The following is a 56,278-nucleotide window of genomic DNA, read 5'->3' as shown; positions in this document are numbered from 1 at the left end:
TTGCTGAACCGGTGGATCTCGTCGAGGAAGAGGACGGTCTCCTTGCCGTAGCCGCCGGCCGCGCGCTTGGCGCCCTCGATGACGGCCCGTACCTCTTTGACTCCCGCGGTGATGGCGGAGAGCTCCACGAAACGCTTCTGCGTGGCCTGGCTGACCACGTACGCCAGCGTCGTCTTCCCGATGCCGGGCGGGCCCCAGAGGATCACCGAGGAGGCACCGGCCGGGCCGCCGGCCCCTTCCCCGACCAGCCGCCGCAGCGGTGATCCGGGCTTCAGCAGGTGCTGCTGGCCGACGACCTCGTCCAGGGTGCGCGGGCGCATCCGGACGGCGAGCGGGGAGCTCGCGGGGTCCTTCTCCTGGCGGTCTTCGGCAGCGGCGGTGAACAGGTCTGGTTCCACACAGGAAGCCTATGCGAGCCCACCGACAGAGCCGCCCGCGCTCAGGAGGTCCAGAAGTCCCACCAGCGGGTCAGGATCAGCATCCCGATGATCCCGACGTGCAGGACGGGCAGGACCCAGGTGAACTCGTCGAGGAAGGACTTGAGCCAGCCCGGGGCGGGCAGCAGCCCCTCGCGGACGTTGTGCGCGGTGACGTACCAGAACATGAAGATCGTGGCGACCCAGGCCAGGCAGCACCACAGGCAGAGCGAGTTGATGTTGTACAGCGACTGGTACATGAGCCAGGTGCAGAAGGCGACGCCGAAGAGGGTGCCGGCGTTGAAGGTCAGCCAGTACCAGGGGCGGAACGAGGCCCCGGCCAGCATGCTCATGCCGACGCAGATCACGATCCCGTAGGCGACGAGTCCGAGCATCGGGTTCGGGAAGCCGAAGGCCGACGCCTGGTCGCTCGTCATGATGTTGCCGCAGGAGACGATCGGGTTGAGGCTGCAGGCGGGCTTGAAGGTCGGGTCCTCCAGCAGCTTGAACTTGTCGATCGTGATCACCCACGCGGCGAGCAGGCCCGCCGCTCCGGTGATCACCAGCAGCAGGGCCAGGGCCCGGCTTCCCCCGACGGTCCTGCCCCGGGCGGTGTCCGCGTCCGCGCTTCGTGTCGTCATACCGCCCGCTCCACATCTGCCAGGTGATCAAGCACGGGCCATTGTGCCGTACGAGCCTGTGAACGGACGGGGCCGGGGAAAGATCCCCGGCCCCGTCCTGTGTGCTCCCGTACCGCCGCCGTCAGGCGAGGCGGGCCCGGACCGTGTCGACCAGCTCGTCGACGGGCACGGCCGTCTGCTCGCCGGACTCCATGTCCTTCAGCTGGACGACGCCCTCGGCGAGGTCCCGCTCGCCCACCACGACCGCGAAGCGGGCACCGCTGCGGTTCGCGTCCTTCATGGCGCCCTTGAGGCCCTTGCCGCCGTAGGACATGTCCGCCGCGACGCCCGCCTTGCGCAGCTGCGTCACGAGGCCGAACACGGTCGCCTTGGCCTCGCCCAGCGCCACCGCGAACACCGAGGTCGACGCCGGGATGTCGAGCTCGACGCCCTCCTTCTCCAGCGCGAGGACCGTGCGGTCCACGCCGAGCGCCCAGCCCACCGACGGCAGTGCCGGTCCGCCGATCATCTCGGACAGGCCGTCGTAGCGGCCGCCGCCGCCGACCGCGATGCCCAGACCGTCGTGGACGAACTCGAAGGTGGTGCGGGTGTAGTAGTCCAGCCCGCGGACCAGCTTGTCGTCGTCCTCGAAGGCGACGCCGGCCGCCGTCACCAGCGCCCGCACGTCCTCGTGGTACGCCTTGCACGCGTCGCACAGGTAGTCGCGCAGCAGCGGCGCGCCGACCAGCTGCTTCTGCACGTCGGTCCGCTTGTCGTCGAGGACGCGCAGCGGGTTGATCTCGACCCGGCGGACGGTCTCCTCGTCCAGGTCCAGGCCGCGCAGGAAGCCCTGCAGCGCCTCCCGGTACACCGGACGGCACTCCTTGTCACCCAGCGAGTTCAGCAGGATCCGGAAGTTGCCGAGGCCCAGCGAGCGGTACGCCTGGTCGGCCAGGATGATCAGCTCGGCGTCCAGGGCGGGGTCCTCGGCGCCGATCGCCTCCGCGCCAACCTGGGAGAAGTGGCGGTAGCGGCCCGCCTGCGGCTTCTCGTAGCGGTAGTAGGAGCCCGAGTACCAGAGCTTGACGGGCAGGTTGCCCTTCTTGTGCAGGCTGGCCTCCAGCGCCGCGCGCAGCACGGAGGCCGTGCCCTCGGGGCGCAGGGCGAGCTGGTCACCGCCCTTGGTCTCGAAGGCGTACATCTCCTTGGAGACGATGTCGGTGGACTCGCCGACGCCGCGGGCGAAGAGGCCCACGTCCTCGAAGCCGGGGGTCTCGATGTAGCCGTAGCCGGAGTTGCGCAGGGGCGCCGCGATGGCCTCGCGCACCGCCAGGTACTTCACGGATACCGGCGGGATCAGGTCGTACGTGCCCTTGGGGGCCTGGAAAGTAGCCACGAAGCTTTCGTCACATTCCTCGTCGTGGAGCGGCGGTGCCGTCTCCGAGCCCGGCGGCGACTTCCCGAAGGTACGGGTTGGTCGCGCGCTCGCGGCCGATGGTGGTCTGGGGACCGTGGCCGGACAGCACCACGGTCGAGTCGTCGAGCGGCAGGCACACGCGGCCCAGCGATGCGAGCATCTCGGTGTGGGAGCCGCCGGGCAGGTCGGTGCGTCCGATGGAGCCGGCGAAGAGCAGGTCACCCGAGAAGAAGACCGGCGGGATGTCGGCCAGCTCGGGCATCCGGAAGGTCACCGACCCCTTGGTATGCCCCGGCGCGTGCGCCACGGAGAATTCCATTCCGGCCAATTTCAGGGTGGCGCCGTCGGCCAGCTCGCGGACGTCGTCCGGCTCCCCCACGGTCAGCTCGCCCATGAGGGGCATCCCGATGGAGCGGCCGAGGGCCTTCTCCGGGTCGCTCATCATGTAGCGGTCCTCGGGGTGGATCCAGGCCGGTACGTCGTGTGCTCCGCACACCGGGACCACCGAGGCCACATGATCGATGTGGCCATGGGTCAGCACGACCGCGACGGGCTTGAGCCGATGCTTCTTCAGCGTCTCCTCGACACCCTGGGCGGCCTGATGGCCCGGGTCGATGATGACGCACTCCTCACCGGCGGCGGGGGCGACCACGTAGCAGTTGGTGCCCCAAGCGCCTGCGGGGAACCCGGCAATCAGCACGTTCGTCCTCAATCGTCGTCCGGCGGGAGGTTGCAGACAGGAATCCTGCTGCTCAGAGCCTACCGGCGCCGCTCATTACACAGCGAACCCATATACGGTACGGCCTAGCCCAGCCCGGACAGCAGTACCAGACACGTACAAGGAGACGACCCGGTGGTCACGAGCGATCAGCGACGGCGACAGCTCGCCAAGGAGAAGTACGAGCGCCAGCAGAAGCGCCGGGCCGAGGCCCGGAAGAAGTCGCGGCAGCGCGCGGCCGTGATCGGCGCGGCCGTGGCCGTGGTGATCGCGACGCTGGTGGGTCTGATCGTGGGCGGTGTCTTCGACAAGGACAAGAAGGACCAGGCCGCGGACCCGTCCGCGAACCCGTCGGCCTCGGCGAGCGAGCCCGCGCCCAAGCAGTCCCCCTCGCCGGAGATGGCGATCGACCAGAAGGCGAAGTACACCTTCGCGCTGAAGACCAGCGCGGGTGACATCAACTTCACGATGGACGCGGCGAAGACCCCGCAGACGGTGAACTCCTTCAAGTCGCTCGCCGACAAGGGCTACTTCGACAACACCAAGTGCCACCGGCTGACGGCCGGCGGGATCTTCGTGCTCCAGTGCGGCGACCCCGAGGGCACCGGCCGCGGCGGCCCGGGCTACAACATCCCGGACGAGAACCTGGACTCGCTGGGCAAGGCCAACGAGCAGGGCCAGGTCGTGTACCCGGCCGGGACGGTGGCGATGGCCAACACGGGTCAGCCCGGCTCGGGCGGCAGCCAGTTCTTCCTGGTCTACAAGGACAGCCCGCTGACGCCGACGTACACGCCGTTCGGCAAGATCGACGCGGCCGGCCTGAAGGTCCTGGAGGAGATCGCGAAGGCCGGTACGGTCGACGGCGGCCAGGACGGCGCGCCCAAGACCGAGGTGAAGATCCAGAAGGGCACGGTCACGCAGAACTGACGTGATGCGCCGACCCCGGGCCCGGCGGGCCCGCCGCCCGTACGCCGATATTCCGTCGTGCGGGATGCGGACAGCCGGCCCGGCGGTCGCCTATGTTGGCGTTGTGCAGGGCGGGCGCTGCCCGCCCCAGGAAACTGTGGACGATGCCCAGGGGGTGAACCCCTCGCAAGGCATCAGGTGGAGGAGGCGCTGTGAGCAGCGACCCGTGGGGCCGAGTCGACGAGACGGGCACCGTGTACGTGCGTACTTCCGAGGGCGAGCAGGTCGTCGGATCGTGGCAGGCCGGCACCCCTGAGGAGGCCCTGGCCTATTTCGAGCGCAAGTACGAGGGCCTGGTGGTCGAGATCGGTCTCCTCGAAAAGCGGGTGCGGACCACTGATCTGTCCGCCAAGGACGCCCAGACGGCGATCGACCACCTGCGTACGCAGGTCGACGAGCACCATGCCGTGGGTGACCTGGACGCCCTGCGCGTGCGGCTGGACAAGCTGGTCACGACGGTGGAGTCCCGGCGCGAAGAGCGCAAGGTGGCGAAGGCCAAGCAGACGGACGAGGCCCGTGCGGCCAAGGACGCGCTGGTCGTCGAGGCCGAGCAGCTGGCCCAGAGCGACCAGTGGCGCAGTGCCGGTGAGCGGCTGCGCGCCCTGGTGGACATCTGGAAGGGGCTGCCGCGTCTGGACCGCAAGTCGGACGACGAACTGTGGCACCGGTTCTCCCACGCGCGTTCCGCCTTCTCCAAGCGCCGCAAGGCGCACTTCGCCTCGCTGGACGCGCAGCGCGAGGATGCCCGCAAGGTGAAGGAGAAGCTGGTCGCGGAGGCCGAGTCGCTGTCGAAGTCGACCGACTGGGGTCCGACGGCTGCCCGCTACCGCGAGCTGATGGCCGACTGGAAGGCGGCGGGCCGGGCGCAGCGCGAGTCCGAGGACGACCTGTGGAACCGTTTCCGCGGTGCGCAGGACGTGTTCTTCGCGGCCCGCAGCGAGGTCTTCGCGGAGCGTGACGCCGAGCAGATCGAGAACCTGAAGCTCAAGGAGGAGCTGGCCGACGAGGCCGAGAAGCTCGTGCCCGTGACGGACCTGAAGGCGGCCCGTGCCGCGTTCCGCTCCCTCAACGAGCGCTGGGAGGCCATCGGCCACGTGCCGCGGGACGCCCGGCCGAAGGTCGAGGGCCGGATGCACGCGGTCGAGCGGGCGATCCAGGAGGCCGAGGAGGGCGAGTGGCGTCGTACGAACCCGGAGGCGCGGGCCCGTGCGGCCGGTCTGACGGGCCAGCTCCAGGCGGCCGTCGACAAGCTGCGTGAGCAGATCGACGCGGCGCGTGCGGCGGGCAACAACGCCAAGGCCGACAAGCTCTCGCGCGAGCTGGAGGGCCGCCAGGCCCTGCTGGACCAGGCGCTGAAGGGCCTCGAGGAGTTCGGCGGCTGATTGCGCCCTTTGCGCCTGAACCGGCGCCGCTCTCGCGGAGGTGGTTGCTCGCCGTGAGAGTTGCTCAATTGACGGCTTGGGCGGCCTTCGCGAAAAAGGCGGCCCCGGTACGCGGGATACGTACCGGGGCCGCCTTTTCGTGTGGCGTGCCTACGGCCGCCTGGCCGAGGTCACGCGGTAGACGTCGTAGACGCCCTCGACGCCCCGGACGGCCTTCAGGACGTGCCCCAGGTGCTTGGGGTCGCCCATCTCGAAGGTGAACCGGGAGGTGGCCACCCGGTCGCGGGAGGTCTGGACGGCCGCCGAGAGGATGTTGACGTGCTGGTCCGACAGGACCCGGGTGACGTCCGACAGCAGCCGGGACCGGTCCAGCGCCTCCACCTGGATGGCGACCAGGAAGACCGAGGACTGGGTGGGCGCCCATTCCACCTCGAGCATCCGCTCGGGCTCCTGCGAGAGGGAGTCCACGTTGACGCAGTCCGCGCGGTGAACCGATACGCCGCTGCCGCGCGTGACGAAGCCGACGATCGGGTCTCCCGGCACCGGGGTGCAGCAGCGGGCCAGCTTGACCCACACGTCGTCGACGCCCTTGACGACGACGCCCGGGTCGGCGTTGGTGCGCCGCTTGCGGCCGCGCGCCGGCGGGATCGATTCCTCGATGTCCTCGTTGGCCGCCTCCTCGCCGCCGAGGGCCGCCACCAGCTTCTGTACGACGCCCTGCGCGGCCACGTGGCCCTCGCCGATCGCCGCGTACAGGGAGGAGATGTCGGGGTAGCGCATCTCGTGCGCGAGGGTGACGAGCGAGTCGCCGGTCAGGATCCGCTGGATCGGCAGGTTCTGCTTGCGCATGGCCCGGGCGATGGCGTCCTTGCCGTGCTCGATGGCCTCGTCGCGGCGCTCCTTGGAGAACCAGGCGCGGATCTTGTTGCGGGCCCGCGGGGACTTGACGAAGCCGAGCCAGTCGCGGGACGGGCCGGCGCCCTCGGCCTTGGAGGTGAAGACCTCGACCAGGTCGCCGTTGTCGAGCGTGGACTCCAGCGGGACGAGCCGGCCGTTGACCCGGGCCCCTATGGTGCGGTGGCCGACCTCGGTGTGGACGGCGTACGCGAAGTCCACGGGGGTGGCTCCGGCGGGCAGCGCGATGACGTCGCCCTTGGGGGTGAAGACGAAGACCTCGTTGCGGGAGAGGTCGAAGCGCAGCGAGTCGAGGAACTCGCCCGGGTCCTCGGTCTCCTTCTGCCAGTCCAGCAGCTGGCGCAGCCAGGCCATGTCGTTGACCGTGTCCTGGCCGGCGCTGCCCTTGGCGGCCTGCGGGACGTCGGTGCGGACCTTGGAGGTGCCGGCGACGGTCTGCTGCTTGTACTTCCAGTGCGCGGCGATGCCGTACTCGGCGCGGCGGTGCATGTCGAAGGTGCGGATCTGCAGCTCGACGGGCTTGCCGCTGGGTCCGATGACCGTCGTGTGGAGCGACTGGTACATGTTGAACTTGGGCATCGCGATGTAGTCCTTGAACCGGCCGGGGACCGGGTTCCATCGCGCGTGCACGGTGCCCAGGGCCGCGTAGCAGTCCCGGACGGTGTCGACGAGGACGCGAATGCCCACCAGGTCGTAGATCTCCGCGAAGTCACGGCCGCGGACGATCATCTTCTGGTAGACGCTGTAGTAGTGCTTAGGGCGGCCCGTCACGGTGGCCTTGATGCGGGCGGCTCTGAGGTCGACCTGCACCTCGTCGGTGACGACGGCGAGGTACTCGTCACGCTTGGGCGCCCGCTCGGCGACCAGGCGCACGATCTCGTCGTACATCTTCGGGTAGAGGATCGCGAAGGAGAGGTCTTCGAGCTCCCACTTGATCGTGTTCATGCCCAGCCGGTGGGCCAGGGGGGCGTAGATCTCGAGGGTCTCGCGGGCCTTCTTCTCCTGCTTCTCCCGCTTGAGGTAGCGCATGGTGCGCATGTTGTGCAGCCGGTCGGCGAGCTTGATGACCAGGACGCGCGGGTCCTTGGCCATCGCCACGACCATCTTGCGGACGGTCTCCGCCTGGGCGGCCTCGCCGAACTTCACGCGGTCCAGCTTGGTGACGCCGTCGACGAGCAGGGCCACGGCGTCGCCGAAGTCACGGCGCAGGTCTTCGAGGCCGTACTCGGTGTCCTCGACGGTGTCGTGCAGCAGACCGGCCATCAGGGTGGCCGGGTCCATGCCGAGCTCGGCGAGGATGGTGGTCACCGCGAGCGGGTGGGTGATGTACGGGTCGCCGCTCTTGCGCTTCTGGCCGCGGTGCCAGCGCTCGGCCACCTGGTAGGCCTGCTCCAGCTGGCGCAGCGTCGCCGTCTCGATCTTCGGGTCGTTGCTGCGGACTATACGGAGCAGCGGCTCCAGAACCGGGTTGTACGGGTTCGAGCGCTGCACGCCGAGCCGGGCGAGACGGGCACGCACCCGGTTGGAGGACCCGGCGGACTTGGCCGACGCGGGCTTGACCGGCGGCACCGGCGCGGCCGGCGGGGGCGTGGCGGGGGCCGCCGTGGTCTGCTCGGCCTGCGGGTCGGGCTGCGCGGCGGAGATTGGCTGGACCTCGTCTGGCAAGAGCGCTCCTCACGGGGGTCCCCCCGGACGGAGTCTGGGGGTGGATCCGGTGCCCGTGTCCGGTCCGGACAACCCATGGTAGCGAGGGTTCGGCGCCCTCGTTCCGCGAGCCCGTCCCGTGTGCGGCTCCGCTACTGGGGCTCCGCCCCTCAAACGCCGGCGGGGCTGGATTTTCCAGCCCCGCCGGCGTTTGAGACGCGGAGGTCCGGGGGCTGGCCCCCGGCGACCGGCCCGCGCCCGGAAACGAAAGCGGCGGGCACCCGGGATGTCCCGGATACCCGCCGCTTCGGCACAGCGGTGTCAGACCACGATCAGCGCGTCCAGCGGGGCCTCGCCCAGGGCGGGTGCCAGCTTGGCCCGGCCCGGGAGGAACGACAGCTCCATCAGGACCGCCACGCCCGCGACCTCCGCGCCGGCCCGCCGGATCAGCGAGAGCGAGGCCTCGGCGGTCCCGCCGGTGGCCAGCACGTCGTCGATGACCATGACCCGGTCACCGGCCGACAGGTCCTCGGCGTGGACCTCGATCTCCGCGGTGCCGTACTCCAGCTCGTACGACTGCGCGAGCGTCGCGCCCGGCAGCTTTCCGGCCTTGCGCACCGGTACGAAGCCGATCCCGGCCTGTACGGCGACCGGAGCCGCGAGGATGAACCCGCGCGCCTCCAGGCCGACGATCTTCGTCGCGCCGTACCGCCCGGCCAGCTCCACCAGCACGTCCGTCAGCGCGGCGAACGCCTTGGGGTCCGCCAGCAGCGGGGTGATGTCCTTGAACATCACGCCCGGCTTCGGGTAGTCCGGTACGTCCTTGATCCGGCTGAGGAGCAGGTCCCGGGCGTCCTCGGACAGCGGCGCGGTCAACGCCGCCGCCCCGGCCGGCCCTGCGCCGCGACCTGCGGCTCGTCCTCGGCCGCGTAGGCCTCGTCCGGGGACTCGCCCTTGGCCGCCGCGGCCGCCCGCTTGGCGAGCACCCGCTTCGTGAGCGCCTTCATCGCCGGCTCGCGCTCCTTGAGGTCCACGACCAGCGGGGTCGCGATGAAGATCGAGGAGTACGCACCGGCCGCGAGGCCGACGAACAGCGACAGCGAGATGTCGTTCAGCATGCCGGCGCCCAGGAAGCCACCGCCGATGAACAGCAGCGCGGCGACCGGGAGGAGCGCCACGACCGTGGTGTTGATCGAGCGGACCAGGGTGCCGTTGATGCTGCGGTTGGCGACTTCGCTGTACGTCCAGCGGGTCTGCTTGGTGATGTCCTTCGAGCCCTCCTTGAGACCGTCGAAGACGACGACGGTGTCGTAGAGGGAGTAACCGAGGATCGTCAGCAGACCGATGACCGTGCCCGGCGTGACCTCGAAGCCGACGAGCGCGTACACGCCGACGGTGATGGTGAGGTCGTGGATCAGCGCGATCAGTGCCGCGACCGCCATCCGCCACTCGAAGGCGATGGCCAGGTAGATCACCACGAGGACCATGAAGACGCCGAGACCGGTCCAGGCCTTGTTCGCGATCTGCTCGCCCCAGCTGGGGCCGACCAGGTCGGCGTTGACGTCGGCCTCGCTGACCTTGAGGTCGGCGGCGAGGACCTTCTTGACGTCGGTCGCGGCTGCGGTGTCCAGACCGGAGATCTGGATCCGCAGGCCGCCGGTGCCGAGCTCCTGGACGATCGCGTCGTGGCCCGAGGCCTTCTCCGCGGCCTCCGTCGCCTTGGCCACGGAGACGGTCGACTTCGGGGTGGTGAAGACGGCACCGCCCTTGAACTCGATGCCCATGTTGAGGCCCTGGACGGCCAGGGCGACGATCGCCGTGATGGTGATCAGGATGGAAACGCCGTACCAGAGAAAGCGCTTGCCGACGAAGTCGTAGCCGACCTCACCGCGGTACAGCCTGGCGCCGAGATCTCCCAGCTTCGACATCTCTCACGCCTCCTTTGCGTCGACGGGGGCGGGGGCGGAACCGGTACGGCGGGACCGGCGCAGCGGAGGCTTGGCGCCCAGCCGCTTCGGGTCCAGCCCGGACCACGGATGACCGCTGGCGAAGAACTTCGTACGCGCCACCAGTGTCATGACGGGCTTGGTGAAGAGGAACACCACGACCACGTCGAGCAGGGTCGTAAGACCCAGTGTGAAGGCGAAGCCCTGGACCTTGCCCACGGTGACGATGAACAGCACCGCCGCGGCCAGGAACGACACGAAGTCGGAGACCAGGATCGTGCGACGGGCACGCGGCCAGGCGCGCTCGACGGCCGGACGCAGGGTGCGGCCCTCGCGGATCTCGTCCCGGATGCGCTCGAAGTACACGATGAACGAGTCCGCCGTGATACCGATCGCCACGATCGCGCCGCAGACGGCCGGCAGGTTCAGCGCGAAGCCGATGCCCTTGCCGAGCAGCGACATGATCGTGTAGGTCAGGATCGCGGAGACCAGGAGGCTGACGATGGCGATGAACGCCAGGCCCCGGTAGTACACCAGCAGGTAGATCACCACGAGGAGCAGGCCGATGGCGCCGGCGATCAGGCCGGCCTTCAGCTGCTCGCCGCCGAGCGCGGCGGTGACGGTGGTGACGCTGTCCTCGCTGAAGGAGAGCGGCAGGGCGCCGTACGAGAGCATGTTGCCCAGGTCCTGCGCGGACTGCTGGGTGAAGCCGCCCGAGATCTCGGCGTTGCCACCGGTCAGCGCCTGGCTCACCGACGGGTCGGAGATGACCCGGCCGTCGAGCACGATCGCGAACTGGTTCTGCGGCATCTGCTTGGTCGCCAGCTCACCGGTGATCTTGGCGAACTTGTCGGCGCCCTTGTCGGTGAACTGCATGGTGACGATCCACTGGCCGCGCTGGGGGTCGATGACTCCCTTGGCTTCCTTCACGTCCTGGCCGTTGACCTGGGCCGGGCCGAGCACCCACTTGCCCCAGGCGTCGCCGCGCTGACCGCAGGCGATCATCGGCTCCTCGGGCTTGGCGCCCTGGCCGGCGGCGGCGCGCTGCGCCTCGTTGTTGCAGTCCAGTGCCGCGAACTTGGCCTGGAGGGCCGCGGCGGCGGCCTCGTCGCCGGTCGCCGGCGTGGAGGCGGAGGCGGACGGGGACGGAGCCTTGGTGTCGTCTGCCTTCTTCGACTCGCTCGCCGAGGGCGAGGGAGTGGGCGCGGCCGGGGCCTTGAGGGCCTCACTGAGCGCGCGGCCCTGGGAAGTGGCGCTGGACGACGGGGTGGCGGAGGGGCTGGTCTTGCCGTCTCCGGCCTTGGGAGCCCCGGAGCCGCTCGCGGAGGGGCTCGGGCTCGCGGTGCCCTCGGGAGCGGCCGGGGAGCCGTCCGCGAAGGCGATGACCGGGCGGAAGTACAGCTGGGCGGTGGTGCCGACCTGCTCGCGCGCCTGCTGCTCGTTCGTCCCCTTGGGGATGTTCACGATGATGTGGTCGCGGCCCTGGGTCTGGACCTCCGCCTCGGACACGCCGAGACCGTTGACGCGGCGGTCGATGATGCCGACCGCCGTGTTCATGTTGGTCTCGTTGATGGCGCTCTCTTTGCCGGGCTCGCTCTTGGCCTTGAGCGTGATGCTCGTGCCGCCGGCGAGGTCGATGCCCAGCCTGGGAGTCGTCTGCTTGGAGAGGAACATCCCCGCGGTGAGCGCCACCATCGCGATCAGGATGATCGCCAGGGCGCGCCCCGGCCTCCCCTGAGCCCCCGTGGGCCGCCGGCCCTTCTTCGGTGCTGCCACCTTGTCGTTTCTCCCTGTCCAACCGTCCCGCGCCGGGTCAGCGCGGGGACGGCCACGAAATGTGTGGTGGGGACCCCTGCCCCCCGCAGAAGTGTCACAGACGGGGACCGTGCCGGTCGCCGGTCGGGCGCCTCCACGGTCCCCCGCCGAGCGTTACTTCGCGCCGGCCTCGCCGTCGGACTTGCCGTCCTTGGGCTCGTCGTCGCCCTTGGGCGCGTCCTCGTCCTTCTTGCCCAGGTCGAGCTTGGGAGCCTCGTCCTCGTCCTTGGTGAGGTCCGCCTTCGGCGCCTCGGTGAGCGAGGAGGCGTCGTCGGGGACGACCGGCGTGTCGGTCACCTCGTCGTCGCCGATGCCGTGGACGATGCGGTTGTACTCCGCGTCCTCCAGAACGGCACCGATGGAGTTCTTCGCGAAGATCGCGTGGACGCCGGGAGCCAGCTCGAGAGTGACCGTGTCGTCACCGATCTCCTTCACCGTGGCGTACATGCCGCCGATGGTGCGGACCCCGGTGCCGGGCGTCATGTGGTCGCGCATCTGCGCGGCGGCCTGCTGCTTCTTCTTCGCGGAGCGGGTCATCAGGAACATCGCCCCGATGAGCACGATGAACGGGAGGAGTGTCACGAGATTCACGGGACGGAGATCCTTCGCACGACCGCACGCGGACGGCGGCCTTTTCTACGGGGGTGGGCACACCGACCCGAAGGGTCGGCATCGGCGGAGTCTAGGCGAGTCCGCACCGATGGAACAACGCCCAGCATGGCACCGCAGTTCCTGAGGGGTCGAACCTCCGCGCCGTCAGGCCCCGAACAAGCCCTGTTGTCCGCTTGATCCACTCCCGCCGTGCTGCGGAGGTACAAGTCCCAGGTGAGCCCATGCGGCGGGCGTCGCCACCCGTCCCCGGGGGGTGCGCGCGAGCAGCCCCTCGCGGACCAGGAAGGGCTCCGCGACCTCCTCCACGGTCTCCCGCTCCTCGCCGACGGCCACGGCGAGGGTGGACAGGCCCACGGGTCCGCCGCCGAACAGCTTCAGCAGGGCTTCGAGAACGGCGCGATCCAGCCGGTCGAGGCCGCGCCCGTCCACCTCGTACACCTGGAGGGCGGTACCGGCCACCTCACGGTTGATGACGCCGTCGGCCCGGACCTGGGCGTAGTCGCGGACGCGGCGCAGCAGGCGGTTGGCGATGCGCGGGGTGCCGCGGGAGCGTCCGGCGATCTCGGCGGCGCCGGCGGTGTCGATCTCCACGTCGAGGAGGCGGGCGGAGCGGTGGATGACGCGTTCCAGCTCCTCGGGGGCGTAGAACTCCATGTGCCCGGTGAAGCCGAAGCGGTCCCGCAGCGGCGGCGGCAGCAGTCCGGCCCGGGTGGTGGCGCCGACCAGGGTGAAGGGCGGCAGCTCCAGCGGGATGGCGGTGGCCCCGGGCCCCTTGCCGACGATCACGTCGACGCGGAAGTCCTCCATGGCCATGTAGAGCATCTCCTCGGCGGGCCGGGACATGCGGTGGATCTCGTCGAGGAAGAGGACCTCGCCCTCCTGGAGAGAGGAGAGGATCGCGGCGAGGTCGCCGGCGTGCTGGATGGCGGGGCCGGAGGTGATGCGGATGGGCGCACCCATCTCGGCCGCGATGATCATGGACAGGGTGGTCTTGCCGAGGCCGGGCGCGCCGGAGAGCAGGACGTGGTCGGCGGTGGCTCCGCGCTGGCGGGCCGCCTTGAGGACGAGGTCCAGCTGCTGGCGGACCTTTTCCTGGCCGACGAACTCGCCGAGGTCCTTGGGGCGCAGCGCCGCCTCGACGGCGGTGTCCTCGCCGTCGGCCGAGGCCGCGACGAGTCGCTCGCTCTCGTCTGCGTTGGTCTCGTCGTCCCAGTTCACGCTGTCAGTCTGCCTTCTCGGTTCGTACGGTGGTCGGTCGCCTGCGACGCCGGGCCGAACACAGCCTCGCCGGCGATCGAGGCGCGGGGTCCGGGCGGAGCCCCGCGCCGGCGCGCGGCTAGCGGGCGCGGTTCAGGGACTGGAGGGCGGCCCGCAGGAGCTGCGGAACCGGGGCCGAACCACCGGCGGCGATGGCGGCCTCGGCCTGCGGGGTGACGGCCGCCACCGCGTCCTCCGCCTCGCGCGAGGCGTAGCCGAGGCCGATCAGGGCGGCGGAGAGCTGTTCGGTCCAGGGGGCGGGCCCGGAGGACGCGGCGCGCTGGGCGCCCACGAGGCCGCTGCTGCCCAGCGGAGCCCCCAGCTTGCCCTTCAGTTCGAGGAGTAGCTTCTGGGCGCCCTTCTTGCCGATGCCCGGCACCGCCACCAGCGCCTTCTCGTCGCCGGTGGAGACGGCCAGGCGCAGGGCGTCGGGGCTGTGGACGCCGAGCATCGCCTGGGCGAGCCTCGGCCCGACCCCGCTGGCGGTCTGCAGGATCTCGAAGACCTGGCGCTCGTCGTCGTCGGCGAAGCCGTACAGGGTCAGCGAGTCCTCGCGTACGACCAGGGAGGTGGCCAGCCGGGCCTGCTCGCCCATCCGCAGGCCGGAGATGGTGGTGGGCGTGCACTGCACGGCCATGCCCACTCCCCCGACCTCGATCACGGCAAGGGTGGGGGCGAGTGCGGCGACCGGGCCGCTGACGAAGGCGATCATCGGGTACGGCCTTTCGAGGCGTGCAGGGCGACCGCCTGCTGGAGGCGGTTCTGGGCGGGGGCCCGCCAGATGTGGCAGATGGCGAGGGCGAGGGCGTCGGCGGCGTCCGCCGGCCTGGGTGGCGCGTCCAGCCTCAGCAGCCGGGTGACCATGGCACCGACCTGGGCCTTGTCGGCCCGGCCGCTGCCGGTGACGGCGGCCTTGACCTCGCTGGGGGTGTGCAGGGCGACCGGTATCCCGCGGCGGGCGGCGCACAGCATCGCGACGGCGCTCGCCTGGGCGGTGCCCATCACGGTGCTGACGTTGTGCTGGCTGAACACCCGCTCCACGGCGACGACTTCGGGCCGGTGCGTGTCGAGCCATTCCTCGATGCCCTGTTCGATGGCGACGAGCCGGTGGCCCAACTCGGCGTCCGCGGGCGTCCGTACGACCCCCACGCCGATCATGGTCAGCGGCCGTCCGGCCACGCCTTCGACGACGCCGACACCGCACCGCGTCAGCCCGGGGTCAACACCCAGTACTCGCACCACCGCCACCTCCTTCTTCGCGCAGGTGTGCAGGCTACCGGCCGCCTGTGACAGTGCACCGACAGCACGGACCGACCCGCCGGGCGGCGGGGGGCGCCGGGAGTGGCGAGGACGGAAACGACGGTGGGCCGACGGGGTGTCCCCGTCGGCCCACCGTTGACGTCCGGTCAGGCGTCGACCTTCTCCATGACCTCGTCCGAGACGTCGAAGTTGGCGAAGACGTTCTGCACGTCGTCGCTGTCCTCCAGCGCGTCGATCAGCTTGAAGATCTTGCGCGCGCCCTCTTCGTCCAGCTCGACCTGCATGGTCGGCAGGAAGTTGGAGTCGGCCGAGTCGTAGTCGATGCCGGCCGCCTGGAGCGCGGTACGGACCGCGACCATGTCGGTGGCCTCGCTGATGATCTCGAAGCTGTCGCCGAGGTCGTTGACCTCTTCGGCACCCGCGTCGAGCACCGTCTCCAGGACGTCGTCCTCGGAGAGCTCGCCCTTGGGCAGCAGGACGACGCCCTTACGGTTGAACAGGTACGAGACCGAGCCCGGGTCGGCCATCGAACCGCCGTTGCGGGTCATGGCGACACGCACGTCGGACGCGGCACGGTTGCGGTTGTCGGTGAGGCACTCGATGAGCACCGCGACGCCGTTCGGACCGTAGCCTTCGTACATGATCGTCTCGTAGTCGGCGCCGCCGGCTTCAAGACCACCGCCGCGCTTGACCGCGGAGTCGATGTTCTTGTTCGGGACCGAGCTCTTCTTGGCCTTCTGGATGGCGTCGAAGAGCGTCGGGTTGCCGTCGATGTCGGCGCCGCCCATACGGGCCGCGACCTCGATGTTCTTGATCAGCTTCGCGAAGAGCTTGCCGCGCTTGGCATCGATCACGGCCTTCTTGTGCTTCGTCGTAGCCCATTTAGAGTGGCCGGACATCCGCCTGTCTCCTTCGCGTAACCAACAGTGTTCGTCCCCGATCCTACCGGGAGCCCGTCACAGCCCCGCGCGCACCATGTCGACGAAGTACGCGTGAACGCGGTCGTCTCCGGTCAGCTCGGGGTGGAACGAGGTCGCCAGGACGTTGCCCTGACGCACGGCGACCGTGTGGCCCTCGTACGTGGCGAGCACCTCGGCGGAGGCGCCGACGGACTCGACCCAGGGCGCGCGGATGAAGACGCCCTCGACCGGGCCGCCCGCTATGCCCGCGAAGTCGATCTTCGCTTCGAAGGACTCGTTCTGGCGGCCGAACGCGTTGCGGCGGACGATCATGTCGATGCCGCCCAGGGTCTCCTGGTCCTCACGGCCGTCCAGGAGCTTGTCCGCCAGCATGATCATGCCGGCGCAGGTGCCGTACACGGGCATGCCGGCGGCCACGCGCTCGCGCAGCGGCTCCAGCATGCCGAACAGCACGGCGAGCTTCGACATGGTGGTGGACTCGCCGCCGGGGATCACCAGGGCGTCGACCTCGGCGAGCTCCTCGGGACGCCGGACCGGCCTGGCCACGGCGTCCGCCGCGGCCAGGGCGATCAGGTGTTCCCGTACGTCGCCCTGGAGTGCCAGGACACCGATCACGGGGGTGTTCGTCATGACCGATTACCAGCCGCGGTTGGCGTAGCGCTCGGACTCGGGGAGGGTGTCGCAGTTGATGCCGACCATGGCCTCGCCCAGGTTGCGGGAGGCGTCCGCGATGATCTTCGGGTCGTCGTAGAAGGTGGTGGCCTTCACGATGGCGGCGGCGCGCTTGGCCGGGTCGCCCGACTTGAAGATGCCGGAGCCGACGAAGACGCCCTCGGCGCCGAGCTGGCGCATGAGCGCGGCGTCGGCCGGGGTGGCGACGCCACCGGCGGAGAACAGCACGACCGGGAGCTTGCCGAGCTCGGCAACTTCCTTGACGAGCTCGTACGGGGCGCGCAGCTCCTTGGCGGCGGCGAACAGCTCGTTGTTGTCGTAGCCGCGCAGGCGGGCGATCTCGTTCTTGATCTGGCGCAGGTGGCGGACGGCCTCGACCACGTTGCCGGTGCCGGCTTCGCCCTTCGAGCGGATCATGGCCGCGCCCTCGGCGATGCGGCGCAGGGCCTCGCCCAGGTTGGTGGCGCCACAGACGAAGGGGGTGGTGAACGCCCACTTGTCGGAGTGGTTGACCTCGTCGGCCGGGGTCAGGACCTCGGACTCGTCGATGTAGTCGACGCCGAGGGACTGCAGGACCTGGGCCTCGACGAAGTGGCCGATGCGGGACTTGGCCATGACCGGGATCGAGACGGCCTCGATGATCTCTTCGATCATGTTCGGGTCGGACATGCGCGCGACGCCGCCGTCCTTGCGGATGTCGGCCGGGACCCGCTCCAGGGCCATGACGGCCACGGCGCCGGCGTCCTCGGCGATCTTCGCCTGCTCGGCGTTGACCACGTCCATGATCACGCCGCCCTTCAGCTGCTCGGCCATGCCGCGCTTGACACGCGAGGTGCCGATCGCCGACTCGGCGGACTGGGGGGAGGTGGGAAGCGTGCTCACGGATTGACCTCACTCGAAAGGAAGACGGGGTACTGCTCGTACTACTCGGCTGAGGAAACCCCAGGGGATCAGTCCACTACAAGGGCCAATGTGGAGCCTGTGGCTCCTTGATTTGTCCCTCGCGGCCCTTGGAAGCCCTAAGTCGGCCGGTCTGCAAGATCCACCGGGGGCTCGTCGTCCATTTCGAAGGCGAGCGGGAACGGCGCGTGCCCCGCCAGTCTGAACCAGCGGACCTTGCGATGCCTGCGCAGCGCGCGGGCGGCCCGTACCGAGTCGTTGAGGAAGCGCCGCGCCATCGGTACCCGGCGGACGGCCGCCGCCAGCTCCTCCGTGGCCTCCGCCCCGCCGGGGGCCGCCTTGAGCACGTCGACCTGGTCGGCATCGGCGAAGACCGCCCGCAGCGCCTGGCTCAGCTCGCTCTCGGCCACCTCACGGTGGTCCTCCTCGGCCTGCCGGGCGGCGTGCGCGGCCTCGTAGAGCACCAGGGAGGAGGCGGGGTCGAGCACCCCGGAAGTGGCCACCTCCAGCACGACGGAGGCCCGGCGTACGAGCTGCGCGTCGAGCGCGGCCCGCGCGGCGTCCATCCGCGAGTGCAGCCGGTCGAGCCGGCCGGCGGTCCAGCTGAGGTAGACCCCGATGACTCCGAGAGCCAGGGCGATCCAGACAAGGGTTTCGATCACGCTGCGCGACCCTACCGCTCCCCGCGCGCCCGGCTCCCATCGGCCCTGGCCCGGTCCGCTCCCGGACCAGTAAGGTCCATGATCCATAAACATCGGGGGGACGGCACACATGAAATCGCACCGCAGAACGACGGCACGCGCACTGCTCGCGGTAGCCGCGGCACTCGTGGCGGCCGCCCTGGCCGCCTACTTCTGGGGCCGTCCGGACGGCGGGCTCGTCGTGATGAACCAGGTGCACGGCCACTTCGTCAGCATGGGCTGGGTGACGCTGGTCGCCCTGGTCGGGGGGATCTGGCTGGGAGCACGGAAGACGGCGACGCGCCTCGCCCTGGGACTCCCGGTGGCCATTCTCGGAGTCATGGTCATGAGCCTCGCCACCCTGCTGGCCCTGCTGGCCGGCGGGCAGGAGCAGACGCAGAGTCTGACGGCCCCCGGCCGGGACGACCGTCGCCTGGTCGTCGAAGAGGGCTCGGCCATGATCGACCCGCTGTGGTACGTGTACGTCCAGCAGGGCAGCTGGCCCCGGGAGCGCCGTTGGGCCGTCGGCTACTTCAACGGCGACGCCGCCGGCAACGAGCTCCGCGAGGCCGTCTGGACGGCCCCCGACGGGATCCGTCTGACCACCTCCGGCGGCGTGGTCCACGAGGTGACCATCGCCCCCGGCGGCCGGCCCGATCAGGTCGTCTCCGCCGGATGGTGACGCCTCAGGAGGACGTGGTGTCCTTCGAGAAGCCCAGGCGGGTGCGGAGCGGGACGCGTTCGTCCGCGGCCACCGCCGCCGCGCCGTCCGTCACCGTTTCGTAGACGGCCAGGATGTCCGCCCCGACCGTGGACCAGTCGAAGCGGCGGACGTGCGCCGAGCCGCGGGCGCTGAGCTCGGCCCGGCGCTCCGGGTCCCGCAGCAGGGTGATCGCCGCCGCCGCCAGCGCGTCGGCGTTCTCGTTCGCGAAAAGGTCGCCCGCCCCGCCCTGGTCCAGGACCTGCGCGAAGGCGTCCAGGTCCGACGCGAGCACGGCCGCGCCCGCCGACAGGGCCTCCACCAGGATGATGCCGAAGCTCTCGCCGCCGGTGTTCGGGGCGACGTACACGTCGACGCTGCGCAGCAGCCTCGCCTTGTCCTCGTCCGAGACCATGCCGAGGAATTCGACCCGCTCGCGGAGCTCCGCGGGCAGGGAGGCCACCGCCTCCTCCTCGTCGCCGCGGCCCGCGACGAGCAGCCGTACGTCCGGGCAGGCCTCCACGATCTTCGGGAAGGCCGCCATCAGCACCGGCAGGCCCTTGCGGGGCTCGTCGATCCGGCCGATGAAGCCCAGGGTCTGCCCGGACCAGTCGGGGTTGGGCTCGGCCTTGGCGAAGAAGTCCACGTCGACGCCGTTGGGGATGACCACCGCGTCACCGCCCAGGTGTTCCACCAGCGTGCGCCGCGCGTACTCGCTCACCGCGATCCGCGCGTTGATCTTCTCCAGGGCCGGCTGCAGGATCGGGTACGCCGCGATCATCGCCCGGGACCGGGGGTTCGAGGTGTGGAAGGTCGCCACGATCGGCCCCTGCGCCGCCCAGCAGGACAGCAGCCCCAGCGAGGGCGAGGCCGGCTCGTGGATGTGGATCACGTCGAACGTGCCGTCGTGGAGCCAGCGCCGTACCCGGGCCGCCGACAGGAAGCCGAAGTTCAGCCGGGCCACCGAGCCGTTGTACGGAACCGGCACCGCCCGCCCGGCCGAGACCACGTACGGCGGCAGCGGGGTCTCGTCGTCCGCCGGGGCGAGCACCGACACCTCGTGGCCGAGGCGGATCAGGTGCTCCGCCAGGTCCCGGATGTGGAACTGGACGCCACCCGGCACGTCCCACGAGTACGGGCACACGATGCCGATCTTCACTACGGGCGCTCCTCCAGGTCGTCCAGCCACAGCCGCTGCAGCATGTGCCAGTCCTCCGGGTGCTCGGCGATGCCCCACGCGAAGGCGTCCGCCACCACCTGGGTCATGAGGGTGGTCTTCTCGGTCCGGGTCCCGGTCTTCGGCACCTTCACCTCGGGGTGGATCCGGCCGTACATCTTCGGCGTGCCGCCGTAGTGCAGCGTCGCCGGGAGCAGCACCGCACCGGTCTGCTGGGCCAGCAGTGCCGGTCCGGCCGGCATGCGCGCGGTGGCGCCGAAGAAGTCCACCTCGACCCCGGAGGCCGACAGGTCCCGGTCCGCGACCAGGCAGACCAGGCCGCCGGAGCGCAGCCGCCGGGCGAGGGTGCCGAAGGCGGCGCCGCCGCTGTGCGGCAGGACCTCCATGCCCAGGCTCTCCCGGTAGGCCACGAAGCGGTCGTAGAGGCTCTCGGGCTTCAGCCGCTCGGCGACCGTGGTGAACGGCGCCTTCATGTGGCCGATGGCCCAGGCCCCGGCGAGGTCCCAGTTGGCCAGGTGCGGCAGGGCCACGACCACGCCGCGCCCGGAGTCGAGGGCCTCGCGCAGCAGGTGCTCGTCCGTGAACTCGACGTCGGTGCTGAAGCGCTCCGGGTCCATGGCCGGCAGCCGGAAGGACTCCATCCAGTACCGCATGTACGAGCGCATGCCCGCCTGCGACAGCTCGCGCAGCCGCTCGGGACCGGCGTCGGGCACCACCCGGGCCAGGTTCGACTCCAACCGCAGCACGCTCTTGCCGCGCCGCTTCCACGCGAAGTCGGCGATGCGCCGGCCCAGGGCCACGGCGGCCGGTTCGGGCAGCTTCTTGACCCCGGCCCAGCCGAGTCCGTACAGCGAGTCGACCAGCTTGTCCTGTACGGCGCCCATCAGGCCGCGCCGCCCTCGGCGGCCGACGCCGCGGCGTCGGCCTCGGCCGACTCGCGGCGTACGGTGACCACCCGCTGGATCAGGGTGACGAGCGAGCCCACCGCCACGATCCACAGCGCGATCGGCAGCAGCACGCCGATCCAGGACGGCACACCGAAGGTCTGCAGCCCGGAGAGGCCGGCCGCGACCAGCGAGATCACCAGTCGCTCGGCCCGCTCGACGAGCCCGTTGACGGCCACCGGCAGCCCGATCGACTCGCCGCGCGCCTTGGTGTACGAGACCACCTGGCCGCTGGCCAGGCAGAAGATCGCCACCGCGCACAGGGCGTTGTCGTTCCCGTTGCCCGCGTACCAGAGCGCGAGGCCGCCGAAGATCGCCGCGTCCGCCACCCGGTCGAGGGTGGAGTCGAGGAAGGCGCCCCACCGGCTGGAGATACCGGCCTGGCGGGCCATGTTCCCGTCCACCAGGTCGGAGAAGACGAAGAGGGTGATGGTGATCGTGCCCCAGAAGAACTCGCCGCGGGGGAAGAACCACAGCGCTCCGGCCACCACTCCGGCCGTGCCGATCAGGGTGACCGCGTCCGGGCTCACCCCCCGCCGGAGCAGAAAAGCGGCGAATGGCGTGAGAACACGCGTGAAGAATGCACGCGCGTACTTGTTCAGCATGGCCTTCCCGGAGGGTCGCTGGGCCGCACGGCCACCACGGCCACCGGCTGGCCCATCGTAGCCAGCACGCCACCGCGCGGACGCCGCGCACCCACCGGTTCGCGCCACGTAAGACGTACTTCACGCCGTGGACCGCCTCCGGTGGGCTCCGGGTGCGTCCCCGGTACGACGTATGGACGGGATGTGACACCAGTGCAAAGCTCGAAGAATCCCGCATTCCTCCTCCGCGGAGGCGGCCGGGACCCCGATCGGGACACCGATCCCCTCTCCACCCGCCCCTCCTCACCGTCACCACCGGGAGGCATGAGCATCATGGGAGCCACATCACACCAAGCCGGAGCCGCCGGCAGGGCACTGACGGCCGACCGCCCCTCTTCCATCCGGAATGTCGTGCTGGTCGGCCCCAGCGGATCCGGCAAGACCACGCTGGTCGAAGCCCTCGCCCTGACCGCGGGGGCGGTCAACCGGGCCGGCCGGGTCGAGGACGGCGCCACCGTCTCCGACTACGACGAGATCGAGCACCGCCGGCAGCGCTCCGTCCAGCTGTCCCTCGTCCCCGTCGAATGGGGCGGAATCAAGATCAATATCCTGGACACCCCCGGATACGCCGACTTCGTCGGGGAACTCAGGGCCGGTCTGCGCGCCGCGGACGCGGCCCTTTTCGTCGTCTCGGCCTCGGACGGGATCGACGGCGCCACTCGCATGGTGTGGGACGAGTGCGAGGCCGTCGGCATGCCCCGTGCCATCGTCGTGACCCACTTGGAGGCCGCCCGCTCCGACTACACGCAGATGACCGCCGTCTGCGGCGAGATCTTCGGCGCCGACGACCCCGACGCGGTCATCCCGCTCTACCTCCCCCTGCACGGCCCGCCCGGCCCCGACGGGCACGCCCCCGTCACCGGCCTGCTCGGCCTGCTCTCCCGGCGCGTCTACGAGTACGCCTCCGGCGAGCGCGTGGAGCGCGACCCGGACCCGGCCGAGCTCGCCCTCATCACCGACGCCCGCGCCCGGCTCATCGAGGGGATCATCGCCGAGAGCGAGGACGAGAGCCTCATGGACCGCTACCTGGGCGGCGAGGAGATCGATCTCAAGACCCTCGTCGACGACCTGGAGCGGGCGGTGGCGCGCGGCACCTTCCACCCCGTCCTGATGGCCGCCCCCGCCCCCGACGGCGCCCGCCAGGGCCTGGGCACCGTGGAACTCCTCGAACTGGTCACCGGCGGCTTCCCCACCCCGCTGGAGCGCGCCGCCGTCACCGTCACCCGCCCCGACGGCTCCGCCCGCCCGGACGTCACCTGCGATCCCGAGGGCTCCCTCGTCGCCGAGGTCGTCAAGACCTCCTCCGACCCCTACGTCGGCCGGGTCTCCCTCGTGCGCGTCTTCTCAGGCACCCTGAAGGCCGAGGAGACCGTCCACGTCAGCGGGCACGGCCTCGCCGACCGCGGTCACGAGGACCATGACGTCGACGAGCGGGTCGGCGCCCTCTCCTCCCCCTTCGGCAAACAGCAGCGCGTCCTCACCCGGTGCGTCGCCGGCGACCTGGCCTGCGTGGCCAAACTCACCCGCGCGGAGACCGGCGACACCCTCTCCGCCAAGGACGACCCGCTCCTGATGGCGCCGTGGAGCATGCCCGACCCTCTGCTCCCCCTCGCCATCGAGGCCCACAGCAAGGCCGACGAGGACAAGCTGTCCCAGGGCCTGGCCCGGCTCGTCGCCGAGGACCCGACGATGCGGCTGGAGCAGAACCCCCACACCCACCAGGTCGTCCTGTGGTGCCTCGGCGAGGCCCACCAGGACGTCGCCCTGGAGCGGCTGCGCACCCGCTACGGCGTCCAGGTCGACCCCGTCCCGCACAAGGTGAGCCTGCGCGAGACCTTCGGTGCCAAGGCCGCCGGGCGCGGCCGGCACGTCAAACAGTCCGGCGGCCACGGCCAGTTCGCCATCTGTGAGATCGAGGTGGAGCCACTCCCGCCCGGCAGCGGTATCGAGTTCGTCGACAAGGTCGTCGGAGGCTCCGTGCCCCGCCAGTTCATCCCGTCCGTGGAGAAGGGCGTACGTACCCAGGCCGCCCGCGGGGTCGCCGCGGGCTATCCGCTGGTCGACGTGCGCATCACCCTGCTCGACGGCAAGGCGCACTCGGTGGACTCCTCCGACGCCGCCTTCCAGACGGCCGGGGCCCTCGCCCTGCGCGAAGCCGCCGCCGAGGCCCGGATCGACCTCCTCGAACCGGTCGCCGAGCTCGCCGTCATCGTCCCCGACGAGTACGTGGGCCCGGTCATGAGCGACCTCGCCGGCCGCCGCGGCCGCGTCGTCGGCACCGACCAGGCCGCGCCGGGGCGCACCCGGGTCCGCGCCGAGATCCCGGAGATCGAGATCGGCCGCTACGCCGTCGAGCTGCGCTCCGTCTCGCACGGCACCGGCCGCTTCGCCCGGGCGTACGCACGCCACGAACCGATGCCGCCGCAGATCGCGGAAAAGGTGCGGGAACAGGCCGAGAAGGGAAGCTGATTCATGTAGCACCGGGTCGGCCGCCCACCCAACCAGCTTGCGGTGGGCGGCATTTCCCTGTCCCATGACCATGGGGTGAGATCCGCCGATAGGCTCGTCGGCGCATCAAAAGCGCACGAACGCACAGCGATGGGGGCAGCGGTGGCGGACGACGGATTCGACTTCAGGCCCGGAGCACAGGTTCCGCTGCAGGGAGGCGGCGGTCAGACGGCGGCGACCAACGCCCTCGCCTCCGCCGCCTACCGGGACGGCGGCAAGGACAGCAAGCTGGAGAAGATCCTCACCGCCAACAGCGAGAACCACCCGGCGACGGTCAAACCACCGAAGATCTCCCTCTTCGAGCCCAGCCTCGGCGAGGCCTTCTGCCGGGCCGTGGAGGCCCGCACCCTCGGCCCGGGCCGCAAGCCCCTCATCCAGTCCTTCGGTGCCGATCCGCAGACGGTGGTGGAGCACTGCCTGGCCGCCTCGCACATCCGCAAGGAGCGCGACCGCAAACTCCGGCTGATCACGCTGGTCTGCGGTGTGCTGTTCCTGCCCGGGCTGCTGCTGTGGCTCGGCCTGTTCCAGCTGCGCAAGAGCCTCGCCTCCAAGGAGGGCAGGGCCTCGTGGCTGGGCACCGTACTCCTGGTCGGCGTCGCCCTCGTGGTGGCCCTCCTGATGTTCAAGCTGCCGCTGACCGGCTTCCTCGGCCTGTACGCCCGCGGCATGATCATCGCCCCGGCCCTGGGCTGGCTGCTCGCCCGCCGCACCTGCGAGGCCACCGCCCGGGACCTGCGCGCCCGCTGGGACGGGCTGCTGTCGGGCGGCGGGGTCGGCGCCAAGATCCCCGAGGCCGTGCCCGGCAACCCCGACGAGAAGGCGCGCGAGGACCTGCGCCACCAGCTCGCCAAGCTGACCGCCGAGGACCGCAGCAACCAGGTCTTCTACGCCGGCCCCAAGGGGATCCTGGGCATGGGCACCCGGTGGGGCAGCTGGCAGATGGCCGAGGAGCTGACCCCCAAGAGCGAGGGCATGGAGATCCACCCCTTCCGCAGCTGGGACGTCATACGCGGGATCGACGCCCAGCTCCGCAAGCTGGAGCGGGGGCCCCTGCACACCGGCGGGTTCCCGCCCGCCGCGATCCAGCACTGGATCGTCACCCCGATCGGTGAGGGCGCGGCCGAGGTGGCCCGCCCCACCGGTGAGAACATGGACGCCTTCCTCATCAAGCCGCACGAGATCACCCGGATCTGCAACGAGCAGCAGTTCAGCGCCGGCGACCGGCACTACCTGGGCATCCAGTACCCGCTCTGGGACGGCCAGCTCGTCATCAACATGCTGGTCACGGTCACCGTGCTCTACAAGACGCTGCGCGTGGACGTCACCGCGCACGCCCTGGGCCCCGTGCACGGGCTGTTCACCAGCAAGTCCGCGGCCCCGACCGTGGAGGTGCCCAAGAGCATCCGCTTCTGGGAGACCGTGGAGCGCCCGCTGCCGCTGGTGGACGCGCAGGAGGTGGTCCGCCTGGCCGTGCGGGCCCCGCTGACCTGGTACCCGCCGATCCTGGAGTTCTTCGGCGGCAAGCTGGTCCTGCCCGAGCCCTTCGGCCTGCGCCACGTCTGGGCGAGCTCGATGTGGCGGCACCGGTTCATGGCGGACGACGCCCTGCGTACGGTGGCGCCGGTCCTGCGGTCGATCCACGCGGCGACCTTCAAGGTGCTGGAGGAGAACGGCGTCGACACCGACCGCTTCACCAACCGCTCCTCGATCATGAGCGGGCTCATCCAGGAGCCGTCGCCGCGCAAGGCGGACGTCTACGACGCGTGACGCGCCGGGACGCGCGGGGACGCGTGGTTAGGCTGGAGTGACGGCCGAGGAGGGACCATGACCGAGCGCAAACCACCGGGTGTCAGCGTCGAGTCCTGGGTGGACCGGCAGATCCGGGAGGCCACCGAGCGGGGCGAGTTCGAGAACCTGCCGGGCTGGGGGAAGCCACTGGCCTCGCTGGACGCGCCCTACGACGAGCTGTGGTGGATCAGGGCCAAGATGCACCGCGAGGGCTTCGCCGTCCTGCCGCCGGCGCTCGCGCTGCGCAAGGAGGCCGAGGACGCCGTGGAGAAGGTCCGGGCGGCCCGCTCCGAACGCCAGGTACGGGACGTCCTCACGGAGATCAACAAGAAGATCGCCGCGGCCCTGCGCATGCCCCCGCCGGGCCCGCCCCTGGGCCTGACGGAGTTCGACGTGGAGGCCGAGGTGGAAACCTGGCGCCGGGGCCGCCCGGACCGGGCCTGACCAGGCGCACTGCCTAGTCGACGGGCCAGGCGTCGGCGAGCATCTGGCGGGTGTCCGCGAGGAGTTGGGGCAGCACCTTGGTGTGGCCCACGACCGGCATGAAGTTCGTGTCCCCGCCCCAGCGGGGCACGATGTGCTGGTGCAGGTGCGCGGCGATGCCGGCGCCGGCCGCCGCGCCCTGGTTCATGCCGATGTTGAATCCGTGCGCGCCCGAAGCCTTGCGCAGCGCGACCATCGCCCGCTTGGTGAGGTCGGCGAGCTCGGCCGTCTCCGGCCCGTCCAGCTCGGTGTAGTCGGCGACGTGCCGGTACGGGACGACCATCAGGTGGCCGCCGTTGTACGGGTAGAGGTTCAGCACCGCGTACACGTGCCGGCCCCGCGCGACGACCAGCCCGTCCTGGTCGGACATGTCCGGAATCCCGCAGAAGGGACAGCCGTCCCCGGCCTCCGGGCCGGTCGGCTTGTTCTCCCCCTGGATGTAGGCCATCCGGTGGGGCGTCCACAGTCGCTGGAACGCGTCCTGCGTGCCCACACCGATCTGCTGCTCCGGCTGAGTCGTCATGGCGGCAAGCATATGACCTTGACCTGGCGTACGAGGAAGGCCCCCGGAAAGTGATCACTTTCCGGGGGCCTTCGGGTGCTCCGGGTGCCGGAACGGACGATCAGACCTGGACGCGGTCCGCGACGACCTTGGCCAGCTTGGCCAGCGCCTCGTCCTTGGCGATGCCGTTCTCCTGGGAACCGTCGCGGTAGCGGAAGGAGACGGTGCCCGCGGCCATGTCCTCGTCACCGACGATGATCATGAACGGGACCTTGAGCTTCTGGTGGTTGCGGATCTTCTTCTGCATGCGGTCGGAGGAGGCGTCCACCTCGACCCGCAGACCCTGCTTCTTCGCCGCCGCGGCGAACTCCTGCAGGTACTCGACGTGCCCGTCGCCGATCGGGATGCCGACCGCCTGGACCGGGGCCAGCCACGGCGGCATGGCGCCCGCGTAGTGCTCCAGCAGCACGGCGAAGAACCGCTCGATCGAGCCGAACAGCGCACGGTGGATCATGACCGGCCGCTGGCGGGAGCCGTCGGGCGCGGTGTACTCCAGGTTGAAGCGCTCCGGCAGGTTGAAGTCGAGCTGCACGGTCGACATCTGCCAGGTGCGGCCGATGGCGTCCTTGCACTGCACCGAGATCTTCGGACCGTAGAAGGCGGCGCCGCCCGGGTCCGGGACCAGCGGGAGGCCCTGCTTCTCGGCGACCTGCGCGAGGACGGCGGTCGCCTCCTCCCAGGCCTCGTCCGAGCCGACGAACTTCTCCGGGTCCTTGGTGGACAGCTCCAGGTAGAAGTCGGTCAGACCGTAGTCGCGCAGCAGGTTGAGCACGAAGGTGAGGGTCGTGTCGAGCTCCTCCGCCATCTGCTCGCGGGTGCAGTAGATGTGCGCGTCGTCCTGGGTGAAGCCGCGGGCGCGGGTCAGGCCGTGGACGACACCCGACTTCTCGTACCGGTACACGGTGCCGAACTCGAACAGGCGCAGCGGCAGTTCGCGGTAGGAGCGGCCGCGCGCGTCGAAGATCAGGTTGTGCATCGGGCAGTTCATGGGCTTGAGGTAGTAGTCGGTACCACCGTCGAGCTGCATGGGGGGGTACATGCCCTCCGCGTACCAGTCCAGGTGGCCGCTCTTCTCGAAGAGGGCGCCCTTGGTGGCGTGCGGGGAGTAGACGAACTCGTAGCCCTCCTCCTCGTGCCGCTTGCGCGAGTAGTCCTCCATCACCCGGCGGATGATGCCGCCGCGCGGGTGGAAGACGGCGAGGCCGGAGCCGATCTCGTCCGGGATGGAGAAGAGGTCGAGCTCGTTGCCGAGCTTGCGGTGGTCGCGCTTCTCGGCCTCGGCGAGGAAGTCGAGGTGGGCCTTCAGCTCTTCCTTCGACGGCCACGCGGTGCCGTAGATGCGCTGGAGCATCGGGTTCTTCTCGCTGCCGCGCCAGTAGGCGGCCGCGTTGCGCATGAGCTTGAACGCCGGGATGTTGCGGGTGGTGGGCAGGTGGGGACCGCGGCAGAGGTCCTTCCAGCACAGGTCGCCGGTCTTCGCGTCCAGGTTGTCGTAGATGGTCAGCTCGCCGCCGCCCACCTCGACGTTCGCGCCGTCGTCGGTCGACGCGGAGCCCTTGATGCCGATGAGCTCCAGCTTGTAGGGCTCGTCGGCGAGCTCCTCGCGGGCCGCCTCGTCGGTGACCACGCGGCGGGAGAACCGCTGGCCGCGCTTCTGGATCTCCTGCATCTTCTTCTCGATGGCCTTCAGGTCCTCCGGGGTGAAGGGCCGAGCCACGTCGAAGTCGTAGTAGAAGCCGTTCTGGACCGGCGGGCCGATGCCCAGCTTGGCCTCGGGGAAGAGCTCCTGCACGGCCTGCGCCATGACGTGCGCGGTCGAGTGGCGCAGGATGTTCAGGCCGTCCTCGGAGGAGATCTCCACCGGCTCGACGGTCTCGCCGTCCTTCACCTCGTACGCGAGGTCCTTGAGCTCGCCCGCGATGCGCGCGGCGACGATGGTGCGCTCGCCGGCGAAGAGCTCCGCCGCCGTAGTGCCCGTGGCCACCACGCGCTCGTCCCGCTCGGAATCGCGTTGGATGATCACACGGACGTCTGACACCGGTCTCTCCTGACTCAGGGGGTGCGCGGGCGAACGCCGCGCGCCTGAATCGTACCGAGCGGAGTGGCCGCGCCGCTAAACGGTTACCGCCCGGGCCTGCCCAGCGGGTCCCCCGCACCCCGGCCGCCGCGTGGCGGAGCCGTGGCCTCGGCCCGGGCAGACGCGGGCGTGCTCGTGGGGCGGGGTCCCCCCGGGGCGTCTCCTCGGCTCGCGAACCGTGCGCCGGACCGGCCCGTCGCCCGGCGGTGGGTTCGCTCGACCTGCGGGGACGCCCCGGTGTGCCCCCGCCCCAGCCGAAACTCCGGGCCGGTCTGCGCGAGCCATGGGTAGCGTGGCCGCATGCAGCAGATACGCACGCTGGACCTGACCGACGATGCCACCGCGGCGGCCGTGCACCGGATCGGGCGGGCCGCCTACGCGGTGGAGGCGGAGCTGATCGGTTTCGACGGCATACCGGCGCTCGCCGAGAGCCTCGCCGAGATGAGGGCCCGGCCTCTGAACTGGGTGGGCGCCGTCACCGAGGACGGTGAACCGGCCGGTTTCCTCGCCTGGGAGGAAGGGGCCGACGGCGTCATCGGCGTCGACCGGCTGTGCGTGGACCCGGGCTGGTTCCGCCGGGGCGTCGCCTCGCTGCTGCTGCGCCACGTCCTGACCGAGCTGTTCCCGTGCCGCCTGGTCGAGGTCACCACGGGCGCGGCGAACGCCCCCGCGGTGACCCTCTACGAACGTGTCGGCTTCACCCGAGGCCCTGACTTCTCCCCCGTGCCGGGGCTGACCATGGCCTCGTTCGGCCGGGCCGCCATCGGCACCTCGTGGGAAGGTGGAAGGGGATCTTCCGACCTGGCATGAGGTGACACCCATGAGAGTGACCAGGAAGACGGCTGCCCTGGGCGCCGCTACGGCCCTGCTGGCGGGCGGACTGCTCGCCGGCACTCCCGCCACGGCGGCGCCGGCCGCCGCGTGCACCGGGGACCAGCTCTCGGACACCGGCGCGGAGCGGCCCGACACCACACACGTGCGGTTCACGGTGGTCAACAACGGCCCGGCCTGTCAGCTGCGAGGCTTCCCGACGGTCGCTCTCGCGGGCCAGGGCTCCCCGGACCAGAACAGGGCGCTGCGCGTCATCCCCCGGGGCGAGGCCCGGCCGGTGCTGTTGTCCCCGGGCGGGAGCGCCTCGACGGTCCTGACCTTCACCCCGGTCCTCGGCGAGGCGGACGGCTTCTGCGCCTCCGGCGCCGACCCGACCGTCGCCCCCACGCTGGTGATCGGCGTCGCGGGCACGGGCTTCCAGGTGGCCCCCAACGACGGCGGCCAGTTCGCCCTGTGCGGCGACACCGTCCGCGCCACCGCTTACCGCTAGTCCGCTGGCCCACTGGTCCGCTCGGCTAGTCGTCGGACGGCAGCGCGTCCTCGGGGTCGAAAGCCGCGTCCAGGGACTTCATCAGCCGGTCCCGCTCGACCTCGTCCATCGGCACCGGCGTCACGTCCGCCGCGTCGGACAGCCGCCGGAAGCCACCGCGGCGCTGGAGCCGGCCGGTGACCCGGACCGGCAGGCCCACCAGGTGGGCGTGGCCCGCGATGCGGTACGCCTCCTCGTCGAGGGCGGCCCGGACGTACGGGACCTCCGCCCCGGCCAGCACCCGCAGCCGTACGGTCCCTCCGCCCCCGGCCGCCTTGCGCCGCATCCGCACCACGGCCCCGGCGAGGCGGACCGGTACGGCGGGTTCCGCGCGGGTGTACCGGGCGGCGGCCTCGCGCAGCACGGGCAGGTCGCCCGGAGAGAACTCCACCGGCTCGGGACGGGCCGCGCAGCCCGCCGGGACCCCGGCCGCCGGCGCCCAGGCCAGGGCGATCCGGGCGCCCTCCGAGCCCCGGACCAGGGCGATGAGCGCCTCGGCGAGCTCCCGGCTGACCCCGGCGGCCACCGCCGCGTCGAAGGCCTCCATGCCGCCGGTGGCCCGCTGGTAGTCCACCGCCTCGCGGGCCGCGTGCAGGGCGTGGTGCAGCCGGGTCACGGGTCCCCGGCCGCCGTCCACGGGGACGTACGCGGTCAGCCGGCGCCCGCCCGGGGAGGGGCCCACCAGGACCCCGTCCAGGGTGCGCTCGGCCTGCGCCTGGTGGCGGGCCCCGTAGTACCCGGCACGGGCCCGGTCCGCGAGGGCCCCCGCGAGCAGGAGCCGGCGGGCCGCCGAGCGCAGCTGCTCCTGCACGGGCCAGGAGGCCTCGCCCTGGTACCCGTAGGGCCCCTCCGGGATCTCCCGCTCCCAGCGGATCTCGTCGCTGGGCACGCTCAGCCCGAGGAGCACCTCGCGCGCCGAGGGCAGTCCGCCGTGCGCGAGGGCGGTGAGTGCCTCCTCCAGCAGGTCCGCGCAGTCGGGGAAGGCGCGGCTCTCCGGGACGAGCAGGCTGGTGCCCGAGCGGCCGGGCGGGGTCCAGCGGCCGTACCGGCCGGCCGCGCCGCCGCGCCGCAGCCATCCGTGCCGGTGCAGCAGCGCTCCGAGCACCTGCGGGTCGACCTGCGCGGGATCGGGACCGCCCGGGGTGTACCGCGGGGACGGGAGCGGTTCGAGGTGCGGTGAGTGCAGGTTCATCAGGGTGTCCCTCCCGACCCGACCCGGGTCATGATCTCGCACAGCGCACGGTCGTCGAAGATCCGCGTGGTGGGGACCCGTACGGTGGTGCGGCGCCGGCCGGTCACGGGGTGTCCGGCGAGGTTGGTCCAATAGCAGCAGTGCCTCAGGTCGAGCCGGTCGTGTCCGGCGGCGAGCCACTGCTCGCGTTCCCTCGGTACGAGCATCACGACGAGGATCTTGTGGACGGCGACGGGCGTCCGGGCCAGCTTCACCAGGTGCTCGTTGTCGAGGGTGAAGGCGAAGGTGGCCCCGGCCGGCCGGGGCGGTATCTGGTAGGTCGCCTTGAGCTGCACCTTGATGGTGACCTCGTCGTCGACGACGTGTTCGGGCGCTCCGTGGGAGACGTGCCAGTCGATGCCGTTGTCGGGGAAGGGCTGGGAGAGCGAGCAGCCGGCGGCGGCCGCGACGGCGTGCAGGTATCCCACCTGGAGGGTCTCCATGCAGGCGGTGGTGGCGAGCGTGCCGCGCAGGGCTCCGGTCCGCGGACCGCTCCCCTCGTGCAGCACCCCGCCCGGTTCGGGCTGTGTGAGCGCCATGGCCGGCTCCCCATGCCTTGCGGGCTCTGCCGCGAGCGGTGCTGGCTGACGACCGGTCATACGTACGGTCCCCCAAGGAAGTTGTCTCCGCACCCGACTGCCCGCAAACGGCGTACGGGGCAAACAGCCCGGGTATCACCGATGCGGCGGGGGTGGTGTGTTCAGGAAGCTCCACCCGCCGCTCGGGGACGAGGAGTTCGCCATGACACGCTGGTACGAGGGCCCGCTGGCCGCATTCGACACGGAGACCACCGGGGTGGACGTCGAGCAGGACCGGATCGTGTCCGCCGCGCTCATCGTCCAGGAGTGTGCGGGCGGCCGGGTCCGCACCACGCGCTGGCTGGTCAATCCCGGTATTCCGGTGCCCCCGGGCGCCACGGAAGTGCACGGGCTGACCGATGAGCACCTGCAGCGTCACGGGCGCTGGCCCGCGCCGGTGGTGGAGGAGATAGCCCGGGCGCTCGGGGAGCAGCAGGTGGCGGGCCGGCCGGTGGTGGTGATGAACGCGCCGTTCGATCTGACGCTGCTGGACCGGGAGTTGCGCCGGCACCGGGCGTCGTCGCTGTCGCGGTACCTGGACAACCGGCCGCTGACGGTGCTGGACCCGCGGGTGCTGGACAAGCACCTGGACCGGTACCGCAAGGGCCGCCGGACGCTGACGGACCTGTGCGCGCACTACGGGATCGAGCTGGAGGGCGCGCACGACGCGGCGGCGGACGCGATGGCCTCGCTGGAACTGGTCCGGGCGGTGGGGCGGCGGTTCGCGGCCCGGCTGGAGCGGCTGACGCCGGCCGAGCTGCACGCGCTGCAGGCGGTGTGGCACGCGGCGCAGGCGCGAGGCCTGCAGGCGTGGTTCGCGCGTCAGGGGACGCCGGAGCCGGTGGATCCGCACTGGCCGCTGCGGCCGGACCTGTCGACGGCGGCATAGGTCGCGCAGGTCGCTCACATGCGGAAGGCCGGTCCGTCATTGACGGACCGGCCTGTCCCGGTGGGCGATACTGGGATCGAACCAGTGACCCCTTCGGTGTGAACGAAGTGCTCTCCCGCTGAGCTAATCGCCCGGGAACGGAGTGAACAATACAGAAGGGCCGGGGCTGGTTCAAACCGCTTCTCCCGGGCGGGCCTCCGGGCCGCACGTCAGGTACCTACTCAGGGCGCATCTGAGTACGCACGCCCATGTCCTGACTGCGTGACCGCCGCCACACTCCGGATATGAACACGCCTCTGCCGCCCGCCGAAGAGCTGGCGCTCATCGACCGCGAGCTGGCCCAACTCGATGCCCGGCGGCTGTATTTGCTGGGCCGCCGGGACTGGCTGCTGCGTCTGCTGCTCCAGCCCGGCGGCGCGCCCGCCCCGGTCCGCCGGGGCCAGGCCGCGCCCGCCGGACCCGCCGGGCCCGCGAAGGAGGCCTCCGCCCCGAGCGCGCAGAACGTGCTGCTCACCCTGGGCGCGGTGCTGCTGGCGGTCGCCGCGCTCGCGTTCACGCTGGTCAGCTGGGGGTCCATGGGGATCGCCGGGCGCTCGGCGGTGCTCGCCGCGGTGACGGCGGCGGCGCTGGGCGCGCCCGTGCTTCTGCTGCGCCGCGGGCTGCGGTCGACGGCGGAGTCGGTCGCGGCGGTCGGCCTGCTGCTGACGGTGCTCGACGCGTACGCGCTGTACGCGGTCGGCATGCCGGATACGAACGGCACCGGTTACGCGGCGGGGGCGGCTGCCGTGCTGGCGGTCGCGTGGGCCGGCTACGGCTCGGGGCTGCGCACGCTGCGGAGCCCGCTGCCGGCCGCGGTGCTGGCGGCGCAGTTCGCGCTGCCGCTGGCGGCGCTGGCCGCGCGCCCGGGCCCGCAGGCGCTCGGCTGGGCGCTGCTGGCGACGGCGGCGCTGGACGCGGCGCTCGCCCTGCGGGTCCGGCCGGCGGCGGTCCCGGCGGCCGTGACGGGCGCGGGCGCGCTGCTGCTCGGGCTGGCCCAGTCGTGGTCGGCCGGGTCGGCGGCGCAGGCCGTGGCCCCGGCGGCGCTGCTGCTGGCGGGCGCGGCCCTGGGCGTGGCGGCGGCCTGGCTCGAGCCGCGCGCCTCGGCCGCGGCGCTGGTGGGCGCCCTGGCGGCGGTGGCCGGCCTGGGCGGGGTGGCCCGGCCGGACCTGGACCCGGCGTGGACGGTGCTGGTGCACCTGCTGCTGGCGCTGCCGCTGCTGGCGGCGGTACGGGTCCCCGCGCTCCCGGCGGCGGTCCGGCTCGGGTCGGCCCGGGCCGGGGCCGCGGTGGCGTCCCTGGCGGCGCTGTCGGCGGGTGCCGTGGTGGCCGCGGCCCTGGTGGCCCGGTTCCGGGTGCTGGGTGAGGTGTGGGCGGCGACGACCCCGGACCTGGTTCCGTACGCGGCGGGGGCCGTGGCCGCGGCGACCCTGCTGATCGCGGCCGGGGCGGCCTGGTGGCTCGCGCGGGCGCTGTCCCGGCCGGAGTCGGCGGTGGTGGCGGTGGTCCTGGCCTGGGCGGGCCTGTTCGCGGCCCCGGTGCTGCTCGGGTTCCCGGTGGCGGCGGTGTTCGCCGTGCAGCTCGCGGTGACGGGCGCGGCGGGCGTGCTCGCCCTGCGCTCCCCGGCGCGCGGGGCCCGGATCGCGGCCGCCGTGTGCGCGCTGACGGGGGCCGCGAACGTGTCCCTGGGCGCGCTGGACGGCCGGGCGGCGACGTTCGCGGTCTGGGGGCTGCTGGGCGCGGGCTGCGCGGCGGCAGCGGCGTACGGGGCCGCTTCGCGCCCGCTCCGGTCGGGGGCGGCCGTGTGCGCGGTCGGGTACACCACGGGCGTGCTGGTGGCGGCGGGAGCGGTGTCGGACCTGGCGGTGGTCTGGTGGGCGTTGCCGGTGCTGGCGGTCCCGGCGCTGGCGGCGGCCCTCGGGCCGCGGCTGGGCGGGGTCCGGCTGCCCGTCGAGATCGCGGCGGCCGTGGCGGGCGCAGTGGCGGTGGGCCTGTCGGCCGGGCGGCCCGGAACCCTGGCGCTGGTCCTGGCGCTGGCCGGGGTGGTCTGCGCGGGCGCCGCGGTGCGGCCGGAGCGGCGGGTGCTGGGCTGGGCGGCCGGGGCGCTGTTCGCCGCGGCGACCTGGGTGCGGCTGGCGGAGGCCGGGGTGAGCGCGCCGGAGGCCTACACGCTGCCGGTGACGGTGCCCGCCCTCGTGGTGGGTCTGCTGCGGCGGCGCCGGGACCCGCAGGCCTCGTCGTGGACGGCGTACGGTCCGGGTCTGGCGGCGACGCTGGTGCCGAGCCTGCTGGCGGCCTGGGGGGACCCGGGCTGGATGCGCCCGCTGCTGCTGGGGGCGGCCGCGCTGGTGGTGACCCTGCTGGGCGCGCGGGGGCGGCTCCAGGCTCCGCTCCTGCTCGGCGGGGGCGTGCTGGCGGCGGTGGCGGTGCACGAGCTGGCCCCGTACGTGGTGCAGGTGGCGGGCGCGCTCCCGCGCTGGGTGCCGCCGGCCCTGGCGGGCCTGCTGCTGCTGGCGGTGGGGGCGACGTACGAGCGGCGGCTGCGTGACGCCCGCCGGCTGCGGGCCGCGATCGGCCGGCTCCGGTGAAACGCCTGAGGCCCGGAGACTGTGAAAGTCTCCGGGCCTCAGGTCCGGGTGGGCGATACTGGGTTCGAACCAGTGACCCCTTCGGTGTGAACGAAGTGCTCTCCCACTGAGCTAATCGCCCGGACGCACCGCAAACATTACCGCATGTCAGCGGTGCTCCTTGACCATCACTGGTCCTTGAGGTTCCAGGGCAGGACGAGCCCGTACTTCCACAGGTAGAAACCGATCAGCGCGCCCGCGATGACGAGGCCCACGCTGGTCAGGATGATGTTGCGGCGGCGGACCTTCGGGTCGAGCGCCTTCTGCGCGGCCTCGGTGACCTTCCGCTTGGTCCAGCGCAGCACGAGGTGGGCCCAGGCGAACTCGGTGGCCCAGATCGCCAGGCCCGCGAAGATCGCGACCCAGCCGGGGCCGGGCAGCACGAGCATCGCCACGCCGGCGGCGATCACCGCGAGGCCGACGATGAAGACGCCGACCTGCCAGCTCAGGTGCAGGCTCTTGTTCGACTTGATGAAGGCCGGGGCCTTCGATACGTGCGGCGCCTCGGCGGCGGCTTCCGCGGTGGCATCCGCGGCCGGTTCGGTGGTGGCTTCCGTGGTGGCTTCGTCAGCGGCGGACCCTTGGGTTCCGCGGTCACTCCCCGTATTCATGGAGCCGAATCTACCGGAGCTCGATGCACACCGGAATGCGGGTTTGGATCCGCCGTCCGAGGGACCCAGAGGTCCGCAAAACGGTCAGAGGGGTTTACAACGGCACCGTAGGTGGCATGTCGATTTCGCCGACGTGCGAATCCCCGAGCGCACACTGAGCGAAAGGCCCTGGCGCTTATGAACACCACGGTCAGCTGCGAGCTGCACCTGCGCCTCGTTGTGTCGAGCGAGTCCTCACTGCCTGTTCCCGCGGGCCTGCGGTATGACACGGCCGACCCCTACGCCGTGCACGCCACCTTCCACACCGGCGCCGAGGAAACGGTCGAATGGGTATTCGCCCGCGACCTCCTCGCGGAGGGCCTCCACCGGCCCACCGGTACCGGCGACGTCCGCGTCTGGCCGTCCCGCAGCCACGGTCAGGGCGTCGTCTGCATCGCCCTGAGCTCACCGGAGGGAGAAGCACTGCTCGAAGCACCCGCCCGAGCACTCGAGTCGTTCCTCAAGCGGACGGACGCCGCGGTTCCACCCGGGACCGAGCACCGGCACTTCGACCTCGACAAGGAGCTCTCCCACATCCTGGCCGAAAGCTGAGCCAGGCCTACAGCCGCCCGGCACCGTCCGACTCGGGGCGACGGTGTGTGGCGGACAACCACATACGGCAATGCCGGCGCTGTTCCCGCGGGAGCCACCCGCGAGGACGGCGCCGGTGCGCTCTGCGGGACCCGCTATTGTCGGGCGGCAGCGGCGACGGCCCCCGTCGTCGCAGGCCCGGCCCCTGAGGGAGACCCCGTGCAGATCCCCCACGACACCCGTCGCGCGCTCGACGTCGTCGTCGCGCTGGTGAACACCGCGGCCGAGGCCGACCAGCCCGACGGACTCTCGGACATCGGCGCCCTGCGCGGATTCGTCCAGGAGTACTCGATCAGCGACGTCGGCGAGCTCAGCGCCCGCGACCTGGCCGGCGTCCGGACCGTGCGCGGAAAGTTCGCCCAGGTCTTCGCCTCCCCGAACCCGCGTGCGGCTTCCATACTGATCAACGAGCTCGTGGCCACGGCCGGCACCACCCCGCAGCTGACCGACCACGACGGCTACGACTGGCACGTGCACTACTTCGCGCCGGGCGCGTCGGTGGGCGACCACCTGGCGGCCGACGGCGGCATGGCGCTGGCCTTCATCGTGGTCTCCGGCGAACAGGAACGGCTGCGCCGCTGCGAGGCCCCGGACTGCAGGCGGGCGTTCGTCGACCTCTCCCGCAACCGGTCCCGGCGCTACTGCGACAGCCGGACCTGCGGGAACCGGCTGCACGTGGCGGCGTACCGGGCCCGGCGCAAGGAGGCCGACGCGGAGGCGTCAGAGCAGGAAGAGATCGTGCACGGCGGCGAGCAGCAGCAGGATGCCGATCACCGCTAGGAAGATCATCAGGGGCGGTTGGGAGAGCGCGAAGAGACAGCCTCGCGGCTCCTCCACCACAGGGGCGGGTACCGGCGGGTCACTGTGCGATGTGTCGAACATGTCGGGCCGATGATGGCGCAGCGCACCATCGACCGGCCCTCAACACGCCAGCGTCCGGGCGGGAGTTCGCTCGATCTTGTGGACGAGGCCCGGTCCGGGCCGGATCCCGGGCTCAGATCCCGTGCTTCTTGAGGATGGCCTCGATGTCGGAGAAGTCCTCCGTGGGAGCGGCGGGCTGTGCCTGCGAACCGGCCCGGGCGGCGCCCAGGGACGGCGCGGAGGCGGTCGGGGCGACGGCCCCGGCGGCCGGGCTCCCCTTGACCTTCTTCCCGGACTTCCCGGACTTCCCGGGCTCCGCGGGCTTCCCGGACGTGGCGAGGCCGCGGCGCTCGATCGCGCGGGTGGTCATGAAGAGCAGCCAGGACAGTCCCAGCAGTCCGAAGCCGGCCCAGACGGCCGGGTCGAAGACCATCCCGGACACCCACTCCACGAACCCCGTCATCACCAGGGCGACCGGCACGAGCGCGTACGCGGCGATCCGCGTGGCGGCCAGGAAGCGCTTGCGGTAGGCGGTGACCGCGGCGATGCCCAGGCCCGCCACTGACACCGCGGAGCAAATGGTCTCGGCAAGCATGCGGTCCTCCGGACTCTCGGCGGCTCGGCGATCTGTCCCTATCCATCCTGCACCGGCCTGCGCCGCGGCGGCCAGGTTCCGGGCCCCGGCCGGGCGGATCTCCGGGACATCTCCGGGTCGCGCCTCCTGCCTGGGTCCAGGTCGGCGGGTTCGGGTCCCGGTCGGGGGGGCGGGCGGGGGCTGGGAGACTGTCCGTATGACCGATTCCGTGATCCTCGACGTCTGGTGCGAACTGCAGTGCCCGGACTGCCACCGCGCCCTGGACGACGTACGCGCCCTGCGGGCCCGCTACGGCGACCGGCTGGACATCCGGCTGCGCCACTTCCCCCTGGAGAAGCACAAGCACGCCTTCGCCGCGGCGCAGGCCGCCGAGGAGGCCGCCGAGCAGGGCCAGGGCTGGCCCTACGCGGAGGCCGTGCTGGCGCGCACCGCGGAGCTGGCCGAGCGCGGCGAGCCGGTCCTGCTGGACGTGGCACGTGAACTGGGGCTCGACGTCGAGGAGTTCGACACCGCCCTGATCGACGGCCGGCACATCCTGATCGTCGACGCCGACCAGGCCGAGGGCAAGGCGATCGGGGTGACCGGCACCCCGACGTACGTGATCGACGGACAGCGCCTCGACGGCGGCAAGAGCCAGGACGGCCTGCGCGCCCGTATCGAGGAGATCGCCGACCGCCTGCTGGCGGACGCCGGGGCCTAGGTGTATTGACCCGCGCCGCCTGGCACCGCACCCCATCCCCCGGACTCCGTCCGGGGGGACCCCCAGGTTGTCGGGCGCGCCCGAGTACGTCCGGTACACGGGCGCGCCCTCCGCCTTGCGATGCACGGCACCGGACGACGCGGACTCAACCGGCAGGATCCGGAAGAGACGGCCTAGATCAGGTCCTTGGCGTAGTTGAAGTTGGTGGGCCGGTAGCCGAGGGAGACGTACAGCCTCAGGGCCGGGGTGTTGTCGGTGAAGACCTGGAGCGCCAGCAGGCGGTGGCCGGCGGCGAGGGCGGCGCGCTCGGCGAGCGCCATCAGGTGGCGGCCGTGCCCGCGCCCGCGGCACTCGGCACGGACCTCGACGTCGTAGATGTAGGAGCCCGCCTCGCGCGGTGCGAGCCACACGTGGCCGACGGGCACCCCGGCCGCCTCCAGGACGAGGAAGACGGCTCCCGGGGTGGCCAGGCCCTGGGGCAGCTGGCTCTCGTGGTCGGCCACCGATTTGGCGCGGGCGGCCTCGGCGGACATGCCGCGGCTGCTCCAGTTCGCCGCGTAGGCCTCGACGGCCCCGGCGTACCAGCCCTCGTACTCGGCCTGCGTCATGGGGCGGCCGAGCACCCCTTCGGGGAGGGCGGGCGGCTCGGCGGGCAGGTCCTTGGCCATGTTCCGGCTGTACTCGGTGTACCCGAGGGCCTCGGCCATGGACAGGCCTGCCTCCGAGTCCGCCGGGACCGAGACGCGGACCCGGCGGCAGCCCCAGCCGCGCAGCACTTCCTCGGCGGCGAGCGCGGCCACGGTGGCCCTCCCCCGCCGCCGGTCGCCCTGCTCGACGTCCAGGTCGCGGATCTCGCCGACCGTCGGCCCGAACGGGGTGTCGGAGGCGATCAGCAGGGCGCCGACCCGCCTGCTGTTGACCCGGATCTCGTACGGGCGCGAACGCGCGCCGTCCGCCGTGTGCTGGAGCGGCCCGGACGGCCGCAGGGTGGTGGTCATCCCTTGAGTTCTACCCGCCCTGCGGCCACCGCGACAGCCCCCTCCCCGCGAGCCCGGCCTGGTCGGCAAGACACCCCCTCAGGGGTCGAGGTCCTCGCCCGCCTTCACCTCGAAGATCCGCATCACCTCGGCCGTGACCGGTCCGGGGGCGGTCCCCAGCTCGCGGTCGTCGATCCGCAGCACCGCCTGGGCATCGCGCAGCGAGGAGGTCACGAAGACCTCGTCGGCCCGCTCCAGCACGTCGAAGGGCAGGTCGGTCTCCTTGGCGCCGGCCCAGGCGACGATCAGGGCCCGGGTGATACCGGCCAGGCAGCCGGAGGCGAGCGGCGGGGTGTGCAGTTCCCCGTCGAGTACGACGAAGACGTTGGAGCCGGTGCCTTCGCAGAGCCGGCCGAGGGTGTTGGCGAGGAGCGCCTCGGAGGCCCCGGCGCGGTGCGCGGCGGCGAGGGCGACCACGTTCTCGGCGTACGAGGTGGTTTTGAGCCCGGCCACGGCGGACCGCTCGTTGCGCACCCAGGGCACCGTGACGACGGCGGTGGTGTCCGGGCGGCGGGGGGAGTCCGCGACGGCGGCGATCAGGGTGGTCCCGGCGTCCCCGCGGTCGGAGCCGAGCGGGGAGACTCCGCCGGTGTAGGTGATGCGCAGCCGCGCGTGCTCCAGCGGGTTGGCCTCCAGTACGGCGGCGCAGGCGCGGCGGACCTCGTCGAGGTCGGGGTCCGGCAGACCCAGGCCCCGGGCCGAGCGGGTGAGCCGTTCCAGGTGCCGGGTGAGCGCGAAGGCGCGGCCGCGCTCCGCCTTCAGCGTCTCGAAGACGCCGTCGCCCACGGTCAGACCGTGGTCGAGGACGGACACCTTCGCGGCGTCCACCTCGGTCAGAGCTCCGTCGAGCCAGATCTTCATGGTGCGGTCCTTCCGATCGTGTCGTTCGTCCCCTGCGTGCCACCGCCCACCTCGTGGCCCGTGGCCACCCGCAGGAGCCGGGCGGCCTTGAGCTCGGTCTCCGCCCACTCCCGGTCGGGATCGGAGCCCCAGGTGATGCCCGCTCCGGTGCCGAAGAGCAGACGGGGTCCGCCGGCGGCCTCGCGGTCGATCCAGAAGGTACGGATACCCACGGCGAGCTCGGCGGTGCCCCGGTCCGCGTCGACCCAGCCGATGCCTCCGCAGTAGGGGCCGCGCGGGGCGGTTTCCAGGGCTTCGATGATCCGCAGGGCGGAGGTCTTGGGGGCGCCCGTGACGGAACCGGGCGGGAAGGTGGCGGCGAGCAGCTCGGGCCAGCCGGCGCCGTCGGCGAGTTCGCCGCTCACGACGGAGACGAGGTGGACCAGGCCCGGGTGCTCCTCGACGGCGCACAGCTCGGGGACGGCGACGGAGCCCGTCGCGCACACCCGGCCGAGGTCGTTGCGTACGAGGTCGACGATCATCACGTTCTCGGCGTGGTCCTTGGGGAGCAGGTCGTCGACGGTGCGGCCGGTCCCCTTGATGGGGCCGGACTCGATGTGCCGGCCGGCGCGGCGCAGGAACAGCTCGGGGGAGGCGGTGGCGATCTCGACGCCGTGGGCGGCCAGGCGAATCGTTCCTGCGAAGGGTGCGGGGTTGCCGCGCGCGAGGAGCGCGGTGAGCGCGTCGACATCGGCGCGGTCGGGGTGGGGCAGCGGCGCGGACATCACCCGGCAGAGGTTGGCCTGGTAGACCTCGCCGGCGGCGATGTGTTCACGGACGCGCCGTACGCCGGCCACGTAGGCGGCGCGGTCGAGGGAGGAGGTCCACCGGTCGGCGTCGGGTCCGCGCCAGGCACCCGGAACGGGCGCGGGGACCGGATCGCGGCGTACGTCGCCGAAGCGCGCGCAGACGAGCCGCCCTTCGAAGTCGGCGGACACCGCCCAGAAGCCGGTGGAGTCGAGGGCGGCGGGATCGCTGGTGACGTCACGGAGGTCGGTCGCGAGAAGGCCGCCGAAGCGGGCCAGGGGAGGCAGGTCGTGCACGGCTGCGAGTCTATGACCGGTGACGGCACGGCGCCGGTGCGGTGACGGGAGGGTGACCTGGGGTGATCGAGCGGCAGCACGCTGCGGAAACGCGTTTTTGAGCTGGCCCGGTAATCCGCTAGAGTTCAACTCGTCGCCAGGGAGCGAAGGGGAAAAACCCCGGAGCGAACACGGTGACCTGCGGACGTAGCTCAGTTGGTAGAGCACCACCTTGCCAAGGTGGATGTCGCGAGTTCGAGTCTCGTCGTCCGCTCGAAGTGGGGGATCTTCCCGAGAACCCCTGCAGCTCCATGGTGGAGTGGCCGAGAGGCGAGGCAACGGCCTGCAAAGCCGTCTACACGGGTTCAAATCCCGTCTCCACCTCCAAGGACGATTAGCTCAGCGGGAGAGCGCTTCCCTGACACGGAAGAGGTCACTGGTTCAATCCCAGTATCGTCCACTGATCCGCAAGGATCCCCGCGCGATTAGCTCAGCGGGAGAGCGCTTCCCTGACACGGAAGAGGTCACTGGTTCAATCCCAGTATCGCGCACGCAGCACCTGCACCACCGTGTTCCACCTGCGGCTTTCGAGCTGCGGAGCCCGCGCGATTAGCTCAGCGGGAGAGCGCTTCCCTGACACGGAAGAGGTCACTGGTTCAATCCCAGTATCGCGCACCACCTGAAAGCCCCGGCCGTTCCCACGGCCGGGGCTTTCGCGTTCCCCCGCACGAGTGGGCCGGGCCCGCGGAAGCGGTGCATGAAGGTGCATGAAAAAGGGTGCTGCCCGTCCGACTCCCCAGTCGTACGGGCAGCACCCTTCACCTGCCGTCCGTCCGCCGCTCCCCCGTCCCCACGGGGTTCGGCAGGCCGATGTCCCGGTCCGGGCCGCTCTCCCGGACCTGGGGCGCCGCTCAGCGCCCCAGCATCACGCCCACGGACGACGCCTGTGCCGCCAGCTGATCGAAGCCTCCGAAGAGGAACAGCAGCAGGGCGGCCAGGGGGAGCACCATGGCCGCGGCCACCAGGGGGTGGCGGGTACCGGACTCGTGGCCGTTGAACGCGAATGCCTTGCGCCCGTGCCGTGCGATGTCCGCCATGGTCCTCTCCCTGTCGTCTGGCAGCGGCGGGCTCGTGACCTCGGGGGACGAGTGCGCCACCCGCCGCTTGTCCTCAACACTAGGCGGGCGGGCGGCTCCTGGCCTCATGCCCTCGTACCCATTGGCGGGCCTCCAGGAGGATGACGGGGCCTCCCCCGTGTACTCCCCTGGGTGGAGACGGCTCCCCCGTTATGGGGGACTTCCCGGAGGGGATGACCGGAGGGTAGTGACTTCGCTCACTTGCGTCACTCCCTGTTGCCGCGTGTCCGGCCACCGGCCGTCGGCAAGATCGACTCGGCCGCGAGCCGCGTACGGGCACGCCGGAGCGGGTCCGGGGCTGCTCCTGGGCTCCAATCCCCTTGGCGCAAGGGGTGCTTGGCCGGGCGGACCACCCCGGGAGCGCTCGCGGACCACAGCGCCGACGCCCCCTCAAGTGTGCTGTGGCGCACTGACAATCGAATCCCCCGGCGAGGGCGCGGCCTCTGAGCACGCATGCCGGATGGTCCGTAAGCTGTGCCACGTCAACAGGACGACCGGTCAGCGGGGTGGACATGGCGATGATGCGGCTCCGGCGCGAGGACCCGCGTGTCGTCGGCTCGTTCAGACTGCACCGGCGGCTCGGCGCCGGCGGCATGGGCGTGGTCTACCTGGGATCGGACCGGCGCGGGCAGCGTGTCGCGCTCAAGGTCATCCGGCCGGATCTGGCCGAGGACCAGGAGTTCCGCTCGCGGTTCGCCCGTGAGGTGTCCGCCGCCCGGCGGATCCGGGGCGGGTGCACCGCACGCCTGGTGGCGGCGGACCTGGAGGCCGAGCGCCCCTGGTTCGCGACCCAGTACGTGCCCGGTCCCTCGCTGCACGACAAGGTGGCCGAGGAAGGTCCCCTGACGGCCGCGCAGATCGCCGCCGTGGGCGCCGCGCTCTCCGAGGGTCTGGTCGCCGTCCACGAGGCGGGGGTCGTGCACCGCGACCTCAAGCCCTCGAACATCCTGCTGTCGCCCAAGGGCCCCCGGATCATCGACTTCGGCATCGCCTGGGCCACCGGGGCGAGCACCCTCACCCATGTGGGTACGGCCGTCGGCTCCCCCGGATTCCTCGCGCCCGAGCAGGTGCGCGGCGCCGCCGTCACCCCGGCCACCGACGTCTTCGCCCTCGGCGCCACCCTGGCTTACGCGGCCACCGCCGACTCGCCCTTCGGGCACGGCAGTTCCGAGGTCATGCTGTACCGCGTGGTGCACGAGGAGCCGCACCTGCAGGGCGTGCCGGACGCGCTGGCGCCCCTGGTGCGGGCCTGCCTCGCCAAGGACCCCGAGGAGCGGCCCAGCACGCTCCAGCTGTCGATGCGGCTCAAGGAGATCGCGGCCCGCGAGGCGCAGGGGCTCTCGGACGGGCGCCCGCCGGCCCAGCGGGCCCGGGTCGAGCGGCCGACCGGGCGGCTGCCCGAGGCGGAGCGGATCGGCGGGACCGAGGAGTACCCGGGCCGGCGTACGGAGCGTCGTACGGACGGCAGCACCACGCCCCGGGCCCAGGGCGGCTCCCCGAGCGGACCGCACGCCCGGCCCTCGTCCTCCCGGCACCCGCAGCACCCCGGCGGCCCGTCCTCCCGGCCGACCTCGGGTCGTACGGGCGGCCGTCCGGCCCCCAGGACGACGGGGACGGGACGGCGCCCCTCGCGGCCGGATCCGAAGCTGATGCGGCAGCGGCTGATCGTGTTCGTCGTGGTGACACTGATCGTCGCGCTGGGCATCGCGGCGGCCCAGAAGCTGTAGCTCAGGCGTTCGGCAGGGGCCTCAGGCCCGGCAAGGTCCGGAAGGGACGGCCTACTGGGCGGCGCGGCCCTGGGCCACCGCGTAGAAGGCGACCGCGGCCGCGGCGCCCACGTTCAGCGAGTCCACGCCGTGCGCCATGGGGATCCGCACCCACTCGTCGGCGGCGACCAGCGCCGGCGTGGACAGGCCGTCGCCCTCGGCGCCCAGCATCAGCGCGACCCGCTCCAGGGACTGCGGGGCGGCCACGTCGATCGGCGTGGCCTTCTCGTGCGGGGTGAGGGCGAGCAGCTTGAAGCCCGCCTCGCGCACCGAGTCCAGGCTCTTCGGCCAGGCCTCGAGGCGGGCGTAGGGGACGGAGAACACCGCTCCCATGGAGACCTTCACCGAGCGGCGGTAGAGCGGGTCCGCGCAGTCGGGCGACAGCAGCACCGCGTCCATGCCGAGGGCTGCGGCGCTGCGGAAGATGGCCCCGATGTTGGTGTGGTCGTTGACCGCTTCCATGACGACCACCCGGCGGGTCGTGGAGAGCAGTTCCTCGGCCGTGGGCAGCGGCTTGCGCTGCATGGAGGCCAGGGCCCCGCGGTGCACGTGGTAGCCGGTGACGCGCTCGGCGAGCTCAGGGCTCACGGCGTAGACCGGTGCCGGGAGTTCGTCGATGACGTCGCGCATGACGTCGACCCACTTGGCGGAGAGCAGCATCGAGCGCATCTCGTACCCGGCGTCCTTGGCGCGTCTGATGACCTTCTCGCCCTCGGCGATGAAGAGGCCCTCCGCGGGCTCGCGCCTGCGCCGGAGTTCGACGTCGGTCAGGCCCGTGTAGTCGCGCAGGCGCGGGTCGTCGGGGTCGGTCACGGTGATGAGATCAGCCACAGGGTGATACTGCCTTGTCCTGGGTGCGGTGCCAACGGCCTGTCAGGCGCTGGTGGTGGGGAGGGTGCGGTCGCCCGGGCCGTTCACGCGGACGACCTCGCCGATGACGATGACGGCCGGCGGACGGACCTCTTCGGCGCGAACCGTCTCGCCGACCGTGGCCAGGGTGGCGTCCACCCGGCGCTGGGTGGCGGTGGTGCCCTCCTGGATCACCGCGACGGGGGTGTCCGCGGAGCGGCCGTGGCGCACCAGCGCCTCGGCGATCAGGCCGATCTTGTCGACGCCCATGAGGATCACCAGGGTGCCGGTGAGCTTGGCGAGGGAGGCCCAGTCCACGAGCGAGCGCGGGTCGTCGGGGCCGACGTGGCCGCTGACCACGGTGAACTCGTGCGCCACACCGCGGTGGGTGACCGGGATGCCGACGGCGCCGGGCACCGAGATGGAGCTGGAGATGCCGGGGACGACGGTGCAGGGGATGCCGGCCTCGGCGAGGGCCTGGAGCTCCTCCATGCCGCGGCCGAAGACGTACGGGTCCCCGCCCTTGAGCCGGACCACGGCCTTGCCGGCCTTGGCGTGCTCGATCAGGGCGTTGTTGATGGCCTCCTGGGCCATGAACCGGCCGTACGGGATCTTCGCGGCGTCGATGACCTCGACGTGCGGCGGAAGCTCGTCGAGCAGGTCACGGGGGCCGAGCCGGTCGGCGATGACCACGTCGGCCTCGGCGAGGAGGCGGCGGCCGCGCACGGTGATCAGGTCCGGGTCGCCCGGGCCGCCGCCGACGAGGGCCACGCCGGGGGTGGTCTTGTGCCGGTGGGAGGGAGCGGTGAGGGTGCCGTCGCGCAGGCCCTCGACGACGGCGTCGCGGACGGCCGCGGAGCGGCGGGGGTCGTTGCCGGTCAGCACGGCGACGGTGACGCCCTCGATGCGGCCGGTCGCCGGGGTCCAGGCGGTGGCGGCGGAGGCGTCGTCGGCTCGGACGCACCAGACGCGCTCGCGCTCGGCCTCGGCGGAGGCGCGCTCGTTGTCCTCGCGGTTCTGGGTGGCGATCAGCGCGTACCAGGCGTCGGCGAGGTCACCGTCCTGGTAGCGGCGGCGCTCCCAGCGGATCTCGCCGGTCTCCGCCATGGCGTCCACGGAGGGGGTGGCGGAGGGCGAGATGAGCAGGACATCGGCGCCGGCCGCGATGAGCGCGGGGAGGCGACGCTGCGCGACCTGTCCGCCGCCGATGACGACGACGCGGCGGCCGGCGAGGCGGAGTCCTACGGGGTAGGCGGGGGTGTCGGCCATGGCGGTGCGGCTCCTGGTGCGGCAGTCGTTCTGTCTTGCCGCTGCGGCTCTGGAGCGGCGGTGTGCTGACGTGCGGATTCTTGGTGCGGGTCCACCATACGGCGCGGGCCGTCCCGAGGCGCGGACGGGGCTGCGCCCGCCGCTGCCGTGCGTGGGTGCCGGTCACGGATCGGGGCTCCGCCCCAGCCCCCGCGCCTCACATGCCGGCGGGGCTGGGGTCGGGCCGGACCGCCGGCCGGTGGTGGGTTCGCCCGGCCTGCGGGGACATCCCGGAGTGTCCCCGCCCCACGATCCGCGGGAGTACTACTTCTCCGTGACGCCCGCCGAGTCGAACGTGGCGACCTCGTGCATCGCGCGGGCCGCGCTCTGGACCAGGGGGAGGGCGAGCAGGGCGCCCGTGCCTTCGCCGAGGCGGAGGTCCAGGTCGACCAGCGGGCGCAGGCCCAGCTTGTTGAGCGCCGCGACGTGGCCCGGCTCGGCGCTGCGGTGGCCCGCGATGCACGCCGACAGGGACTCGGGGGCGATCGCGCGGGCCACCAGGGCGGCGGCTCCGGCGCTGACGCCGTCCAGGATCACCGGAGTGCGCAGCGAGGCGCCGCCGAGGAGGAGGCCGACGATGGCCGCGTGCTCCAGGCCGCCGATGGCGGCGAGGACGCCGATCGGGTCCGCCGGGTCGGGCTGGTGGAGCTCCAGGGCGCGGCGGACGACCTCGACCTTGCGGGCGTGCGTCTCGTCGTTGATGCCCGTGCCGCGGCCGGTGACCTCGGACGGGTCGACCCCCGTGAAGACCGAGATGAGGGCGGCGGAGACCGTGGTGTTCGCGATGCCCATCTCGCCCGTGAGGAGAGCCTTGTTGCCGGCCGCGACCAGGTCGCGGGCCGTTTCGATGCCCACCTCGATCGCCGCGACGGCTTCCTCGCGGGTCATCGCGGGGCCGGTGGAGAGGTCGGCGGTGCCGGGGCGGACCTTGCGCGGGAGCAGACCCGGGGTGGCCGGGAGGTCACCCGCGACGCCGACGTCGATCACGCAGACCTCGGCGCCGACCTGGTTGGCGAAGGCGTTGCAGACCGCTCCGCCGCCCAGGAAGTTGGCCACCATCTGGGTGGTGACCTCCTGCGGCCACGGGGTGACGCCCTGGGCGTGCACGCCGTGGTCACCGGCGAAGATGGCGACCGCGGCCGGCTCCGGGATCGGCGGCGGGCAGACCCGGGAGAGGCCGGACAGCTGGGCGGAGATGATCTCCAGCATGCCCAGCGCCCCGGCGGGCTTGGTCATGCGCTTCTGGCGCTCCCAGGCCTCGCCCAGGGCCTTCGCGTCGAGCGGGCGGATGCTGGCGACCGTCTCCGAGAGCAGGTCGTGCGGCTCCTCGCCGGGCAGCGCGCGGCGGCCGTAGGTCTCCTCGTGGACCACCCAGGAGAGCGGGCGGCGCTGCGACCAGCCGGCCTGGGCCAGCTCGGGCTCCTCGGGGAACTCGTCGACGTAGCCGACGCAGAGGTAGGCGACGACTTCGAGGTGCTCGGGCAGGCCCAGCTCGCGGACCATCTCGCGCTCGTCGAAGAAGCTGACCCAGCCGACCCCGAGGCCCTCGGCGCGCGCGGCGAGCCAGAGGTTCTCGACGGCGAGGGCCGCGGAGTACGGGGCCATCTGCGGCTGGGTGTGCCGGCCGAGGGTGTGGCGGCCGCCGCGGGTGGGGTCGGCGGTGACGACGATGTTCACCGGGGTGTCGAGGATGGCCTCGATCTTGAGTGCCTTGAACTGCTTCGCCCGGCCCTTGGGCAGGGACTTCGCGTAGGCCTCGCGCTGGCGCTGGGCGAGCTCGTGCATCGCCCGGCGGGTCTCGGCAGACCGGATGACGACGAAGTCCCACGGCTGGGAGTGGCCCACGCTGGGCGCGTGGTGCGCGGCTTCCAGGACGCGGAGCAGCACCTCGTGCGGGATGGGGTCGGTGCGGAAGCCGTTGCGGATGTCGCGGCGCTCGCGCATGACGCGCAGGACGGCCTCGCGCTCGGCGTCGGCGTATCCGGGGGCCGCCTCGCCTGCGGCGGGCTCGGCCTGAACGTCCTCCGCGGGCTCGCCCTGGACGGCGGGCTCGGCGGGGGTGGTGGGCTCGGTCTCCGGCTGCGCGTCGGGCTGCTCCGCCCGGACCGGCTCCGGGGCGGCCTCGGGCTGCGCCGGGGCCGGCTCCGCCAGCGCCTCGGGCTGCTCCTCCGGCTGGACGGGCTGCGCCTGGACCGGCTCGACCACGACGGCCGGCGCCGGGAGCACCGGCTCGGGCTGCGCCAGGACCGGCTCCGCCAGCGCCTCGGGCTGCTCCTCCGGCTGGACGGGCTGCGCCAGGACCGGCTCGACCACGACGGCCGGCGCCAGGAGCACCGGCTCGGGCTGCGCCAGGACCGGCTCCGCCGGCGCCTCCGGCTCGGCCGGGGCGGCGGCGGGCTCAGGAGCTTCGGGTGCGGCCTCGGCCTCGGCCGGCGGCTGGACCGGTTCGGCGGACACGGGCTCGGGCTCGGCGGGGAGCGCCTCGGCCGCCACCGGCTCGGGCCCGGGCTCGGGCTGTACGGGCACCGGCTCGACGGCGATCGGCTCCGGCTGCGGCTCGACCGCGACGGGCTCCGGCTGCGGCTCCGGCTGCAGCGGCTCGGCCGCCACCGGCTCGGCCTGGACCGGCTCCGCGGGGGCCGGGACGGGCTCCGGTTCCACGGGCTGGGCTGCGGCCTCGGCGGGGGCCGGGGCGGGCTCCGCCACCGGCTCCGGCGTCCACGGGGCACCGGCCTGCGGCGGGATCTCGCCCAGCTGGGCCGCGGGGGCCGGGGCGGTCTCGGCGCGCGGGATGTCCAGGTACTCGGGTCCCGTGGTCGGGGGTCCCGCCTGGCGCAGCGGGAGCGGCGCCGACGGGGTGCTCACGGCGGCCGTCGGGGCGGCCTGGGCGGGCGCCGCGGCCGGGCCGCGGTCGGCGAGGGACCGGACGACTCCGCCGTTGGCCTCGGGCATGGGCGGGCCCATGTGCAGGGGGCGCCGGACGGGGGCCGCGGGGACCACCGGGGCGGCGGGTGCCGCCGGGGGCGGGACGACGAGTCCGCCGAGGTCGAGCGCGCCGGAGTCACGGCCGCCCGTCTCGTGCGCGCCCGCGCTGTAGCCGCCGTCGGGGAACACGGGCGGGGGGAACTCGGTGTACGCGGCCGGAGCCTCGGGGTAGGCGGGCGCGGCGGCGTAGGACTGGTCCGTGAACACCGGCGGCTCGCCGAGCTGGGGCGCGGCGGGGAACGCGGGGGCCTGCGGGACGACCTGCGGGTCGCTCCACGCACCCTGGCCGCTCGGCATCAGCAGCAGTTCCTCGTCCTCCGGCTCGGCCGGATTGTCCATGAGGTCCTGGAAGGCGTAGCCCGCGGGAATCGGTGCCGGGATCTGGACCGGAGCGGGGACGCTCTGCTGATCCACCATGCCCGTGCTGTCCGGGAGACCCTCGCCCGGGACCTGGCCGGTGTCAGTCATGCTTACCCCTCGCCCATCGGTGTTGCCTCTTCGATCGCCCGGTCGCCCACGAGGCCGCCGAGCGGTTTTGCCTGCGGGGTTGCGGTGCGACGAGCTCGTCTCGCATGCGCCTGCACGACAACCAGTAAGCATTGTCGCGCCCGTCGGCCACCGTGGCGGCCATAACCGTCACGGTCCTCTGTGGACTGCGCCACGTCGCGCGTCCAGGCCGTGCCGCGATGCCCGAATCGTCCGAGGCAGTACGACGATCGGCCAGCCTACCCCGGCCCTCGGGTCAGCGCGTGGCGGGGCGTTCCGCTGCCAGGAGGAACACCACGGAACGGTCCTGTTCGGCCCAGGTCCGGGTGTCCAGGCCGACGGACTGGAGCAGCGCGCACTCGACGGCGTAACCGTGTTCGGCGAGTGCCCTGCCGATCGCCTCCGCCTCGTCGCGGGTGGAGGCGTGGCTGACGATCCGTTCGGGGCGGCGTTCGGCGACGGCCGCGACGACGGCCGCGCCGCCACCGCCGACGCGGACGACATCGGGCTCGGGCAGGTTCTCCAGTACGTGCGGCGCGCGCCCGGCGACGGTCTGGAGCTGCACTCCCCGCTCGCGGGCGGCGGCGGTTATGCGGTCGCAGGCGGCCGGGTCGGCGTCGACCGCGATGACGGCGGCGCCGAGGGCGGCGGCGTCCACGGCCACGCCGCCGGATCCGGCGCCGATGTCCCAGAGGAGGTCGCCGGTACGCGGGCCGAGCCGGGCGAGTTGGGCCGCGCGGAGCTGGGCGGACTCGCCCTCTCCCCCGTCGGCCTGGGGCCTGGCCCAGCCGCGGTCGGCGGACCGGGCGGCGCTCTGGCCGAGGAGCCAGCCGGCGTCTGCGGGCGCCGGTCCCGCGCCCCCGATGACGATGACGACGTTCGGGTCGCGCCAGCTGTGGTCGGCGGCCTTGTCGGAGGTGAGGACGCTCACCTGCTCCCGGTCCGTGCCGAGTTCCTCGCAGACGACGAAGGTGCGGTGAACTCCTTCGAGGAGCAGGGCGAGTTCCGCAGGGCCGGCGCCGGGTGAGGTGAGGACGGCGACCTTGGCGTGGGCGCGGCAGACGTTGACGGCGCGGCGCAGGGTGCGGGGGTGGGCCACGACGACCTGGGCGTCGTCCCAGGGCATGCCGGCGCGGGCGAAGGCGGCGGCCACGGAGGAGACGGCCGGGACGACCTCGACCTCCAGGCCGTGCTCCGGGGCGCGCAGGGTGCGTACGGCGCCGAAGAAGCCGGGGTCCCCGTCGGCGAACACCACCGCGGTGCCGCGGTGGCCGGCGATGCGGCGTGCGGCGAGACCGATACTGCCCAGGCGGATGCGCTCCGCGGTGGGCGGTACTTCGGGGAGGGCGAGGTGGTGCGCGGCGCCGGCGACGAGGGTCGCGGCGGAGAGCGCGGACCGGGCGCCCGCGGTCAGGGGCGAACCGTCCCAGCCGATCACCGTGACCCGGTCGGCCATCGTCGTCAGTCTCCTGGTCTGGCAGGGGGCACCTCCCGGCGGCAGCCGGGGGAGGGCGGGGTTTCGTCGGGGCGGGCACGGTGAGACTACCCGGTCATCGGTTCAGTTCCAGTCGGCGCCGACGCGGTGGCCGTGCGCGTCGGCCCGCTGCGGGAACGCGGTGCTGCGGGCGTATCCGTCGTAGCTGTCGTATCCGTCGTAGCTGTCGCCCTCGTCGAGGTCTTCGGGGACCAGGCTCCAGACGATGAGGTCGGTGCGGGTGTCGGCCCAGCCGCCGTCCGCCGTCTGCGTACGCACTATCCACGCGTTGCGCAGGACGCCCTCGCTGATGCAGCCGATCTTCTGGGCCACCTGCTGCGAGGCGGTGTTGTCGGCGGCGGTGCGCAGTTCGAGGCGCTCGAACCCCTGGGAGCGGAAGAGCCATTGGGCGACGGCGAGGACGGATTCGCTGGCGTAGCCCTCGCCGCGGGCCCAGGGGGCGGTGACGTAGCCGACCTCGGTGGCGCGGGTGCGCCAGTTGGTGTTCCGCAGGTGCACGATGCCTACGAGGCGCTGGGTGAGGAACTCGGTGACGGCGAGGACGATGCCGCGGCCCTCGGTGCGTTCGGCGTGGGAGTGCCGGGTGGCCCAGGCGTGGGCTTCGGCGTGGGTGTAGGGGTGGGGTGCGCTGGTCCAGGCGATCACGTGCTCGTCGTTCATCATCTCGGTGAGCGCGGTGACGTCCTCTTCCTCGAAGGGGCGCAGCACCAGCCGGTCCGTGCTGATGGTGACGTCCGGGAAGGTGGTAGTCATGCGCAGCTCCATGCCTGAGACCGTGGTGCGACCGTGGTGCGATGCGACCGCGGTGCGGGACCGTTCGTGCGGGACCGTGCGTGCGGTTCGTAGGCCACAGCATGCAGCATCGACCGGGTGATGTGCAGGGCCGGGTTGCCCGGAAGCGGGCAGCGCTCGGCCCCGCGCGCGGTCAGGTGCGTGCGGGGCCGAGATTCATGACCGGTTCGACAGGAACCGGACCACCAGGTACCGGTTCAGGAGGCGGCCGGGGCGCCGAAGGCCGGGATGACCGAGCCCTGGTACTTCTCCTCGATGAACTTCTTGACCTCGTCGGAGTTCAGGAGCTTGGCCAGCTTCTGGATCCGCGGGTCGTTCTGGTTCCCGTCCTTGACCGCGAGGAAGTTGGCGTAGGGGTTGCCCTCGGCCTTCTCCAGGATCAGGGCGTCCTTGGCGGGCGACAGCTTGGCTTCGAGGGCGTAGTTGCCGTTGATGATCGCGGCGTCCACGTCGTTCAGGGCGCGCGGGACCGTGGCGGCCTCCAGCTCCTTGAACTCCAGGCCCTTCTTGTCGGTGATGTCGGACAGCTTGGCGCTGGTGCCGACACCCTCCTTGAGGGTGATCAGGTTGTTCGCGGCGAGCAGCTGGAGCGCGCGGCCCTCGTTGGTGGTGTCGTTGGGGACGGCGACGGTCTGGCCGGCCTTGATGTCACCGATGGCCTTGATCTTCTTGGAGTAGAGACCGAGGGGCTCCAGGTGCACGTTCACGACGGGCACGACGTGCGTGCTGTTCTTCTTGTTGAAGTCGTCGAGGTACGGCTTGTGCTGGAAGTAGTTGCCGTCGACCTGGCCCTGCTCGGTGGCGGTGTTCGGCAGAACGTAGTCCGTGAACTCCTTGACCTCCAGCTTGAGGCCTTCCTTGGCCGCGAGCTTGTCCTTGACGAAGTTCAGGACGTCGGCGTGCGGGCTCGGGGAGGCCGCTATGACCAGGGGCTTGCTCTCGTCGGCCTTGCCGCCGTCGGCCTTCGCCGAGGACGGGTCCGAGGAGCTGCCGCAGGCGGTGAGGCCGAGGGCGAGCGCGGTGGCCGTGGCGGCGAGGGCGGTGAGCTTGATGTTCTTACGCACGAAGAGTGCCTTTCTTGCTGAACAAGTACCGATGACTTGCTGGTGGTGGCCCAAGCACGACAAGTGCGGGCTCTGTTGGGGGAAAGTCTTCTCAGGCGGTCCGGCCGCGGCGGGCGAGGAGCCGGACCGCGCCGTCGCCGAGCAGCTGGATCACCGTGACGAGGGCGATCAGGACCACGACGGTGGCGATCATGAAGCCGGTCTCGAAGCGCTGGAAGCCGTAGGTGATGGCCTTGGATCCCAGTCCTTCGCCGCCGACGGCGCCGGCCATGGCCGAGTAGCCGACGAGGGTGATGACGGTGGTGGTGACACCGGCGACCAGGGAGGGCAGGGCCTGCGGGAGCAGCACCTTGCCGACCAGGGTGGGGATGCCGCCGCCCATGGACTCGACGGCCTCGATCAGGCCGTGGTCCACCTCGCGGACGGCGGTCTCGACGAGCCGGGCGAAGAAGGGGACGGCGCCGATGGCGAGCGGGACGATCATGGCGGTGGGGCCGATGAAGGTGCCGACGACCGCGGTGGTGACCGGGATCAGGAAGATCAGCAGGATGATGAACGGCAGCGAGCGGCCTATGTTCACGATCACGCCGAGGACCTTGTTGAGCGGCTGGTTCTGCAGGAGGCCGCCCTTGTCCGTGAGGACCAGCAGGATGCCGATGGGCAGACCGCCGAGCACGGTCACCAGGGTGGACCACAGCACCATGTAGAGGGTGTCGTAGGTGCCCTGGGTGAGCAGGGGCTGCATTTCGGACCAGGTCACTTGGCACCGTCCTTGACCAGCTCGGCCAGTTCGTTGTCGATCCCGTCGACGATGTCGACCTGCAGGCCCTGCTCGCGCAGGAAGCCGACCGGCACGACGTTGTCCTCGTAGCCGCCGGGCAGTTCGATGCGCATGCGGCCGATCTGCCGGCCCGCGACGGTGTCCATCGCGGCACCCAGGATCGAGATGTCGATGTTGTACGTACGCGAGAGCTGCGAGATGACCGGCCGGACGGCGGCTTCGCCGTGGAAGGTGACGTCGACGACCGTACGGTCGGGGCCGGTGGCGGTACCGGTGACCGGGAAGAGTTCGCCGGCGAGCTCGGAGCCGGGGGTGGCGAGGAGTTCGGCGACGGTGCCGGACTCGATGATCCGGCCGTTCTTCATCAGGGCGGCCGAGTCGCAGACGGTCTTGACGACGTCCATCTCGTGCGTGATGAGCAGCACGGTGAGGCCGAGCTGCCGGTTGAGGTCGCGCAGCAGCCCCAGGACGGAGCGCGTGGTCTCGGGGTCCAGGGCGCTGGTGGCCTCGTCGGACAGCAGCACCTTGGGGTCGCCGGCCAGGGCGCGGGCGATGCCTACGCGCTGCTTCTGGCCGCCGGAGAGCTGGGTCGGGTAGGCCTTGGCCTTGTCGGCGAGGCCGACCAGGTCGAGGAGTTCGAGGGCCTTGCGGGAGCGCTCGCGGCCGGAGATGCCGAGGATCTCCAGGGGCAGCTCGACATTGGCCTGGACGGTGCGCGAGGACAGCAGGTTGAAGTGCTGGAAGACCATGCCGATGCGGCTGCGGGCCTGGCGGAGCTCCTTGCCCGCCCGCCGGCCGCGGCCGGCGAGGGCGGTGAGGTCGACGCCGTCGACCGTCACGGTGCCGGTGGTGGGGCGCTCCAGCAGGTTGACGCAGCGGATCAGGGAGGATTTGCCTGCGCCGCTCTGGCCGATGACTCCGTAGACCTCGCCCTCGCGGACGTGGAGATCGACGCCGTCCAGGGCGGTGACCTCGCGGCCACGGGACTGGTAGACCTTCGTGAGGCCCGATGTGGTGATCACAGGATTTCCGTCGCTGTCGAGTGCGCGGCGCAGCGGGCTGCCGGGCACGGGGCAAACAATCTGGGGACGCGATACGGGACGAACCATCAGAAAATGATGGTGTCGACACGTGCGCGGGGCATGAGTGAGCCGTGCGGTTCATCAGCTGGTGACGTGGTGGCGCGGCTGGTCTCGCTTCGGGGCGCGAGGCTCAGGAAGGGGCCCTCAGAAGGCGCACATTCGACACATACAACGAGCACCGGGCGTCATCGTCGCCTCGGTCGCAAGGGTGCGGCTGCTCGTCGTGGTCATGGGCCCAAGTAAAGCAGACGTCTCCCCTGACCGATCAATGACGTCCGCATAGCGGACGCATTCCGACCACATACCGGACGTCACCGGTCGGTACCGGCCCTCCGCCGCGAGGCCGGTCCCCCGCTCCGACCTGCGCCGACACAGCCGGAGGAGGCGGTCCCGCCCGCCCGGTCCGGAGTGCGGCGACCGGGTCCGCTGTGGTC

Annotated in this window: 51 protein-coding genes and 7 tRNA genes (1 of these 58 running past the window's edge); 19 read left to right on the top strand and 39 right to left on the bottom strand. The window is 72.0% G+C overall.

The features are described from left to right. The 4 genes from ACZ573_RS17885 to ACZ573_RS17870 form a co-directional block, all read right to left on the bottom strand. Positions 1–398, bottom strand: partial view of a replication-associated recombination protein A gene (locus ACZ573_RS17885; RefSeq protein WP_471304855.1) — the 5' portion only. 958 nt of this gene lie to the left of the window's left edge; only the first 398 of its 1,356 coding nucleotides appear in the window; it begins with the start codon at positions 396–398; its stop codon lies beyond the left edge, outside the window. 41 nt (positions 399–439) lie between these two features. After that, positions 440–1,057 carry a vitamin K epoxide reductase family protein gene (locus tag ACZ573_RS17880; protein ID WP_301372362.1) on the bottom strand — a complete coding sequence of 206 codons (618 nt, stop codon included), beginning with the start codon at positions 1,055–1,057 and terminating at the stop codon, positions 440–442. A 121-nt stretch (positions 1,058–1,178) separates the two neighbouring features. Then, positions 1,179–2,432, bottom strand: coding sequence for a histidine--tRNA ligase (gene hisS / locus ACZ573_RS17875; protein WP_471304853.1), 1,254 nt, complete (start codon positions 2,430–2,432; stop codon positions 1,179–1,181). A 10-nt stretch (positions 2,433–2,442) separates the two neighbouring features. Next, positions 2,443–3,153, bottom strand: coding sequence for an MBL fold metallo-hydrolase (locus ACZ573_RS17870; RefSeq protein ID WP_314249632.1), 711 nt, complete (start codon positions 3,151–3,153; stop codon positions 2,443–2,445). A 153-nt stretch (positions 3,154–3,306) separates the two neighbouring features. Here ACZ573_RS17870 and ACZ573_RS17865 point away from each other — a divergent pair, with 153 nt between their 5' ends. Then, positions 3,307–4,098: a peptidylprolyl isomerase gene (locus ACZ573_RS17865; protein WP_471304850.1), complete on the top strand. Its 792-nt coding sequence runs from the start codon at positions 3,307–3,309 to the stop codon at positions 4,096–4,098. A gap of 191 nt (positions 4,099–4,289) precedes the next feature. Next, positions 4,290–5,519: a DUF349 domain-containing protein gene (locus ACZ573_RS17860; RefSeq protein ID WP_471304849.1), complete on the top strand. Its 1,230-nt coding sequence runs from the start codon at positions 4,290–4,292 to the stop codon at positions 5,517–5,519. 150 nt (positions 5,520–5,669) lie between these two features. On the opposite strand, the gene ACZ573_RS17855 is transcribed toward ACZ573_RS17860, so the two are convergent. The 12 genes from ACZ573_RS17855 to ACZ573_RS17800 form a co-directional block, all read right to left on the bottom strand. Next, positions 5,670–8,099, bottom strand: coding sequence for a RelA/SpoT family protein (locus ACZ573_RS17855; RefSeq protein ID WP_471304847.1), 2,430 nt, complete (start codon positions 8,097–8,099; stop codon positions 5,670–5,672). Between the two features lie 300 nt (positions 8,100–8,399). Beyond that, on the bottom strand, positions 8,400–8,954 hold the full coding sequence (locus tag ACZ573_RS17850; protein ID WP_471304845.1) for an adenine phosphoribosyltransferase: 555 nt from the start codon (positions 8,952–8,954) through the stop codon (positions 8,400–8,402). Further along, positions 8,951–10,006, bottom strand: a complete 1,056-nt coding sequence (secF, locus tag ACZ573_RS17845) for a protein translocase subunit SecF (protein WP_471304843.1) — start codon at positions 10,004–10,006, stop codon at positions 8,951–8,953. Before secF ends, ACZ573_RS17850 begins: the two co-directional genes overlap by 4 nt. A 3-nt stretch (positions 10,007–10,009) precedes the next feature. Beyond that, positions 10,010–11,800, bottom strand: a complete 1,791-nt coding sequence (gene secD / locus ACZ573_RS17840; RefSeq protein WP_390799838.1) for a protein translocase subunit SecD — start codon at positions 11,798–11,800, stop codon at positions 10,010–10,012. Positions 11,801–11,953: 153 nt separating this feature from the next. After that, positions 11,954–12,430: a preprotein translocase subunit YajC gene (gene yajC / locus ACZ573_RS17835; protein WP_471304841.1), complete on the bottom strand. Its 477-nt coding sequence runs from the start codon at positions 12,428–12,430 to the stop codon at positions 11,954–11,956. Positions 12,431–12,595: 165 nt separating this feature from the next. Then, entirely contained in the window at positions 12,596–13,669 is a 1,074-nt protein-coding gene (gene ruvB / locus ACZ573_RS17830; RefSeq protein ID WP_328791222.1) for a Holliday junction branch migration DNA helicase RuvB, read from the bottom strand. Between the two features lie 118 nt (positions 13,670–13,787). Further along, positions 13,788–14,420 (bottom strand): Holliday junction branch migration protein RuvA, encoded by a 633-nt coding sequence (gene ruvA / locus ACZ573_RS17825; protein WP_471304839.1) that lies wholly within the window; start codon positions 14,418–14,420, stop codon positions 13,788–13,790. Continuing rightward, entirely contained in the window at positions 14,417–14,947 is a 531-nt protein-coding gene (ruvC, locus tag ACZ573_RS17820) for a crossover junction endodeoxyribonuclease RuvC (RefSeq protein ID WP_471305139.1), read from the bottom strand. Before ruvC ends, ruvA begins: the two co-directional genes overlap by 4 nt. Before the next feature lie 167 nt (positions 14,948–15,114). Continuing rightward, complete coding sequence (locus tag ACZ573_RS17815) at positions 15,115–15,867, bottom strand: YebC/PmpR family DNA-binding transcriptional regulator (protein WP_030010550.1); 753 nt, start codon at positions 15,865–15,867, stop codon at positions 15,115–15,117. 57 nt (positions 15,868–15,924) lie between these two features. Then, a complete protein-coding gene (pdxT, locus tag ACZ573_RS17810) occupies positions 15,925–16,518 on the bottom strand; it encodes a pyridoxal 5'-phosphate synthase glutaminase subunit PdxT (protein WP_314249611.1) in 594 nt (197 codons plus the stop codon). A 6-nt stretch (positions 16,519–16,524) separates the two neighbouring features. Beyond that, positions 16,525–17,442: a pyridoxal 5'-phosphate synthase lyase subunit PdxS gene (gene pdxS, locus ACZ573_RS17805; protein ID WP_030010552.1), complete on the bottom strand. Its 918-nt coding sequence runs from the start codon at positions 17,440–17,442 to the stop codon at positions 16,525–16,527. 137 nt (positions 17,443–17,579) lie between these two features. Further along, positions 17,580–18,122, bottom strand: a complete 543-nt coding sequence (locus tag ACZ573_RS17800; RefSeq protein ID WP_030010553.1) for a LemA family protein — start codon at positions 18,120–18,122, stop codon at positions 17,580–17,582. A gap of 109 nt (positions 18,123–18,231) precedes the next feature. Here ACZ573_RS17800 and ACZ573_RS17795 point away from each other — a divergent pair, with 109 nt between their 5' ends. After that, a complete protein-coding gene (locus tag ACZ573_RS17795; RefSeq protein WP_471304835.1) occupies positions 18,232–18,822 on the top strand; it encodes a hypothetical protein in 591 nt (196 codons plus the stop codon). 4 nt (positions 18,823–18,826) lie between these two features. On the opposite strand, the gene ACZ573_RS17790 is transcribed toward ACZ573_RS17795, so the two are convergent. The 3 genes from ACZ573_RS17790 to pgsA are packed head-to-tail and all read right to left on the bottom strand — an operon-like array spanning position 18,827 to position 21,566. Then, positions 18,827–19,999, bottom strand: a complete 1,173-nt coding sequence (locus ACZ573_RS17790) for a glycosyltransferase family 4 protein (RefSeq protein WP_471304833.1) — start codon at positions 19,997–19,999, stop codon at positions 18,827–18,829. Next, complete coding sequence (locus ACZ573_RS17785) at positions 19,999–20,901, bottom strand: phosphatidylinositol mannoside acyltransferase (RefSeq protein ID WP_471304831.1); 903 nt, start codon at positions 20,899–20,901, stop codon at positions 19,999–20,001. Before ACZ573_RS17785 ends, ACZ573_RS17790 begins: the two co-directional genes overlap by 1 nt. Beyond that, complete coding sequence (gene pgsA, locus ACZ573_RS17780; protein ID WP_471304829.1) at positions 20,901–21,566, bottom strand: phosphatidylinositol phosphate synthase; 666 nt, start codon at positions 21,564–21,566, stop codon at positions 20,901–20,903. Before pgsA ends, ACZ573_RS17785 begins: the two co-directional genes overlap by 1 nt. Before the next feature lie 312 nt (positions 21,567–21,878). On the opposite strand from pgsA, the gene ACZ573_RS17775 reads away from it, so the two are divergent. The 3 genes from ACZ573_RS17775 to ACZ573_RS17765 all read left to right on the top strand — a co-directional run bounded on the left by ACZ573_RS17775 (position 21,879) and on the right by ACZ573_RS17765 (position 26,345). Beyond that, positions 21,879–24,074, top strand: coding sequence for an elongation factor G-like protein EF-G2 (locus ACZ573_RS17775; RefSeq protein ID WP_471304826.1), 2,196 nt, complete (start codon positions 21,879–21,881; stop codon positions 24,072–24,074). A gap of 141 nt (positions 24,075–24,215) precedes the next feature. Next, positions 24,216–25,880 (top strand): hypothetical protein, encoded by a 1,665-nt coding sequence (locus tag ACZ573_RS17770; RefSeq protein ID WP_471304824.1) that lies wholly within the window; start codon positions 24,216–24,218, stop codon positions 25,878–25,880. A gap of 57 nt (positions 25,881–25,937) precedes the next feature. After that, on the top strand, positions 25,938–26,345 hold the full coding sequence (locus ACZ573_RS17765; RefSeq protein WP_471304822.1) for a DnaJ family domain-containing protein: 408 nt from the start codon (positions 25,938–25,940) through the stop codon (positions 26,343–26,345). Between the two features lie 13 nt (positions 26,346–26,358). Here ACZ573_RS17765 and ACZ573_RS17760 read toward each other — a convergent pair whose 3' ends face one another. Beyond that, on the bottom strand, positions 26,359–26,919 hold the full coding sequence (locus tag ACZ573_RS17760; RefSeq protein ID WP_030010101.1) for an HIT family protein: 561 nt from the start codon (positions 26,917–26,919) through the stop codon (positions 26,359–26,361). Between the two features lie 88 nt (positions 26,920–27,007). Continuing rightward, positions 27,008–28,984: a threonine--tRNA ligase gene (thrS, locus tag ACZ573_RS17755; protein WP_030387175.1), complete on the bottom strand. Its 1,977-nt coding sequence runs from the start codon at positions 28,982–28,984 to the stop codon at positions 27,008–27,010. 339 nt (positions 28,985–29,323) lie between these two features. Here thrS and ACZ573_RS17750 point away from each other — a divergent pair, with 339 nt between their 5' ends. Both ACZ573_RS17750 and ACZ573_RS17745 read left to right on the top strand, forming a co-directional pair. Next, positions 29,324–29,833, top strand: a complete 510-nt coding sequence (locus ACZ573_RS17750; protein ID WP_471304818.1) for a GNAT family N-acetyltransferase — start codon at positions 29,324–29,326, stop codon at positions 29,831–29,833. Positions 29,834–29,843: 10 nt separating this feature from the next. Further along, the gene (locus tag ACZ573_RS17745) at positions 29,844–30,344 is read left to right on the top strand and encodes a DUF4232 domain-containing protein (protein WP_471304815.1); all 501 of its coding nucleotides are present in this window, start codon (positions 29,844–29,846) and stop codon (positions 30,342–30,344) included. A gap of 25 nt (positions 30,345–30,369) precedes the next feature. Here the strand turns inward: ACZ573_RS17745 and ACZ573_RS17740 are convergent, their stop codons facing one another. Together ACZ573_RS17740 and ACZ573_RS17735 are read right to left on the bottom strand one after the other, a co-directional pair. Continuing rightward, complete coding sequence (locus ACZ573_RS17740; RefSeq protein ID WP_471304813.1) at positions 30,370–31,575, bottom strand: hypothetical protein; 1,206 nt, start codon at positions 31,573–31,575, stop codon at positions 30,370–30,372. Beyond that, positions 31,575–32,153 carry a DUF4365 domain-containing protein gene (locus ACZ573_RS17735; RefSeq protein ID WP_471304811.1) on the bottom strand — a complete coding sequence of 193 codons (579 nt, stop codon included), beginning with the start codon at positions 32,151–32,153 and terminating at the stop codon, positions 31,575–31,577. The genes ACZ573_RS17740 and ACZ573_RS17735 overlap by 1 nt, the downstream gene beginning before the upstream one ends. A gap of 202 nt (positions 32,154–32,355) precedes the next feature. Between ACZ573_RS17735 and ACZ573_RS17730 the strand changes: the two genes are divergently transcribed. Further along, complete coding sequence (locus ACZ573_RS17730; protein ID WP_471304809.1) at positions 32,356–33,081, top strand: exonuclease domain-containing protein; 726 nt, start codon at positions 32,356–32,358, stop codon at positions 33,079–33,081. A 61-nt stretch (positions 33,082–33,142) separates the two neighbouring features. Here ACZ573_RS17730 and ACZ573_RS17725 read toward each other — a convergent pair. Beyond that, a tRNA-Val gene (locus ACZ573_RS17725) sits at positions 33,143–33,214 on the bottom strand. Positions 33,215–33,365: 151 nt separating this feature from the next. Between ACZ573_RS17725 and ACZ573_RS17720 the strand changes: the two genes are divergently transcribed. Further along, positions 33,366–35,705, top strand: a complete 2,340-nt coding sequence (locus ACZ573_RS17720) for an SCO7613 C-terminal domain-containing membrane protein (protein WP_471304807.1) — start codon at positions 33,366–33,368, stop codon at positions 35,703–35,705. A 49-nt stretch (positions 35,706–35,754) separates the two neighbouring features. On the opposite strand, the gene ACZ573_RS17715 is transcribed toward ACZ573_RS17720, so the two are convergent. Next, positions 35,755–35,826 (bottom strand) — tRNA-Val (locus tag ACZ573_RS17715). A 46-nt stretch (positions 35,827–35,872) separates the two neighbouring features. After that, a complete protein-coding gene (locus tag ACZ573_RS17710) occupies positions 35,873–36,355 on the bottom strand; it encodes a TIGR02611 family protein (protein WP_471304804.1) in 483 nt (160 codons plus the stop codon). 177 nt (positions 36,356–36,532) lie between these two features. On the opposite strand from ACZ573_RS17710, the gene ACZ573_RS17705 reads away from it, so the two are divergent. Both ACZ573_RS17705 and ACZ573_RS17700 read left to right on the top strand, forming a co-directional pair. Continuing rightward, a complete protein-coding gene (locus ACZ573_RS17705) occupies positions 36,533–36,946 on the top strand; it encodes an SsgA family sporulation/cell division regulator (protein WP_030011909.1) in 414 nt (137 codons plus the stop codon). A 198-nt stretch (positions 36,947–37,144) separates the two neighbouring features. Continuing rightward, positions 37,145–37,765 (top strand): CGNR zinc finger domain-containing protein, encoded by a 621-nt coding sequence (locus tag ACZ573_RS17700; protein WP_301372318.1) that lies wholly within the window; start codon positions 37,145–37,147, stop codon positions 37,763–37,765. A gap of 214 nt (positions 37,766–37,979) precedes the next feature. Here ACZ573_RS17700 and ACZ573_RS17695 read toward each other — a convergent pair whose 3' ends face one another. Continuing rightward, positions 37,980–38,441 carry a hypothetical protein gene (locus ACZ573_RS17695; RefSeq protein WP_471304800.1) on the bottom strand — a complete coding sequence of 154 codons (462 nt, stop codon included), beginning with the start codon at positions 38,439–38,441 and terminating at the stop codon, positions 37,980–37,982. A 196-nt stretch (positions 38,442–38,637) separates the two neighbouring features. Between ACZ573_RS17695 and ACZ573_RS17690 the strand changes: the two genes are divergently transcribed. Then, positions 38,638–39,141: a DsbA family protein gene (locus ACZ573_RS17690; RefSeq protein ID WP_471304798.1), complete on the top strand. Its 504-nt coding sequence runs from the start codon at positions 38,638–38,640 to the stop codon at positions 39,139–39,141. Between the two features lie 173 nt (positions 39,142–39,314). Here ACZ573_RS17690 and ACZ573_RS17685 read toward each other — a convergent pair whose 3' ends face one another. The 3 genes from ACZ573_RS17685 to ACZ573_RS17675 form a co-directional block, all read right to left on the bottom strand. After that, entirely contained in the window at positions 39,315–40,139 is an 825-nt protein-coding gene (locus tag ACZ573_RS17685; protein ID WP_471304797.1) for a GNAT family N-acetyltransferase, read from the bottom strand. Positions 40,140–40,217: 78 nt separating this feature from the next. Further along, positions 40,218–41,039: an aminotransferase class IV gene (locus tag ACZ573_RS17680; protein WP_471304795.1), complete on the bottom strand. Its 822-nt coding sequence runs from the start codon at positions 41,037–41,039 to the stop codon at positions 40,218–40,220. Continuing rightward, entirely contained in the window at positions 41,036–42,121 is a 1,086-nt protein-coding gene (locus ACZ573_RS17675) for a chorismate-binding protein (RefSeq protein WP_471304792.1), read from the bottom strand. The genes ACZ573_RS17680 and ACZ573_RS17675 overlap by 4 nt, the downstream gene beginning before the upstream one ends. A gap of 180 nt (positions 42,122–42,301) precedes the next feature. On the opposite strand from ACZ573_RS17675, the gene ACZ573_RS17670 reads away from it, so the two are divergent. The 5 genes from ACZ573_RS17670 (at position 42,302) to ACZ573_RS17650 (ending at position 42,778) form a co-directional block, all read left to right on the top strand. Continuing rightward, positions 42,302–42,374 (top strand) — tRNA-Gly (locus ACZ573_RS17670). A 39-nt stretch (positions 42,375–42,413) separates the two neighbouring features. Then, positions 42,414–42,487: transfer RNA gene (locus ACZ573_RS17665), tRNA-Cys, on the top strand. 1 nt (position 42,488) lies between these two features. Next, positions 42,489–42,560, top strand: a tRNA-Val gene (locus ACZ573_RS17660). Positions 42,561–42,579: 19 nt separating this feature from the next. Continuing rightward, positions 42,580–42,651: transfer RNA gene (locus ACZ573_RS17655), tRNA-Val, on the top strand. Positions 42,652–42,703: 52 nt separating this feature from the next. Further along, positions 42,704–42,778, top strand: a tRNA-Val gene (locus tag ACZ573_RS17650). A gap of 233 nt (positions 42,779–43,011) precedes the next feature. Here the strand turns inward: ACZ573_RS17650 and ACZ573_RS17645 are convergent. Next, positions 43,012–43,221: a hypothetical protein gene (locus tag ACZ573_RS17645; protein ID WP_393709588.1), complete on the bottom strand. Its 210-nt coding sequence runs from the start codon at positions 43,219–43,221 to the stop codon at positions 43,012–43,014. A 521-nt stretch (positions 43,222–43,742) separates the two neighbouring features. On the opposite strand from ACZ573_RS17645, the gene ACZ573_RS17640 reads away from it, so the two are divergent. Beyond that, entirely contained in the window at positions 43,743–44,963 is a 1,221-nt protein-coding gene (locus ACZ573_RS17640) for a serine/threonine-protein kinase (RefSeq protein ID WP_471304790.1), read from the top strand. A 51-nt stretch (positions 44,964–45,014) separates the two neighbouring features. Here the strand turns inward: ACZ573_RS17640 and ACZ573_RS17635 are convergent, their stop codons facing one another. From ACZ573_RS17635 to ACZ573_RS17600, 8 genes are all read right to left on the bottom strand, one after another. Further along, on the bottom strand, positions 45,015–45,833 hold the full coding sequence (locus tag ACZ573_RS17635; protein ID WP_351159171.1) for a TrmH family RNA methyltransferase: 819 nt from the start codon (positions 45,831–45,833) through the stop codon (positions 45,015–45,017). Between the two features lie 42 nt (positions 45,834–45,875). Further along, positions 45,876–47,120 carry a uroporphyrinogen-III C-methyltransferase gene (cobA, locus tag ACZ573_RS17630; protein ID WP_471304787.1) on the bottom strand — a complete coding sequence of 415 codons (1,245 nt, stop codon included), beginning with the start codon at positions 47,118–47,120 and terminating at the stop codon, positions 45,876–45,878. A gap of 303 nt (positions 47,121–47,423) precedes the next feature. Further along, positions 47,424–50,612: a nicotinate-nucleotide--dimethylbenzimidazole phosphoribosyltransferase gene (cobT, locus tag ACZ573_RS17625; protein ID WP_471304785.1), complete on the bottom strand. Its 3,189-nt coding sequence runs from the start codon at positions 50,610–50,612 to the stop codon at positions 47,424–47,426. A gap of 274 nt (positions 50,613–50,886) precedes the next feature. Next, a complete protein-coding gene (cbiE, locus tag ACZ573_RS17620; RefSeq protein WP_471304783.1) occupies positions 50,887–52,086 on the bottom strand; it encodes a precorrin-6y C5,15-methyltransferase (decarboxylating) subunit CbiE in 1,200 nt (399 codons plus the stop codon). A 102-nt stretch (positions 52,087–52,188) separates the two neighbouring features. Beyond that, complete coding sequence (locus ACZ573_RS17615) at positions 52,189–52,878, bottom strand: GNAT family N-acetyltransferase (RefSeq protein ID WP_471304781.1); 690 nt, start codon at positions 52,876–52,878, stop codon at positions 52,189–52,191. Between the two features lie 236 nt (positions 52,879–53,114). Next, positions 53,115–53,981 carry a MetQ/NlpA family ABC transporter substrate-binding protein gene (locus ACZ573_RS17610; protein WP_471304779.1) on the bottom strand — a complete coding sequence of 289 codons (867 nt, stop codon included), beginning with the start codon at positions 53,979–53,981 and terminating at the stop codon, positions 53,115–53,117. A 91-nt stretch (positions 53,982–54,072) separates the two neighbouring features. Then, complete coding sequence (locus tag ACZ573_RS17605) at positions 54,073–54,741, bottom strand: methionine ABC transporter permease (protein WP_030010866.1); 669 nt, start codon at positions 54,739–54,741, stop codon at positions 54,073–54,075. Continuing rightward, positions 54,738–55,784: a methionine ABC transporter ATP-binding protein gene (locus ACZ573_RS17600; RefSeq protein ID WP_301372301.1), complete on the bottom strand. Its 1,047-nt coding sequence runs from the start codon at positions 55,782–55,784 to the stop codon at positions 54,738–54,740. The genes ACZ573_RS17605 and ACZ573_RS17600 overlap by 4 nt, the downstream gene beginning before the upstream one ends. Between the last annotated feature and the right edge of the window lie 494 nt (positions 55,785–56,278).

The organism is Streptomyces sp. NPDC040545 (assembly GCF_055595065.1).
This window is presented reverse-complemented; position numbering and strand designations above follow the sequence as displayed.

What these genes read in the sequence shown, in the direction of transcription:
- ACZ573_RS17880 (WP_301372362.1), bottom strand. Translation starts at nt 1,057, where the DNA reads ATGACGACACGAAGCGCGGACGCGGACACCGCCCGGGGCAGGACCGTC.
- secF (WP_471304843.1), bottom strand. Translation starts at nt 10,006, where the DNA reads ATGTCGAAGCTGGGAGATCTCGGCGCCAGGCTGTACCGCGGTGAGGTC.
- ruvA (WP_471304839.1), bottom strand. Translation starts at nt 14,420, where the DNA reads ATGATCGCCTTCGTCAGCGGCCCGGTCGCCGCACTCGCCCCCACCCTT.
- ACZ573_RS17815 (WP_030010550.1), bottom strand. Translation starts at nt 15,867, where the DNA reads ATGTCCGGCCACTCTAAATGGGCTACGACGAAGCACAAGAAGGCCGTG.
- pdxT (WP_314249611.1), bottom strand. Translation starts at nt 16,518, where the DNA reads ATGACGAACACCCCCGTGATCGGTGTCCTGGCACTCCAGGGCGACGTA.
- ACZ573_RS17795 (WP_471304835.1), top strand. Translation starts at nt 18,232, where the DNA reads ATGAAATCGCACCGCAGAACGACGGCACGCGCACTGCTCGCGGTAGCC.
- ACZ573_RS17785 (WP_471304831.1), bottom strand. Translation starts at nt 20,901, where the DNA reads ATGGGCGCCGTACAGGACAAGCTGGTCGACTCGCTGTACGGACTCGGC.
- pgsA (WP_471304829.1), bottom strand. Translation starts at nt 21,566, where the DNA reads ATGCTGAACAAGTACGCGCGTGCATTCTTCACGCGTGTTCTCACGCCA.
- ACZ573_RS17775 (WP_471304826.1), top strand. Translation starts at nt 21,879, where the DNA reads ATGGGAGCCACATCACACCAAGCCGGAGCCGCCGGCAGGGCACTGACG.
- ACZ573_RS17765 (WP_471304822.1), top strand. Translation starts at nt 25,938, where the DNA reads ATGACCGAGCGCAAACCACCGGGTGTCAGCGTCGAGTCCTGGGTGGAC.
- ACZ573_RS17760 (WP_030010101.1), bottom strand. Translation starts at nt 26,919, where the DNA reads ATGCTTGCCGCCATGACGACTCAGCCGGAGCAGCAGATCGGTGTGGGC.
- ACZ573_RS17750 (WP_471304818.1), top strand. Translation starts at nt 29,324, where the DNA reads ATGCAGCAGATACGCACGCTGGACCTGACCGACGATGCCACCGCGGCG.
- ACZ573_RS17745 (WP_471304815.1), top strand. Translation starts at nt 29,844, where the DNA reads ATGAGAGTGACCAGGAAGACGGCTGCCCTGGGCGCCGCTACGGCCCTG.
- ACZ573_RS17740 (WP_471304813.1), bottom strand. Translation starts at nt 31,575, where the DNA reads ATGAACCTGCACTCACCGCACCTCGAACCGCTCCCGTCCCCGCGGTAC.
- ACZ573_RS17735 (WP_471304811.1), bottom strand. Translation starts at nt 32,153, where the DNA reads ATGGCGCTCACACAGCCCGAACCGGGCGGGGTGCTGCACGAGGGGAGC.
- ACZ573_RS17730 (WP_471304809.1), top strand. Translation starts at nt 32,356, where the DNA reads ATGACACGCTGGTACGAGGGCCCGCTGGCCGCATTCGACACGGAGACC.
- ACZ573_RS17720 (WP_471304807.1), top strand. Translation starts at nt 33,366, where the DNA reads ATGAACACGCCTCTGCCGCCCGCCGAAGAGCTGGCGCTCATCGACCGC.
- ACZ573_RS17710 (WP_471304804.1), bottom strand. Translation starts at nt 36,355, where the DNA reads ATGAATACGGGGAGTGACCGCGGAACCCAAGGGTCCGCCGCTGACGAA.
- ACZ573_RS17705 (WP_030011909.1), top strand. Translation starts at nt 36,533, where the DNA reads ATGAACACCACGGTCAGCTGCGAGCTGCACCTGCGCCTCGTTGTGTCG.
- ACZ573_RS17695 (WP_471304800.1), bottom strand. Translation starts at nt 38,441, where the DNA reads ATGCTTGCCGAGACCATTTGCTCCGCGGTGTCAGTGGCGGGCCTGGGC.
- ACZ573_RS17690 (WP_471304798.1), top strand. Translation starts at nt 38,638, where the DNA reads ATGACCGATTCCGTGATCCTCGACGTCTGGTGCGAACTGCAGTGCCCG.
- ACZ573_RS17685 (WP_471304797.1), bottom strand. Translation starts at nt 40,139, where the DNA reads ATGACCACCACCCTGCGGCCGTCCGGGCCGCTCCAGCACACGGCGGAC.
- ACZ573_RS17680 (WP_471304795.1), bottom strand. Translation starts at nt 41,039, where the DNA reads ATGAAGATCTGGCTCGACGGAGCTCTGACCGAGGTGGACGCCGCGAAG.
- cobA (WP_471304787.1), bottom strand. Translation starts at nt 47,120, where the DNA reads ATGGCCGACACCCCCGCCTACCCCGTAGGACTCCGCCTCGCCGGCCGC.
- cobT (WP_471304785.1), bottom strand. Translation starts at nt 50,612, where the DNA reads ATGACTGACACCGGCCAGGTCCCGGGCGAGGGTCTCCCGGACAGCACG.
- cbiE (WP_471304783.1), bottom strand. Translation starts at nt 52,086, where the DNA reads ATGGCCGACCGGGTCACGGTGATCGGCTGGGACGGTTCGCCCCTGACC.
- ACZ573_RS17615 (WP_471304781.1), bottom strand. Translation starts at nt 52,878, where the DNA reads ATGACTACCACCTTCCCGGACGTCACCATCAGCACGGACCGGCTGGTG.